General features: G+C 66.3%; 42 protein-coding genes and 11 pseudogenes (1 of these 53 running past the window's edge). 34 read left to right on the forward strand and 19 right to left on the reverse strand.

Translation table 11 applies throughout. The features are described 5' to 3' along the window. Window positions 1-490 precede the first annotated feature (490 nt). The 4 genes and pseudogenes from ACF062_RS37065 to ACF062_RS37080 form a co-directional block, all read right to left on the reverse strand. Window positions 491-892, reverse strand: a complete 402-nt coding sequence (locus ACF062_RS37065; protein WP_392144325.1) for a DUF6009 family protein — start codon at window positions 890-892, stop codon at window positions 491-493. Continuing rightward, the gene (locus ACF062_RS37070; RefSeq protein WP_392144327.1) at window positions 889-2409 is read right to left on the reverse strand and encodes a phage/plasmid primase, P4 family; all 1521 of its coding nucleotides are present in this window, start codon (window positions 2407-2409) and stop codon (window positions 889-891) included. Before ACF062_RS37070 ends, ACF062_RS37065 begins: the two co-directional genes overlap by 4 nt. Beyond that, a complete protein-coding gene (locus ACF062_RS37075; RefSeq protein ID WP_392144329.1) occupies window positions 2406-3518 on the reverse strand; it encodes a bifunctional DNA primase/polymerase in 1113 nt (370 codons plus the stop codon). The genes ACF062_RS37070 and ACF062_RS37075 overlap by 4 nt, the downstream gene beginning before the upstream one ends. 1035 nt (window positions 3519-4553) lie before the next feature. Further along, window positions 4554-5128, reverse strand: a pseudogene (locus tag ACF062_RS37080) (IS5 family transposase); the annotation flags it as partial. Between the two features lie 180 nt (window positions 5129-5308). Between ACF062_RS37080 and ACF062_RS37085 the strand changes: the two are divergent. The 3 genes and pseudogenes from ACF062_RS37085 to ACF062_RS37095 form a co-directional block, all read left to right on the forward strand. Beyond that, window positions 5309-6124 (forward strand): annotated as a pseudogene (locus tag ACF062_RS37085) (transglycosylase domain-containing protein); the annotation flags it as partial. A gap of 46 nt (window positions 6125-6170) precedes the next feature. Next, on the forward strand, window positions 6171-6938 hold the full coding sequence (locus ACF062_RS37090; protein WP_392144331.1) for a transposase: 768 nt from the start codon (window positions 6171-6173) through the stop codon (window positions 6936-6938). A 23-nt stretch (window positions 6939-6961) separates the two neighbouring features. Next, window positions 6962-8181 (forward strand): annotated as a pseudogene (locus tag ACF062_RS37095) (transglycosylase domain-containing protein); the annotation flags it as partial. Between the two features lie 957 nt (window positions 8182-9138). Here ACF062_RS37095 and ACF062_RS37100 read toward each other — a convergent pair. Continuing rightward, window positions 9139-9552: a hypothetical protein gene (locus tag ACF062_RS37100; RefSeq protein WP_392144333.1), complete on the reverse strand. Its 414-nt coding sequence runs from the start codon at window positions 9550-9552 to the stop codon at window positions 9139-9141. A 21-nt stretch (window positions 9553-9573) separates the two neighbouring features. Further along, window positions 9574-10014 (reverse strand): hypothetical protein, encoded by a 441-nt coding sequence (locus ACF062_RS37105; RefSeq protein WP_392144335.1) that lies wholly within the window; start codon window positions 10012-10014, stop codon window positions 9574-9576. Between the two features lie 360 nt (window positions 10015-10374). On the opposite strand from ACF062_RS37105, the pseudogene ACF062_RS37110 reads away from it, so the two are divergent. Beyond that, window positions 10375-10659: pseudogene (locus ACF062_RS37110) on the forward strand (winged helix-turn-helix domain-containing protein); the annotation flags it as partial. 53 nt (window positions 10660-10712) lie between these two features. Beyond that, window positions 10713-11223, forward strand: a pseudogene (locus tag ACF062_RS37115) (transposase). Between the two features lie 37 nt (window positions 11224-11260). Here the strand turns inward: ACF062_RS37115 and ACF062_RS37120 are convergent. Beyond that, a pseudogene (locus tag ACF062_RS37120) lies at window positions 11261-12100 on the reverse strand (IS5 family transposase). A gap of 1511 nt (window positions 12101-13611) precedes the next feature. On the opposite strand from ACF062_RS37120, the gene ACF062_RS37125 reads away from it, so the two are divergent. Then, on the forward strand, window positions 13612-17628 hold the full coding sequence (locus ACF062_RS37125) for a hypothetical protein (RefSeq protein ID WP_392144337.1): 4017 nt from the start codon (window positions 13612-13614) through the stop codon (window positions 17626-17628). Window positions 17629-17729: 101 nt separating this feature from the next. Continuing rightward, window positions 17730-17999, forward strand: coding sequence for a hypothetical protein (locus ACF062_RS37130; RefSeq protein WP_392144339.1), 270 nt, complete (start codon window positions 17730-17732; stop codon window positions 17997-17999). A 615-nt stretch (window positions 18000-18614) separates the two neighbouring features. On the opposite strand, the gene ACF062_RS37135 is transcribed toward ACF062_RS37130, so the two are convergent. Both ACF062_RS37135 and ACF062_RS37140 read right to left on the reverse strand, forming a co-directional pair. Further along, window positions 18615-19001, reverse strand: a complete 387-nt coding sequence (locus ACF062_RS37135; RefSeq protein WP_392144341.1) for a hypothetical protein — start codon at window positions 18999-19001, stop codon at window positions 18615-18617. A 46-nt stretch (window positions 19002-19047) separates the two neighbouring features. Next, window positions 19048-19464 (reverse strand): hypothetical protein, encoded by a 417-nt coding sequence (locus tag ACF062_RS37140; RefSeq protein ID WP_392144342.1) that lies wholly within the window; start codon window positions 19462-19464, stop codon window positions 19048-19050. Window positions 19465-20913: 1449 nt separating this feature from the next. Here ACF062_RS37140 and ACF062_RS37145 point away from each other — a divergent pair. Further along, window positions 20914-21342, forward strand: a complete 429-nt coding sequence (locus ACF062_RS37145) for a hypothetical protein (protein WP_392144344.1) — start codon at window positions 20914-20916, stop codon at window positions 21340-21342. Between the two features lie 73 nt (window positions 21343-21415). On the opposite strand, the gene ACF062_RS37150 is transcribed toward ACF062_RS37145, so the two are convergent. The 3 genes from ACF062_RS37150 to ACF062_RS37160 all read right to left on the reverse strand — a co-directional run bounded on the left by ACF062_RS37150 (window position 21416) and on the right by ACF062_RS37160 (window position 22468). Beyond that, complete coding sequence (locus tag ACF062_RS37150) at window positions 21416-21646, reverse strand: hypothetical protein (RefSeq protein ID WP_392144346.1); 231 nt, start codon at window positions 21644-21646, stop codon at window positions 21416-21418. Continuing rightward, on the reverse strand, window positions 21643-21948 hold the full coding sequence (locus ACF062_RS37155) for a DUF6247 family protein (RefSeq protein ID WP_392144625.1): 306 nt from the start codon (window positions 21946-21948) through the stop codon (window positions 21643-21645). The genes ACF062_RS37150 and ACF062_RS37155 overlap by 4 nt, the downstream gene beginning before the upstream one ends. Window positions 21949-22105: 157 nt before the next feature. Next, window positions 22106-22468 (reverse strand): hypothetical protein, encoded by a 363-nt coding sequence (locus ACF062_RS37160; protein WP_392144348.1) that lies wholly within the window; start codon window positions 22466-22468, stop codon window positions 22106-22108. A gap of 251 nt (window positions 22469-22719) precedes the next feature. Here ACF062_RS37160 and ACF062_RS37165 point away from each other — a divergent pair, with 251 nt between their 5' ends. The 5 genes and pseudogenes from ACF062_RS37165 to ACF062_RS37185 all read left to right on the forward strand — a co-directional run bounded on the left by ACF062_RS37165 (window position 22720) and on the right by ACF062_RS37185 (window position 28835). After that, the gene (locus ACF062_RS37165; protein ID WP_392144350.1) at window positions 22720-23475 is read left to right on the forward strand and encodes a TnsA-like heteromeric transposase endonuclease subunit; all 756 of its coding nucleotides are present in this window, start codon (window positions 22720-22722) and stop codon (window positions 23473-23475) included. After that, a pseudogene (locus ACF062_RS37170) lies at window positions 23472-25741 on the forward strand (transposase). The gene ACF062_RS37165 and the pseudogene ACF062_RS37170 overlap by 4 nt, the downstream one beginning before the upstream one ends. Next, window positions 25719-26984 carry an AAA family ATPase gene (locus ACF062_RS37175; protein ID WP_392144352.1) on the forward strand — a complete coding sequence of 422 codons (1266 nt, stop codon included), beginning with the start codon at window positions 25719-25721 and terminating at the stop codon, window positions 26982-26984. Before ACF062_RS37170 ends, ACF062_RS37175 begins: the two are co-directional and overlap by 23 nt. A gap of 11 nt (window positions 26985-26995) precedes the next feature. After that, window positions 26996-27421, forward strand: a pseudogene (locus tag ACF062_RS37180) (TniQ family protein); the annotation flags it as partial. Window positions 27422-27788: 367 nt separating this feature from the next. Then, on the forward strand, window positions 27789-28835 hold the full coding sequence (locus ACF062_RS37185) for a hypothetical protein (protein ID WP_392144354.1): 1047 nt from the start codon (window positions 27789-27791) through the stop codon (window positions 28833-28835). Between the two features lie 21 nt (window positions 28836-28856). Here ACF062_RS37185 and ACF062_RS37190 read toward each other — a convergent pair whose 3' ends face one another. From ACF062_RS37190 to tap, 3 genes and pseudogenes are all read right to left on the reverse strand, one after another. After that, window positions 28857-29312, reverse strand: a complete 456-nt coding sequence (locus ACF062_RS37190; protein ID WP_392144627.1) for an NUDIX domain-containing protein — start codon at window positions 29310-29312, stop codon at window positions 28857-28859. A 277-nt stretch (window positions 29313-29589) separates the two neighbouring features. Beyond that, window positions 29590-30147 (reverse strand): annotated as a pseudogene (gene tpg, locus ACF062_RS37195) (telomere-protecting terminal protein Tpg). Between the two features lie 3 nt (window positions 30148-30150). After that, on the reverse strand, window positions 30151-32283 hold the full coding sequence (tap, locus tag ACF062_RS37200) for a telomere-associated protein Tap (protein ID WP_392144356.1): 2133 nt from the start codon (window positions 32281-32283) through the stop codon (window positions 30151-30153). Between the two features lie 570 nt (window positions 32284-32853). Between tap and ACF062_RS37205 the strand changes: the two are divergent. From ACF062_RS37205 to ACF062_RS37225, 5 genes and pseudogenes are all read left to right on the forward strand, one after another. Then, window positions 32854-33288 (forward strand): annotated as a pseudogene (locus tag ACF062_RS37205) (ATP-binding protein); the annotation flags it as partial. A gap of 51 nt (window positions 33289-33339) precedes the next feature. Then, entirely contained in the window at window positions 33340-34290 is a 951-nt protein-coding gene (locus ACF062_RS37210; RefSeq protein WP_392144358.1) for a MerR family transcriptional regulator, read from the forward strand. 80 nt (window positions 34291-34370) lie between these two features. Then, window positions 34371-35516, forward strand: a complete 1146-nt coding sequence (locus tag ACF062_RS37215; RefSeq protein WP_392144360.1) for an MFS transporter — start codon at window positions 34371-34373, stop codon at window positions 35514-35516. A gap of 652 nt (window positions 35517-36168) precedes the next feature. After that, window positions 36169-36408 (forward strand): annotated as a pseudogene (locus ACF062_RS37220) (zeta toxin family protein); the annotation flags it as partial. A 160-nt stretch (window positions 36409-36568) separates the two neighbouring features. Next, window positions 36569-37504: a zeta toxin family protein gene (locus ACF062_RS37225; protein ID WP_392144362.1), complete on the forward strand. Its 936-nt coding sequence runs from the start codon at window positions 36569-36571 to the stop codon at window positions 37502-37504. Here the strand turns inward: ACF062_RS37225 and ACF062_RS37230 are convergent. Further along, a complete protein-coding gene (locus tag ACF062_RS37230; RefSeq protein ID WP_392144364.1) occupies window positions 37468-37743 on the reverse strand; it encodes a hypothetical protein in 276 nt (91 codons plus the stop codon). The genes ACF062_RS37225 and ACF062_RS37230 overlap by 37 nt on opposite strands. A gap of 305 nt (window positions 37744-38048) precedes the next feature. Here ACF062_RS37230 and ACF062_RS37235 point away from each other — a divergent pair. The 11 genes from ACF062_RS37235 to ACF062_RS37285 all read left to right on the forward strand — a co-directional run bounded on the left by ACF062_RS37235 (window position 38049) and on the right by ACF062_RS37285 (window position 51087). Further along, window positions 38049-38872 (forward strand): IS5 family transposase gene (locus tag ACF062_RS37235; protein ID WP_392144366.1). Its coding sequence is split into 2 segments (ribosomal slippage): window positions 38049-38055 and window positions 38055-38872, totalling 825 coding nucleotides; the frame shifts between segments, so codons are not numbered across the junction. 751 nt (window positions 38873-39623) lie between these two features. Beyond that, window positions 39624-40790 (forward strand): class V lanthionine synthetase subunit LxmK, encoded by a 1167-nt coding sequence (gene lxmK / locus ACF062_RS37240; protein ID WP_392144368.1) that lies wholly within the window; start codon window positions 39624-39626, stop codon window positions 40788-40790. Next, window positions 40787-41794 carry a T3SS effector HopA1 family protein gene (locus ACF062_RS37245; RefSeq protein ID WP_392144370.1) on the forward strand — a complete coding sequence of 336 codons (1008 nt, stop codon included), beginning with the start codon at window positions 40787-40789 and terminating at the stop codon, window positions 41792-41794. The genes lxmK and ACF062_RS37245 overlap by 4 nt, the downstream gene beginning before the upstream one ends. Before the next feature lie 74 nt (window positions 41795-41868). Next, window positions 41869-42060: an LxmA leader domain family RiPP gene (locus ACF062_RS37250; RefSeq protein WP_392144372.1), complete on the forward strand. Its 192-nt coding sequence runs from the start codon at window positions 41869-41871 to the stop codon at window positions 42058-42060. A gap of 296 nt (window positions 42061-42356) precedes the next feature. Then, window positions 42357-42551, forward strand: a complete 195-nt coding sequence (locus tag ACF062_RS37255; protein WP_392144374.1) for an LxmA leader domain family RiPP — start codon at window positions 42357-42359, stop codon at window positions 42549-42551. A gap of 363 nt (window positions 42552-42914) precedes the next feature. Continuing rightward, entirely contained in the window at window positions 42915-43943 is a 1029-nt protein-coding gene (locus ACF062_RS37260) for a methyltransferase (RefSeq protein ID WP_392144376.1), read from the forward strand. Window positions 43944-43988: 45 nt separating this feature from the next. After that, window positions 43989-45827, forward strand: coding sequence for an ABC transporter ATP-binding protein (locus tag ACF062_RS37265; protein ID WP_392144378.1), 1839 nt, complete (start codon window positions 43989-43991; stop codon window positions 45825-45827). Window positions 45828-45850: 23 nt separating this feature from the next. Further along, complete coding sequence (locus tag ACF062_RS37270) at window positions 45851-46837, forward strand: LLM class flavin-dependent oxidoreductase (protein WP_392144380.1); 987 nt, start codon at window positions 45851-45853, stop codon at window positions 46835-46837. Continuing rightward, entirely contained in the window at window positions 46834-47520 is a 687-nt protein-coding gene (locus ACF062_RS37275) for a flavoprotein (protein WP_392144381.1), read from the forward strand. The genes ACF062_RS37270 and ACF062_RS37275 overlap by 4 nt, the downstream gene beginning before the upstream one ends. Window positions 47521-48008: 488 nt before the next feature. After that, the gene (locus ACF062_RS37280) at window positions 48009-48440 is read left to right on the forward strand and encodes a hypothetical protein (protein WP_392144383.1); all 432 of its coding nucleotides are present in this window, start codon (window positions 48009-48011) and stop codon (window positions 48438-48440) included. Window positions 48441-48483: 43 nt separating this feature from the next. Further along, on the forward strand, window positions 48484-51087 hold the full coding sequence (locus ACF062_RS37285) for an insulinase family protein (protein ID WP_392144385.1): 2604 nt from the start codon (window positions 48484-48486) through the stop codon (window positions 51085-51087). Between the two features lie 148 nt (window positions 51088-51235). On the opposite strand, the gene ACF062_RS37290 is transcribed toward ACF062_RS37285, so the two are convergent. After that, complete coding sequence (locus ACF062_RS37290) at window positions 51236-52222, reverse strand: helix-turn-helix transcriptional regulator (RefSeq protein ID WP_392144387.1); 987 nt, start codon at window positions 52220-52222, stop codon at window positions 51236-51238. 355 nt (window positions 52223-52577) lie between these two features. Here ACF062_RS37290 and ACF062_RS37295 point away from each other — a divergent pair, with 355 nt between their 5' ends. Continuing rightward, window positions 52578-52826, forward strand: a complete 249-nt coding sequence (locus ACF062_RS37295; RefSeq protein ID WP_392144389.1) for a helix-turn-helix transcriptional regulator — start codon at window positions 52578-52580, stop codon at window positions 52824-52826. 172 nt (window positions 52827-52998) lie between these two features. Here the strand turns inward: ACF062_RS37295 and ACF062_RS37300 are convergent, their stop codons facing one another. Next, window positions 52999-53265 carry a hypothetical protein gene (locus ACF062_RS37300; protein ID WP_392144391.1) on the reverse strand — a complete coding sequence of 89 codons (267 nt, stop codon included), beginning with the start codon at window positions 53263-53265 and terminating at the stop codon, window positions 52999-53001. Window positions 53266-53385: 120 nt separating this feature from the next. Here ACF062_RS37300 and ACF062_RS37305 point away from each other — a divergent pair, with 120 nt between their 5' ends. Further along, window positions 53386-53880 carry a hypothetical protein gene (locus tag ACF062_RS37305; protein WP_392144392.1) on the forward strand — a complete coding sequence of 165 codons (495 nt, stop codon included), beginning with the start codon at window positions 53386-53388 and terminating at the stop codon, window positions 53878-53880. A 28-nt stretch (window positions 53881-53908) separates the two neighbouring features. Here ACF062_RS37305 and ACF062_RS37310 read toward each other — a convergent pair whose 3' ends face one another. Then, window positions 53909-55078 carry a radical SAM protein gene (locus tag ACF062_RS37310; RefSeq protein ID WP_392144394.1) on the reverse strand — a complete coding sequence of 390 codons (1170 nt, stop codon included), beginning with the start codon at window positions 55076-55078 and terminating at the stop codon, window positions 53909-53911. Window positions 55079-55350: 272 nt separating this feature from the next. Here ACF062_RS37310 and ACF062_RS37315 point away from each other — a divergent pair, with 272 nt between their 5' ends. The 3 genes in view from ACF062_RS37315 to ACF062_RS37325 are tightly spaced (each overlapping or abutting the next) and all read left to right on the forward strand, a layout consistent with a single transcriptional unit that may run on beyond the window. Beyond that, complete coding sequence (locus ACF062_RS37315) at window positions 55351-55971, forward strand: helix-turn-helix transcriptional regulator (RefSeq protein ID WP_062777313.1); 621 nt, start codon at window positions 55351-55353, stop codon at window positions 55969-55971. Continuing rightward, window positions 55968-57227: an MFS transporter gene (locus ACF062_RS37320; protein WP_392144397.1), complete on the forward strand. Its 1260-nt coding sequence runs from the start codon at window positions 55968-55970 to the stop codon at window positions 57225-57227. Before ACF062_RS37315 ends, ACF062_RS37320 begins: the two co-directional genes overlap by 4 nt. Continuing rightward, window positions 57224-57671, forward strand: partial view of a class I SAM-dependent methyltransferase gene (locus ACF062_RS37325; protein WP_392144399.1) — the 5' portion only. The gene runs 344 nt beyond the window's last position; only the first 448 of its 792 coding nucleotides appear in the window; it begins with the start codon at window positions 57224-57226; the stop codon falls past the right edge of the window. Before ACF062_RS37320 ends, ACF062_RS37325 begins: the two co-directional genes overlap by 4 nt.

The following is a 57671-nucleotide window of genomic DNA, read 5'->3' on the forward strand; positions in this document are numbered from 1 at the left end:
AACTTTTTCGTCGGCTACGGGGTACGGATCGCCGACATCGACCAGGACGCCGAGGGCTGGTCCGCGCTCTTCGGCTGACCCGTTAGCCCTCCCGCACAGCAAGGTGGTGGGAACGTCCCCGACCACGAGCGCTGTCCGATCTACCGCGAGCGAATAAGCCAGGCACTACGCCGCCATGGACGTGCTGCGGCCCTCCCACAGAGTGCAGAACCCTAGGCGGTCCCCGTAGAGCAGCCCCCTGCGGGCTCCGGAGTGCCCATTACCGCAAAGCACCACGGTTCGGTGCCATCGGACAGGACGGCGGCCGGGCGGCGTTGCAGCGCGGCCGCCGTCGCAGGCCGGACCGCAGGTGGCGCGGCTGCGGTGGTGCGAGGAACGCCCATCACGGCCCCACACCCGCTTGTAACGCATCGCACCGGTTCCAACGCCTCTGGCCCGGTCGCGATGGCGCCGCCGTCGAGGCGCTGCTGGCCTCGCACCAGGGAGCGGCTCACAGGGGCAACGTTATGCCGAGTTCTTGCATAGCTGTTGAGGGAGGACCACCTTCGGAACGCTCGGTCTTGTACCCCTTGGTGCCTGCTTCCAGGGTGCGCGGGTCGACGGCCTCGGCTGGGGCGCCGGTCTCGTACAGGCCTTCGGGTTCGGTGTCGCGGTCGTGGGGCAGCAGCCAGAAGACTCGGCGGCGGAAGGTGCCCGAGGAGCGGGAGGCCTTGGCCTGGGGGGCGAGGATGGCGTAGCCGACCATGCGGCCGGGGCGGTGATAGGCCGGTTTGCTGCGGCGAGTGGGCAGCCGGTCCAGGCTTTGGCGTACGTAGTCGAGATCGGTGATGTCCTCGAGCCAGACGAGTTCGCTCTCGTGCCGGATCTCGTCTTCGGTGATCAGGGAGCTCATGCCCTCTCCTCGTCGGCGAGCAGTCCGATGCCCGGGTAGTACTTACGCGAATTGGACAGGATCATCTCCTTGGGCGAGGCCAGGCCGACCAGCTCGCGGGCGCGCGCGGCGAACGCGCGGGAGGAGATGACCGGGGCGCCCTCATTTTGGCACCAGGCCTTGTACTCGGCATACAGCCGGGCCTGCTCGGCTCGGGAGTCGGGGCTAAGGAGGCAGCATTCGTCGAAGAACCGGCCGATGTGGTCTTCGGTCTCTGCATAGGCGGTGGTGGCGATGCGCACGCGGGCGGGGCCCGTGAGGTCTTTGTCGCCGGCGAGGTAGCGGCGGGCGCCTTCGATGAGCCAGGCCAGGATGCCGGGGCCTTCCTCGGTGACGAGGATGTCGGCGAGGTTGTCGATTTTGCGGTCGTCGGAGACGACGCGTTCGAAGGGGATCAGGCGCATGCGGCGCCAGAACGCGAAGCCTCCGGTGCCGACTTCGGGCCGGTGGTTGGCCAGCAGCCAGAGTTTGTGGGTGGGCGCGAAGGAGAAGAAGTCCTGGCGCATGCGGCGGGCCTTGATGCGGTCACCGCCGGTGAGGAGTTTGACGCGGGCCTCGTCGAACTTGTCGCCGGGCTTTACCTCGGAACACACGATGACACGGCGGCCGTGGAGTTCGGCGAGGTCGGTGGGGTGTCCTTCGAAGGGACGGGCCATGAGGAAACCGGGCGGGGCTGCGTCGGCGTAGTCGCCCAGCAGTTTCATCAGGACGTCCAGGAGGACGGATTTACCGTTCTTGCCGGAGCCGAAGAGGAAGGGCATGACCTGGCCGCCGACGTCGCCGGTGACGGAGTAACCGAGCAGCAGCTGCAGAAAGGCGATCATTTCCTGTCCTTCGGCGTCGTCGCCGAAGGTGTCGGTGAGGAAGCGCTGCCAACGGGGGGTGGGCACTTGCTGTGGGCCCACGGTGGTGGAGCGGGAGTGGAAGTCCTTGTTCGGGTCGGGGGTGCGCAGTAGGCCGGTGCGCAGGTCGACGATGCCCTCGGGGGTGCACAGGACGTAAGGGTCGGCGTCCAGGGAAGTGGCGTTGAGGACCATGCCGGGGGCGGCTTTGGCCTGGGTGAGCATGGCGTTGATGCCGGAGGTGCTCATGGCGCGTCGGATGTGCTGGTTGAGCGCTGAGGCGGTGAAGATGCCACGGGGGTCGGTGGTGGCGAAGGTTTCGGCGAGGTCGCCGGCGGCCCAGACGACGGTGTCGTCTTCGTCGAACTGCCAGCGGGTGCCTTGCCAGCGGTACCAGCCAAGGCCCGGGACGTGCCGGTAGTCGGTGCCGTACAGCTTCACGAACAGTTTGGCGTTGCCGCGGTCGGTGAGTGTGTCCGGCAGCAGTCCGTTGGGGGCCGCTTCGCCGGCTGTAGGGGGTGTGGTGTTGGCAGCTTGGGCCGGGAGGGTAGCCGGCGTCATTTGGGCGCGGATCTGGGCGGCGACGGCTTCGGGGTCGAAGTCGAAGAGAACGCCGGGTTCTTCGGGGGTGGTCATGAGCGCCTTCCCGGGTGGAGGGGGCGCTGCAGGCCGGCGCTTAGGCCGCTGCGGATGATCTGTTCGGCACGTCGTTCCTGTCCGGGGCGGGCTGCGGCCGCGGTATCGCGCAGGGCGCGCTCGGTGGCGTCGTGGGGGAGGTATCCGGCGGCGATGAGGCCGCCGAGGGTGTAGGCGGCGCGGTTGAGGCGGTCGGAGAAGCCTGCGCCTGCGGCGACGCGTCCGCAGTCGGCGATCTCCGCGAGGGCGGCTGTCAGGGTGCGCTGGATGTGCTCGCGGCCGCCGCCTGCGGCCAGTCCGGCCTGGCGGGCGCGGGGCGGGACCGGGCGCGGGGCGGGCACGGAGGGGGTGGTCCGGTGGCCGGTGCGCTCGAGTTCACCGGCCAGCCACAGCGGCAGGGGGGCGGGTTCGCGGGCCCCGTCGAGCGGGGTGTAGGCGCCTGCGGTGGTCGTGGTGCCGGGGGCGATGATGTAGCCGCCATGGGCGCGGACGTCGACCTGCCAGGCTAGGGCTCGGGCGCGGCCTGAGCCGGTTGAGCACTGCCATCCGAGATCAGGGGTGGTTTGGTACCAGATGTGAAGCCCGCCGGAGGGAGTTCGCACGCGCAGCGTCGTCCGGTCGGTGGCGGGGCACGGCTGGCCGCAGAGCGCGGCCAGCACAGCGAGGGTGTGAAAGCCGTTCGCCAGCCCGGTGAGGTCGACCTGTTCTCCGATGGGGATGCCGGGCAGAATCCGGTCCCGGGAGGGAACTTGGGCCTGGTGGGCGTCGATGTCGATGACGACCAGGCCCGCAGGGCCGCAGGCGACGCCGACGCCGTACTCGGGGCGGGGGTTCCACCACTGGGTGATCCGTTGCTGGTCGAGAGTGGCGGCGTGAAAACCGTGGCACCAGCGACCGGCGGAAGCACATGGGCAGTTGGTACGGACGTGGCCTGGCTGACGGCAGCGTGCGCAGTTCGCGGCCGGCGTTTTACGGCCGGGGGCCAGCGGGTGGACTGGCCAGCCACGCACGGCACACTGCCGCGCTGTCGTCAACGACTGGGCAGCGACCGAAGCGTCGAGAGGCAGCTGCTGTGAGTCGCTGCGAAGAATCCGCAGCTCAGCAGGCATGTAGTTCCCCTCACAGCGACCGAAGCGACTCAACGACGGACATAGATTAGCGAAGGTCCTCTGCTCTGCGGGGGAGCCCCCGCCAAAAAACGGCTGGCCGTGTCGATGATGAGACCAACACCCCGGTCTCTCAGTGACGGAACGGAAAAACCAGCGACGGAAGCGTTTCGGTCGCTGATCCCTTGAGGACCGAAGAAAGCCCAGCTCAGCAGGGGCACTGGGCATCCAACAGCGACTGAAGCGACTGAAGGCCTCTATATATGACGCAGGCGCGCGCACGGGAATGTCCTCACATACTCGACCCAGAGTCGCTTCAGTCGCTCCAGTTCCGACTTCAAGCCTCTGACCTGCATCTTTTTACACAGAGGACCTCAGCGACCGAACCTCTCCACAGTCGCTGGCCTTTCAGCCGCTCGCAGCGAACCCTCCTCCGCGGTGGGAGCGACGCAAGCGACCAAAGCGACTGAGTCTCGGTCTTGGTCTCTTTTGTCGCGTGCATCTTGTGAGCACATGCCGGAGCTAGAGTCGCTAGCGTCGCTGCTAGATGCATAACCTCGGTGCGAAGAGCGCTGCCCTTTAAGCATCGCAGCAGCCCCGCGCCGTCCGCCTTTTCACAGGGTTGGAGAGAGCTGTCCAGCGATCCGGTACAGGACACCGAGGAAGTCACCGTCGCCGCTGGGCTGCTGGGGTGGTGTCGCGCCGCTACAGGCTGCCCTTCCGGTAGGACGGCCCCCTTTGGAAGGCCGGCCTGCTCCGTTGCGACTGAGGCCGTGACGGTGAGAGCGATCAGGGTGCGTAACGGGCGTTTTCGGTTCAACCTATGCCTCCAAGATGCAGGGAGTCGCCGTAGCCAACACAGTGAAGTAGACGAGGATTGCAGCAGCCAAGGATTTGCTGCGTGTCGAGCAGCAGTTGGCTCAAACTCCTTCGTGAGGCCGGACGGTGCAGTTCGTCTGCCGGAACCGACTACGCCAGGAAGCGTCCGCCGTGCGGCTGTCCGCGTTCGGCGATCACGGGCCGGATACCGCGTTCTCACAACAGCCGCTGGTACTTGTCGTGGTCGTAGCCGCGGTCCGCGAAGAGCATGTCCGGTCGCCTGCGTGGCCGTCCGGCGGCACCGGCCACGGGCGGGACCTTGTCCAGCAGAGGAAGAAGTTGGGTGACGTCGTTGAGGTTTCCGCCGGTCAGCGACACCGCGAGCGGGACGCCCTGGCCATCGACAAGGACGTGGTGTTTGCTGCCCGGTCGTGCGCAGTCGACTGGGCTGGGACCGCTTTTGGGCCCCTGCGGGCCGCCCGCACGTGGGAGGAGTCGATCACCGCCCGCGGCCAGTCCAGCTGCTTCGCCGACCGCAGCTTCTTCAGCAGCACCAAGTGCAGCTGGTCCCACACGCCGGCCTCGTTCCAGGCGGCCAGGCGCCGCCAGCACGTCACGCCCGAACCAAAGCCCAGCTCCTGCGGCAGGTACTCCCACTGGATGCCGGTGTGCAGCACGAACAGGATCCCGCACAGGGCCTGCCGGTCCGGCACTCGCGGCTGGCCCGCCACCAGCTTCGGCCCCGGCTCGGGCAGTAACGGCTCGATGAGCGACCACAGTTCGTCCGACACGATTCACGGCCGTGACTGACGTTTCCCCACGCCTCGACCAACGAGCAGACAAGCCGACGGTCACTTGATCAACAACTTCTGTTAGGACCTCTAAGTCCACACGAAGAGAACAGAATCCCAACTGACCGCCGTAGCCAAGGTACTTCAGCCTAACGAGCCGAAATCAGTAGTCAGGGTGCACCCATGAGAAAGAAGAGTTCAGGCGGAGGCCCGTCTCCTGCTCAGCAGGCCGCAAAGTTCATCGGTGTCAGTGTGCTCTCCGGCGTCGCGCTGGCCGGGATCGCGTTGCCTGTGGTGGGCTTAGCCGGCCTGGCCGCCAAGGGGTCGGCTGAGGAGTTTGAGGAGATACCGGCAAACCTCCAGCGCCCGCCGCTGAGTCAGCGCACCACCATCCTGGACTCCCAAGGAGCTGAGATTGCGAAGGTCTACTCGCGTGACCGCATGCTGGTGGACATCAAGGATATCTCGCCGTACATGTAGAAGGCGATCGTCGCGATCGAGGACGCCCGCTTCTACGAGCACGGCGCGGTCGACCTCAAGGGCATCCTGCGCGCCCTCAATGAGAACGCGCGGTCGGACAGCGTCTCGCAGGGTGCGTCCACGCTGACCCAGCAGTACGTGAAGAATGTCTTCGTCGAGGAGGCGGGCAACGACACGACGAAGGCCGTCGAGGCTACCCAGCAGACGCTGGGCCGCAAGATACGCGAGCTGAAGTACGCGATCCAGGTCGAGAGGGAACTCGGCAAGAAGAAGATCCTTGAGAACTACCTGAACATCACGTTCTTCGGACAGCAGGCCTACGGCGTCGAGTCGGCGTCAAGGCGCTACTTCTCCAAGTCCGCCAAGGACCTGAAGCTGGAAGAGGCAGCGCTGCTCGCCGGCATCGTGCAGTCACCCAGCCGGTACGACCCTGTCAATGCCTCGCAGGCGGCCACCAAGCGGCGCAACACTGTGCTGCAGCGGATGGCCGATGAGCGCAACATCTCGCAGGAGGAGGCTAAAGGTTGTCCCGTAACCGTTGGGGCGGTTGGTGCGTTGGCTGGGCATGGGTGGGGTCATTTCAGCAGACGATCCGAAGTGGATCGAGCCGTTCTCGGGACTGACGGAAGTGCAGTTCGCCAGGCTGGTGGCGTTGGTACGGCGTCGTGGTGGTGACGTACAGCGTGGCCGGCCCTGGCGGCTGCCGCTGGAAGACCGGGTGTTGCTGGTGGCGACGTACTGGCGGACGAACCTCACGTTGCGGCAGGTGGCGCCGTTGTTCGGGGTCTCGAAGTCTGCGGCCGACCGCATTCTCGACCACCTCGCACCGCTCCTGGCCATCTCGCCTGCGCGCCGGCCGCGCAAGGCCACCGTCTACATCGTCGATGGCACCCTGGTGCCCACCCGTGATCGCAGCATCGCGGCCTCGAGCAAGAACTACCGCTACTCGACCAACCTGCAGGTCGTCATCGATGCCAACAGCCGCCTGGTCGTGGCGATCGGCGTGCCGCTGCCCGGCAGCCACAACGACTGCCGTGCGTTCACGGAGTCCGGCGTCGACCGGGCCTGCCGCGGCGTACCGACCATCGCCGACGGCGGCTACCAGGGCACCGGCCTGCTCATCCCGCACCGAAAACGACGAGGCCAGACGCACCTCAGTCCGCAACAGGAAGAAGACAACACCGTCCACCGCAGGGCGCGAGCAAGAGTCGAACACGCCCTGTCCCGGCTGAAGAACTGGAAGATCCTTCGGGACTGCCGGCTCAAGGGAAACGGCGTTCATCAAGCCATGCTCGGCATCGCCCGCCTTCACAACCTCGCCCTCACCAAATAACTCAGACCCCATACGGGACAACCTCTAGCAAGGCCAAGGCGAAACCCATCGCCCTCAACGTCAGCAAGCCCAGGAACGGCTGCATCACGGCTGTGAAGGGCGCCGCGTTCTTCTGCGACTACGTCAAGAACGTCTTCCTCGACGACCCGGTGTTTGGTGACACCCGCGAGGAGCGGGCGAAGATCTGGACCCGCGGCGGCCTGAAGATTCGGACGACGCTCGACCCGCAGGCCCAGGAGGCAGTGTGGGCCTCGCTGAAGAAGCACGTGTACAAGGACGATCTGGTGGCCGGTGCCGCCACGATCGTCGAGCCGGGCAGCGGCAAGGTCCTGGCGATGGGGCAATCAAAGCCGTACGGCTACGGCAAGGACGAGACTGAGATCAACTACTCGGTCGACGAGCGGTACGGTCGGGCGATCGGCTTCCCCACGGGGTCGACGTTCAAGCCGTTCGTGGCGGCTGCGGCCCTAGAGGAAGGGCTCACACCGAGAAAGTCGTATCCGGCGCCCTTCAAGATGCCGTACCCGAGCCCGATCCACGGGTGCAACTCGGCGTACAAGAACCCTGACGGGACCACCGTCGAGAACGAAGACGAGTCCGAGGTCGGCCCGTACAGGCTGAAGGACGCGATGGCCAAATCGGTCAACACCTACTTCGTGCAGATGATCGCGGACATCGGAATGTGTCCGGTCCTGGATATGACCAAGAAGCTCCATGTGACGCAAGGCAACGGCAAACCGATCACCGAACAGCCCTCCCCGCTGACCCTCGGCTCCGACTCCATCTCGCCGCTGACCATGGCGTCCGCCTACGCGACCTTCGCTAATCGGGGCACCTACTGCTCGCCCGTAGTCATCGCGGCGATCGAGGACTCGAAGGGAAAGAGCCTTCAGGTGCCCAAGTCAACCTGCTCGAAGGCGATGTCGAAGAAGACCGCAGACACCATAAACACCCTGCTGCGCGGCGTGGTCGATTCCGGGACGGGCCAGCAAGCCGGCCTCACCGACCGGGAAAACGCGGGCAAGATGGGTACCACCGACTCTCGTAGGAACGCCTGGTTCGTCGGCTATACGCCGAACATGTCTGGCGCCGCCTGGGTGGGCAGCGCCTCCCAGAAGATCAAGATGGAGACATTCCGATCGGTGGCCGGTTCCACCCGAAGGTCTACGGCGGCCGGGTCCCGGGCCCGATCTGGAAGGATGCCATGACTGGCGCCCTGGTCGGCAAGCCCGCGCCAGGCTTTACTGACTTCAAATCATCAGGGTGAACTTCCCTGAAGTCCCTGTTGGGCCGGAGCGGTGTGTATACGTGGTGTGTGACATATACAGATGCGGGCGGGCTGACCGCTGCGGGACGGCGGCGCCGGAAGACGATACGGATGTAGGCAGCTGAGCTGTTCGAGCAGAAAGTCGAGCCGTCGGAGATGACGCAACGCCTGCGGTGAGCCCGAAGTCGGCCTATCAATGGAATCAGCTGCGGCGGGACGACGGTGCGCAGGTGCTGGATTCCGTGACCCGAATTGATCGCAATATCGTCCATCCCCTCGCCACTTGGAAACTGGCCCCGTACCTGGAGCACGGTCGGGCCGCGCACGGCTGGGTAGAGGATCAGGTGTGGACCGCCGCCAGAGCGGCCACGCTGATCGGCAGAAACCGCATTGCCTACAGCGTCTTGGGGCCACGATATGGGCGGCCCTGACGGAGGCTATGTCTGCTTCGAGGATAAGGTGGGTTTCACCCGGGGCCCCCGAAGGAAGCACCTGGGGCTGACGCAGCCGCACCCCGGTCATGACAGTTACTCGGGTAGGAGGGATGGTGCGAGGTCGGCCGGTACCTCGGCGGCTTGATGTATGTAGCGGTAGCCGGTCGTGATGCCGATGTCGAATCCTGCAGTGAGCTGGGCATAGGTGTCACCGTGCTGTAGACGGCCGGGGCGAGCAGTGCCTGATGTGGGCGGACCGGCGCCGCCACCGCGACCCGATCTCCAGGCGTCCGGCTGTCAGTTGCCCGGCCAGGGACCGGGAAGTGCGACTGGATAGATTAAACGAGGACGAACAGATAAGCCCGCGAAGCCCCTGGCACAAGGATGATCTTGGTGGATATCCGTCTACCAGGAGCTTCGTCATTGCACATCGCTGTTCAACTCGTGATCAGCGTCGACGGGTTAGAAAAGGCGACTCAGGCTGCAGTCAGCGTTCCGACTATTCAGTTATCATCGATGTTGCGCATGTTGATTCGATGGGCCTGCTCCGCTCGCTTAGACAGACATCAATCCATTCGCTCTGGCCGTTTGCGAGGTTCGGAGGCTTGAATTCAATGCCGCCGCCTCCTTCACCTTGATTGAATGCTTCGAAGTAAGTATTACCGTTGGGATGGTCGACTCTCAGGAAGACGCCGTGTCCGTCTTCGCGTGTGTCGGCGACGGTGAAACTGTCTGCATCCTCGCTGATGTGAGGGTGGTAATAGTCATTCCAGTAAACTTTCCCACCGCCGCCTAATGGTTGGAACCACGCGTCGTGGGGGGTGTCCCCTGCTGCGAATGCGGAACCCTGCAAACCTAGAGCCAGGGATATTCCTGCGACCGCCGTGATGATGGTCTTGATGCGGTTATTCACGCCCATCTCTCCCTCCTGGAATTATTCGGTAATATCCCACGACTTGCACAGAGAAGGAACTGGCCTGCCATTGTTCGTAAGGCAGATTTTGAGTTTCCCTGTTGTGTCGTTTTTGAGATTAGGGATACCCAAGTGAACCCCGTTGCCGCCCACCCCGTTAGTGTTTGTTTCCGAATAGGTTTCACCATTCGGGTGACGAAACGAAGCGTAAACGCCGTGGCCGTCACTGAGGATGTCGTAGAGATAGAAATCATCCAGATCATCAAGCGTGTCCGGATCGAAATCCCACCAATCGACCTGAGCTTGCGCTTGCAGAGGGGGGTCTATGTAATAATACGAGGTCGGATTGGCATCTAGCGGACCGGAATCAGCTTGCGACGCAGTCGCACCTGCAACCGACGAGAAAAGAATTGCGGCGAGGGAAGTCGAAACGCCCATATATGACAGCGCAATATTGCGCATAGAAAGTCCCCGTCCTGGATTAGATAACGAATCCGACACCCCCCCCAGCGGCCTATGCGATGCTGACGGAGGAAACGGAGCGTATCTTCGGTTGGAACGCCAAGGAAGCGAAATAGCTAGTCGATTAGCGGATTCTCCCGGCGACCGGTCGAAGCACTCTGGACTGTAGGCGCAGCGAAGAAAACCGTGAAGCCGTTTGGCGATTCTGGCGCATTTGCGCCAGAAGGACACGCGGGGACTCGGCCCGCCCTGCGAACTGCGTAGCACAACTTATGCATCTGCATCACATTGCGGATCCGAGGCCCAGCTCGGACAGGAGATTCGTCGCCGTCGCCCCAGGAACGAGTCTGCGGCTGGACCGGGCAATCAACACTGCCGGCCCTGAGCGATGAGCTGTTCACAGTGCTGGAATGCGAGTTGGACAGAGGTCCGGTGGCGCACGACTGGCCGGACCAGACCTGGACCTTGTCGCGGATCACGACCTTGATCGGACGCCGCTTCCACAAGAGCTATACCGTCCAGGGCGTGGCCTCTCTGCGCAAGCAGCATGGCTGGTCCTGCCAAGTCCCTGCCGAGCGGGCCGTCGAGCCGGACGAGTCGGCGGTGGCGGGATGGGTGAAGGAGACCTGGCTACACGTGGAATGACAACGGCGGCGCTCAGCGCCTGGCTCGTGTTCGAGGACGAGACCGGGTTCGCGATGACGCCGCCCACCACCCGCCCCGGCCCCGATGTGGTCACACGGTCCGTGGCCGCTCCCGCCGGCGCTTGTCCATCGCGGCCCTGGCCTGCTACCGACCCGAAAGCCCATCTCGGCTGATCTACCGGTTGCGACCCGAAACCCGCGCGGACGGCCGCATGAGCCTCGCCTGGACCGACTACCGGGATCTGCTACAGACCGCCCACCAAACAGCTCAGCGGTCCGATCGTGCTGGCCTGGGACAACCTCAACACCCACTTGGCAGCAGGCATGCGCCGATATATCGCCGCCCGTGACTGGCTCACCGTCTACCAATTGCCCTCTTCTGCACCCGATCTCAATCCGGTCGAAGGCGTCTGGTCCTGCGGCGATCCACCATGGCCAACCGCGTCTTCGCCGACCCCGCGACCTCATCACCGCCGTCAAGTGGGGCCTGCGGCAGCTCCAATACCGCAGCGACGTCCTCGACGGCTGCTTCACCGGCACCGCACTCGTTCCCTCACTGCCATGACGGCATCACGCATTCAAGGTCAGTAGAGAGCATCTGTTCAGCGTTCACACTGATATGAGTGGAAATATTCGTTTAGATTGGCCCAGGTTGGTGCGGGTTCTCCAGTCAGTTCGCCGGACATTGTTAGCCATGGCCCAGTGGACCATCGTCCGGGATCTGCGGCAGGGCTTCGTAGTCCCGCGCCAAGTTGCGGTGCTGCATCAGCCAGCCGAAGGTCCGCTCGATCACCCGCCCTTTCGCCCGCGGCCGCTGCACCGCCTCGACACCAATGCCAGACCGGCGCCGTGGTTGAAGATGCTCTTCTGGTAACCGCCGTCGGCCCCGACTTTGGACACGCTGGGATGTGCCGCGGCCAGGTCGTCGAGGAGGAGCTTGCCGCAGGTGGTGTCGTGCACGTTCACGGCAGTGACCACAACGGCCGGCACCAGACCGAGCGTGTCCGTGATCAGGGTGCCGCTTGCGACCTTTGATCTTCTTGCCGGTGTCGATGCCCTGGCTAGTGTCGGCGACGTTTGCCGAGGTCTTCACGCTCTGCGCATCCACCACGGCCGCGGTCGGCTGTGCACGACGGCCATGGAATCGGCGGGTCTTGTCGCGTAACAGGTCCTGGCCCTGCTGGGTGGTGCCGTCGGCTTCCCACTTCGCGTAGTAGTCATAGACATCTTGTACGGCGGGAAGTCGTGCGGCAGGTACTCCCACGGGATGCCGGTGCGGTTGACGTAAAAAATCGCGTTCACGATCTCTCGCAGATCATGGACCGAGCCGCCGTTCCGGGTCCGGTCCGTCTCGCCCGCCAGGCATTGACGACCGGTTCGATCAAGGCCCAGCGGGCGTCGGACACGTCACGCGGTATGGACGACGAGCACTCACGCCTCATCCCGGAACACCAACAACACCAGTCACAAAATCATCCCAGAACACCAACTATCAGACCAGATGCTCTCTTAGTGTTCCTAACAAAGGCGTTGAACGTGGCCCACGTCTCAAGGACTCGTGTGCGGCTGGCTTCTAGGGCCCCGGATGGTACGCCGATCCAATTTCACTGGGTGAAATCGCCGAAGAAATTAACGACGCAACCTTCTCGAGAGCACGGCACCCCTTGTGGCCGTATGGCGCATTTACGCCACCCTGGATGCCCCGTTTCGAGAGCTTGGCGAAAGTTCTGCACCTGTTGCAGAGAATCCGTCTCACATATCATTGCGGAGCTTATCGGATCAGCAGTGTCCACTGGGGGTGGAGTAGTGAGCACGGTTCCGGTCATTGACGCTACTGGTATGCAGATTCTCGCCCTGCTTCGAAGGGGCCTGGATGACGCTGCGGTGGCGAGACAATTAGGCATGGGCCATCGAACTGTTCAACGTAAGGTCCAGGAGCTGATGTCGAGCCTTGAAGCCAGGGGGAGAGTAGCCCTGGGCGCACAGGCGCAGCGGCTCGGTCTCTTCTCGGACTCAACTGAGCATTATGTCCAGTTAAGTTCTGCCCTGCACGATCACGCTGAGGTTGCCCATCGGCAACCGCTGGATGACCTTCAAGCTGAGCACGTGCATTAGCTGCGTCACCACGAGGCAACGTTACCTAAGCCCCTGCCTGTGGAGCTACCCCAAGAATTTACGCAATTCGTAGACACTCCAGGAACCTGTAGGGCGCGACTGATTCGTGTGGTCAGGCCGCCCGATCTACCCAGCTGCGCTTCGGTCAGCTAGCCCTGGACTCCCCGGGGCTGCTGACCGAAGCCTAGCTCATCTGGATAGATGATCCTCTGCGCCTGTCGATATTCTCCGCCTTTCCTGCAGCGGGAAGCACCAGTGTGTGCTGTGGCCGGCGTGAGCGAGGGAAACGGTTATGAATTGGAGCCTCTTCCGATCACATTCGTAATGTTGCCGCAACCCGACTTTCCTGAATCGCCCTGCGCGTTTCTGTCGGCGTCGATGACGGTGGAAAGGGGGTCGACACCCGCTGTTCCCGAATTCATCAACACCTTCTCGGATTGATGACTCTCCCATATTGGCCGGGGCTGCACCTTTTCCCGCCCGGTGGGGCGGCCTGCCATGCCAGCCCAGGCATGACTCCTTCTACCTGTAAGGGGACACGTTGCTCTTACGTCGAAGATCCACAGCCACTGTTGCCGCTTTGGCGGCCGGGGCGGTATTGGCTGGTCTACTGCAAACCGCAGCCACGGCTGAAGAAAAGGAGCTATCCGCTCCTACGCCACGCGCAGAACACAGGGTCGACCCCAACGTCATTCCGCCCAGGAAACGCACGGAGGTCCTAGGGAAAGACTGGAACGAGTCTGGCGATGTGGCGTGGACCACTACCGGCGATGGCCGTGGGTTTCACCTGCTAACCGCGCGTAAGAGGGACGGTTACGCGTGGCAGACGACAGCCACCATGTCTGAGCCAGGCTTTGAAGCAGATGCCTGGATCGGCAACGCATGCGTCACCGGGTCAGGCAAACATGCCGTCGTGGTGTACGCGCCGCGCACGTTCACCAACAAGTCTCGTCTCATGGCCCGCGGCGGTTTTGCCGCAGTCGTGAACCTCGAAAGCGGTCAGGTGAACAAGCTTGATCTGACAGTCTCCCTGTCGTACTACAATCCGGGCTGCGGTTCAGGAGAGACGGCGGTGCTGACGCAGTCTCCCGGAGAGGACAAGACGGCCACGCGTCTGGTCACGATCGATGCCGCTTCCGGCAAGGTCAGTCGGGCAGTCGTCACTCAAGGTCAGGTCACTTCCGCCATTCCGACTACAGGTGGCATCGCCGCGGCAAGTGGCGCCCGAGTCGTGAGCATCGACGGGGAGGGAAACAAGGAAGTCCTGGCGAGAACTAACAGAGTGCCGTACCGGCTGACCCCGGATGCCGATGGTGGAATTGTCTTCCTGGACAGGAAATCCGCCCGCAAGGGCCACGAGGCTACAAACCGCATCAAGCGGGTCACCAGCAACAAGAAGGTTTCCGTCATCGGGACGGGTCCGGTCACTCAGACTGGGCTGACCCGTACGGGTGGCGACGTTTACCTCACCGGCCGGCCTCAAGTATCCGCTGCCATGCCCTCGCATGTGCACCTGTTAGCCAGTACGGAGAAGGACGTCACGATCTCAACTCGTGCCGGCCTTCTGGTAGAGAGGCCTCAGTGGGCAGATGCAAAGTCGTCACCGCGTTCCCTTCACCCAAATAAGGGATCAGACCCACGGTGGGTGAAGGTCGCAGCGGCTGTGGTCGGGACAGGAAGCCGGGTCCGATTCACGGTGCGGCCCCTAGCAGACAAGGCGGCGAAATGGCACCGGAGCCAGTCACCTTCCCCGGCCCTTTCCGGCGGCTCGCGCGGTAAAGGCACGCAGAAGCGCATAGCGCCATCGGCAGGGACTGCAAGCAGCCGTACGGAGATCGTGGAGTCCAACCGGGTGTGCTCGGTCCCGCGCAACGACCCACGCAATCAGGCGCTGCAGCCCAAGCCCCGCCAGGTTGAGTGGGCTGTGGACCAGGCGGTCAACGGCAAGCTGAACAAGCACATCTCGCGTCCCGCCAACTGGAAGAGCCTTGGGATGCCGGCCTACCAGCCTCAGTCCCTCTTCCCCAACCCCACCTTGACCGGGGGCGGACGTGTTCCCGCTCAGATACTCCTCGGCGTGGCGACTCAAGAGTCCAACATGTGGCAGGCAGCCCGCAGCTCCGTGCCCGGGGTCACAGGGAGCCCGCTTATCGGCAACTACTACGGCATCGACCTGTATGACGGGGAGAGCGCCAACGACTGGGATGTCAACTTCCGCGACGCTGACTGTGGATACGGCATCACACAGGTCACCGACCACATGCGTTTAGCCGGACGAGGTGACGACAAGGACCACGGCGGAGCTGCCTGGGAGTATCAGAAGCAGCGGGCGGTCGCCCTCGACTACACCGTCAATATCGCGGCGGGTCTGCAGATCCTGGTGGACAAGTGGAACAAGATCAAGCAAGCCGGCATTGAGGTGCACGACGGCGACCCCAAGCAGCTGGAGAACTGGTTCTTCGCCCTGTGGGCCTACAACTCAGGCTTCCACGCCAACACCAACGGTAACGAACCCTGGGGGTTGGGTTGGACCAATAACCCCGCAAATCCAGAATGGGACGCTGGCCGGTCTCCCTTCATGGAGGACCGCCTGGGCAACGAGGAAGCCTCCGACGCCGCACACCCGCAGGACTGGCCCTACCCCGAGAAGGTTCTCGGATTCGCCGCGCACCCGCCCTCGTTCCTGGAGTCTCCGGGCAAGCTCGTCCCCGCCTTCCGGGGAGCCTGGTGGAACGGCACAGAGGGCGATGCAACCGTCAAGGGCAGCGCCAAGTACTACCGGGCCAAATCCAAACCGCCCGAGGACCTCTTCTGCGGCCCCTACAACAACTGCGATCCCTCGAAGATAGGTGACGGGGCCGAGAACGAGACTGGCAGCGGCCCCTGCCTTTTGACGAACGGCGAGAACAAGTTCAAGTGCTGGTGGCACCAGTCGGTCCGGTGGAAGGAGGAATGCAAGACCTACTGCGGCAACGAGTTCATGCGGTTCGATGACACTTACCCTGAGGAATCTGACGGCACCGCCTACCCTCCGAACTGCACAACAGTCGGCCTCCCTTCCAACGCGATGATCATCGACGATCTCCCCGCCGGTACCCCGTCGGTGAGACCCAACTGCGTCAACGGCGGCTGGACCAATCAGGGCAGCTTCACCATGGACTTCGGCGAAGCCGAAGCCGGAGTCGAGCCAGGCGGCACCATCGGTGAAGTCTGGCCGGCCAAGGTCGACCTCCATCAACTGGGTGCAGGCTTTGGCGGGCACTTCTACTTTGGACACACTCGACAGAACGACACCAAGGGACAGCGGCTCGAGGCCACTGCGCTGTGGAAGCTAGGCAAAGCGGTTAACGGTCCAGCCAAAATCATGGTTCACCTCCCGGACCATGGAGCGCACACCAAGAAGGCCATGTACAAGATCAAGACCGCAAAGGGTATACGAAATCGGGTGCTTTCTCAGCCCGGAGACGGAAACCGTTGGGCGACACTTGGCTCCTTCATGTTTGACGCCGCCCCCCAGGTCACGCTGAGCACCACAACGCCGGACGGCACAGGAGACCAGGATATTGCCTTCGACGCTGTCGCGGTCGTGCCCATTAAGGGCACATACGTAGAGCGTACTGTGCAGGCGGTGGGCTTCTTCGACGAGGATCAGAACCTCGATGCCGATAAAGAGAGCATGTTGCCTCTCGACACACCCTTCAAGGACCGGCAGCATATATACGACTGGGCCATGAAGACATCCGGTGCAGTGACGGCCCTGCCGGGCTGTCTCGACCTACCAGCGCCCGGCTGCGTCATGCCCAAGACAGGCGCCGCTATGGTTAAGTGGAAAAAGTCCATTGAGGAAGCTGGAACGGATCCAGTCGATCATCCCGATGGCAAGAGCATGGCGGGGTGGCTGCACTATTCAAACCCGGTGGCTGATCGGCCGACCAGTGACAGCAAGCCTGCCCAGTTCGATCGCGACGACAGTTCCTACAAAATCCGCAACAAGGCGACTGTCTCTTTCGTCAAAGCAGATGATGGAAAGGTGGTGGAAGGCAGCGAGTTTGTCGAGTACGACGATCGCACAGCCGATACCCACCTGCCACAGTTCGTAACGGACACTTTCGCGGCCATCAAGGATGACTACAAGATTGCACCGCCGGACCTGAACTACACCGCTCGGGATCTTAACGAGCACGACGGCAGGGACACCACCACGGACACCAACAGCACGGGAGTGCTGCCGGGTCGGGCCTATGCAGCCATGGGGCTCAAGCCCAGTGTGGTTGAGAACGGCACCTGCGTAAGGGCCCTTAACACGTCCGGGGGGTCGATTGGGTACCGGCCCATGCTTGGCGTCCAGAAGGTGACTGATTCTGCGACCCGGTGGAAGAATGAAGTCGCAAACTCACCCGTGGTCGACGACAAGGTTGCCGACTTGGTCGGTGAGATCTACAACGCCTTCTTCAAGCCGGGCAAGCTTGGTTCGCTGATGAACAACGCCCCGCCGATCTGGCAGGAACTGAGCTTCAAGCTCTGCGCGGATGGGAAGGTTCGCGCTTACGACGGCGATCCGATCCTGCGGTCGAGCCACATGCCGAACCAGTACCTGTACCTGGACGACAAAGCAATCGATCAAGCCGGAAACTACACCTCAAGCGCAAGCCCCCTCTATCGAGGGGACTTTGTGCCGTTTAGCGCCATCTTCGACTTCACCGGCCATGGGCTCCCTTATGGCAGTTGCGACGCGGGATCTGGGCACAGCGGAAACCCGTGGAACATCGGCGTCGAAGACAGTACCGGAACCAATCCCAGCGGCCACTTCTGCTCCTGGCCCAGCACCGCGCCGGATCCTGAGTACAGTAGCTAGTCACCACAGCTACTAGTCCTCATGTGAGGGCGCTGGCGAGGGTGGGGCCACCCCTAAGCTGTGGCCCCACCCTCGCCAGCGAGGAAGGCGAAGGGAGCCCGATGGCGCTGATACTTATCCCGTTCCTCTACCTGGGTGCGCTTTTCCTGTGGATCACTATTCCGCTCATCAGTACCCGTGAAGGCCGGATCGGGGTACTGCTTCCGTATGGTCACGCCGGGATCAGCGCGGCGACGATAGCCTACGGGTATGCAAGCAATTCTGGCCTGTTCGCTGTAGCCTCATTCACCCTTGGGCCCGGCGGCATCGTTTCCTGCTTTCGCATCCTGCTACAGCGAGCATTCCGCACAAAAACCAGCCCCAAAAAGTAGTCGCTGAACCACTATTTTCAGAGTTCGTCTTCTTTTGATCACAAGCGTGGTGCCTGTCAATGAGGGGTCGAGTAGGTGCCCACGACGAACGCGACGTAGACGATTCCGGTTCGAGCGGCCACGTAGGTGAAGTCGGTGGCGGCCCACCGTTCGTTCGGTCGTCCGGACGCGGCAAAGTCGCGTTGCAGCAGGTCACCGGCCCGCTCGTTCCCCTCACGCGAACGGTGGTGAGGATCGTTCTGCCACGGCCGGACGCCCTGTAAGCAGCACGGGCAGGAGCAGCGACATCCCGTTGCTGGAGGCCAAGGCCCTTGCCTCACACCGGTGAACTACAGGATGGTGCCGTGCAGTGCACGGCGGTCGCGTAGCGACGGGGGCGAGGCCGTTGTCGAGGGTCTCGCCGATCGCGTCGCACAGGCCCATGTAAATGCTGCGCTGCACCCGCGACACCGCCCTCCTGCACTCTGAGGACCACCACCAGGGCCACGAGCAACACCCCGGTGACGACGACTGCTGCCCACCAGAATCCACCGAGCAGCAACCTGCTGCGCACTACGGCGAGCAGCACGACCAGGAGCAGCGGCGTCCCGTCGCCGCAGGCCCGCGCCTAACACCTCACGCACACCGCGCCCACCTGGGAAAACGGACTGTACGCCTCATAGGAGCAGGCGGGATCGGGTGTCCTACAGGACGGGTTCCGTGCAGGGCGCGGCGGTCGCCGGACATGTCGTAGCGGCGGGCGGCGAGGCCGTGTTCGAGGGGTTCGCCGATGTGGTCGCACAGCAGCGCTAGGACGTCGGCGGCCTCGGTGTCGGAGAGGTAGGGCGGGGCGACTTCGAGCATCAGCTCCCCGATCTGGTGGGTGCTGGCGGCGAGGTCGTCGACGATGCGGCGCAGCGCGGCGACGGTCGGGTCCGCCGGTGGATCGGTGAGTGGCGGAGGCGGTGCGGTGCGGATGTCCGCGGATGGCCTGGCGGACCACCGCGCGCACGGTCGGCTCATCGAGGGCCTGGAGGCCGCTGTGGGCGAGTGTGGTGAGGCGGCGGGTTCAGTTCCGCGACATCGCCGCTGCGGCGGCCGGGCCGGTGTCTCGCGTGCGAGACAGGTCGGGGCCGGCGGTGACCGCTTCGTGGATCGCGGCGAGCGCACGGGCGATGTCGAGGATCCGGTACGCCTGGGCGCGGCTGATGCCGACCTCCGCCTCGCAGTACAACTCCCAGCTGCTGTGCCCGAGGGGGAGCCAGACGCGGGCGGCGTGCGCGTCGCGGGCCCGGGCGGCGAGCACGGCCACGGAGCGCCGGACGTCGTCCATCGCCTCGCGCAGCCCGGCCGTCATCCCTCGGGCGCGGGCCGCGGTGAGCGGCGGCCGCGCGGGTTTGACGCCGTGCTCCTGGTCCTCGGTGTGCTCGCCCACGACTCCATCTTCCTCCGCGTCGATGGGCACCACCAGGGCGTACGGGAGCACGGCCCGCGAGCTCCACCACACAGCCTCACAACCTCACAGTTCACCTCGCCCACCTGGGGAAACGGGCTGTGAGCCTCATAGGAGAGCCGGGAGCAGTGCTCTACCCGACGGTGCCGTACAAGGCGCGGCGGGCCTCCGGTGATCGCGTAGTGGCGGGCGGCGAGATCGTTTGAGGGGTTCGCCGCTTTGGTCGGTAGGGCGGTGCGACTTCGGGCATAAGCTCGCCGATTCCGTGGGTGCTGGCGGCGAGGTCGTCGACGAGCGAGACGTCTCGGTGTCGGCCTCGACGGCGCCGAGAATCACGGCGAGGGAGCGGGCGACGTCCCTGAAGTGATCAAGCGCTACCGCGCTGACTCTGCGCTGCCCGTGCCTTCCTTCTGCACTGTACTGAACAGTAGACTGGCGGCCTTCCCTTGAGGTTCGCAGGCACGAACAGGACTGCCTCACACGTCGGGCAGTTGCGTACATTGAGGTCCCCCATCTGAGGTACTGACGAGTCAGGAGAGGCCGTTGGTGTGCAGGCAGTTGTGGGCAGTTGGCAGCTGACGGGCTCGTGGTCGAGTGGCCCCGCATCGTGGCCTGCGCTCGATGCCGGAACCTCCTCACAGGCTGGCGCCAGCCGACTGAGCCCGGACTGCTCCCTCCATGCCGCCTGCCAAAGCTCGTCCACCTTGTCGAGCTCAGCCTCCATGTCAGCGCCGCGGATCCGTCGTGTCAGGACGTCGGCCACTGCCATCACGGGGTCGCGCCGAGTGACTCTGGGCTGGCAGAAGACCGCATAGACAGTGGTGCGTGAACACCGTCTCTCCGAGGGCATCTCTGCGGCGAGGGTTCCTGGCGAGGGGGCGCCAGCCCGAACATGCAGCAAGAAGAGATGCACTCTAAAGACGCGGTTCGCGCCCGGGTGAAGGTCAGGCATCGTTAGTTCTCCAGCTCGCCCCACAGAACCCGCCTTCCAGAAACGTTCGCATCTGTTCGCGCTCGGCTCAAATGATCCCAACTTCGTCAGGGCCAGGCAGAGGTTGCATGAAATTCGCTGCGGTGTCAGGAGAGCCCTGAGTCCGCGGGAGTCTGTCCGCCATGAACGAGATGTCGGCGCACATTGCGCGCTTCCTGATCCATGACGTTGGTGGCAACGTCACTGCGGCTCTGCTGATCGCCGGAGTTGGTTGGCTGGCCCGCCGCCTGACTCAATCCGTGCGCAGTACGGACGGCGGAGGTCGGCGTGGCTCCGGCGGGCCAGAGTCGTTGGGTATCCGGCCGCACCGCAGGCCCCGCGGTGGGCTAACCGCCGTAGCGACGCGAACGAGGACCGATGCCGAAGAAGACCGCCCATGACCCGACGTATGGCTACGACCCGGAGACGCACACGGTCCGTGTCGATCAGCACGACCTGGCGCGGCTGCTGTTGATGTTCCGCTCGCTGATGCGTGAGCAGAAGCCGGGCTCGTGGGAGCACATGCTGACTACGACCTGTCCTTCGAGCGTCTCGCGGACGCGGTCGATGCCAGCTCGGAGATCCGGTACGGCAAGCGCTGGACGGGCCCTGGTCTGCGGATGCGCTGCACCACGACCGAGCCGGTCTACGACTGGCCGCAGGGCGCGCCGTACGACGGGGAGGCGACGTTCACCTGGATGGTGCCGGGCTACGGCTCGCACGCCACCAAGGGCGAATCGTTCCGGGGCGTCACGCACAAGGCGCTGTGCGGGTTCACTTGGGCGAAGGTCGACAGGCCGCGCCGGATGGAGGGGCCTGGAGTGACGGCGCGAAGTGCAGCTCGGTGCCGACCGCCCGCGCGGCGCCTGGTGACAACTGCCGTCCGGATACGCGTTGCCGCCGGTTGGATACGGCCGTGGCTACGATCGGAAACGCCCTGACCCCGGCAGTTGCGATGCCGGGGTCAGGGCGTTGTCACGGGTGGCTACCCGAGCCAGACGATGTTCAGGACCGTCAGGCTGCGCAGGGGCCGGTTGATCCAGAAGGTGACGGAGAGCTGGCCGACGGCCGCTTAGCGGACGTCCTCGCCCTCGTCGTCGTCGTGTCGAACTGCCGGAACCCCCACGGCTCGGCGGCGGTCGCGGCGAGGATGTCCCACACGGTGTCCACCGCGTGCTCGGGCAGCGTGTCGAGGACCTTGGCGGCCGGGGCGGAGACGCGGACCGCGTACGGCGCGGGGCTCACCCGCGACGGCGGCGGAGCTCCGCCAGGTCGATGGCGTCGCTGTCGTCGTAGCCGGAGGCGATGAACGCGTCGACGGCCGGGGCGTGCGCGATGCGGCCCTGCCAGTCCTGGACGACCTCGTAGAGCCCGGCGAGGGAGAACGTGCGCCGGGATTCCTCGAGGGCGGCCGACCACTCGCGCTCGAAGGCCGGCACCCAGCTGTCGGCGCGCTTGTCGGCGCGCAGCTGGGCGAGGAGTTCGGCCGGCGCCCCGGGCGCGGGGGCGTACGGCGTGACGGGTGCGTGGTCGGGCTGCGCGCTCATCTGGTCCTCCCGGCGGGTCGTCACTTCACCGTACGCGCGCCGGATCGCCGTGGATGCGGTCATGAGCAGATCCCTCCTACGGGGGGAGCGGGTGGCACGAGGGCCGGGCCCCGGCAGTTGCGATGCCGGGGCCCGGACCGTGGCGTGCCGAGTGGGGTCAGGCGGGGCTGAGGGCCAGGGCGTAGTGGCGGCCGGTGGCCAGGTGGACCGTGAGGGTGTCGTCGTCGGCGGTGGCGGCCCGGTAGGCGGGGTGGGCCAGGAGCGCGGGGACGATCACGTCGCGGAGCACGTCGGCGGCGGGAGCGTCGGCAGGGGCCGGGGCGCCGGTCGACTGGAAGACCTCGCCGTCGGGGCCGTGCTGGAAGTCGAGCACCCAGGTGCTCCCGGCCGCGGTGAAGACGATGTCGCCCTGAACGCCGGAGTCGGTGACGTCGCTGGCGTCCGGGTGCGCCTCTAGGACGTCGGCCAGGCGCGCGGCCTCTTCGTCCACGGCGGTGAGCCGAAGCTCAGGAGTTGTCACCAGCAGGACCGGCTGAGCTGGTCAACCGGGGCGGTCGAAGCAGCCCGGTTGTCACCAACGAGGCATCCGACTTGTCACAGACGCTCATTCAGCAGTCTTTCTGTCACCAGAAACGAAGATCGGGAGCCTGAGGATTTCCACGGCGCTTCCATGAGGTCATGGCCGCTACACGTGCTGGGTCGGGAAGGGTAGTCGACGCCGCTGACACCGGGTCCGTCTGGTCGCATCAGTGCAGTTGGGAGGACCTTTTCGTGCCGACGGACGTCGACGCGGGCAGGTCCGATCTGGAGCTGGGGGACGGCTGGACGAGACGGTGGACGGTCTCGTGGCGGACAGGCGGGGACGATGCGTCCTGCTCGGTGCACGATCTCGTACAGGAGCCGGTGCTCACGAGCGACCCGATGCGGCACTTCACCTGGCGCCGGGACCAACGGCACCGTCCTGGCCTGCAGTTCTTGACCAGCACCGGTCGGCATCACGGCGCGGAGAGCCTGGAAGAGAGCCGGGTGCTGCTGGCCCTGGACTTCGCCGGCGACGTGGTCTCGCAGCCGCTGAAGATCTCCTTCGCAACCTGCGGGAAGCGCCGTGCCCACACCCCTGACTACCTCGCGGTGACCCGCCGCGGCGTCTGGCTGATCGACGTACGCCCCGAGCCTTTGATCAAGGAGGCGGACCGGGAGTCGTTCGCCGCGGCCGCCGAGGTCGCCGTCGCCTGCGGCTGGCGCTACGCGGTGGCCGCCCGCTGGCGAGAGCACGCCTTCGCCGGCCTGGACGCGATGGCGTCGCGGCGCCGGCTGAGGTCCGATCCGCTGGGGCTGCGGCCGGTGCTGCTCGCCGAGGCCGGCGGCGGGCGGAGGTTCGGCGAGCTCGCGGCGGCGACGGGCTGCGAACCGGTCGCCCGGGCCCAGCTGCTGCACCTGCTGTGGTCCCGGCAACTGGGCATCGACCTGGCCGGCCCGCTCCAGGACCGCTCGCTCGTGCTGCCCGCCGAGGAGGCAAGCCGGTGACCGCGGCGGCGGTGCTGGACCTTTCCCCCGGCGCCGGGCTGGTGCTGGACGGGACGGAGTGGACGGTCGAGCGCCGCGAACCGCACCTGGGCCGGGTGCAGTTGGTGAAGGACGACGGCACCCGCGAGCGGGTGACCTTCCGGTTCCTGGCCAACCATCCGCAGTGCCGGTCCTCGTCGCGGACGTCGGCGGCGGGGGCCGACCGGGGCCGCCAGCGCAAGGCGTCCGAGGACCTGAAAGCGGGCCGGCTGGAGCTGACCGAGCTGCGGATGGCCACCTGCTGGAAGTGGCGACCGGGTTCCGCTCCGGCGACCCGTTCCACCCGGGACCGGGTGAGCCGAGAGCCGAGTACGACCCGAGGAGGACGACGCTCACCGAGCGCCGGCACGCGAAGGTGGCGGAGCTCGCGGCCCTGGACCCTGCTCACGCGAAGCTGCTGGGGCTGGGCTCGGTCGGTTACCGCACGCTGATCCGGTGGGAGAACGCCCGCCGCCGGTTCGGGCTGGTCGGCTGCGCGGACGACCGCTGGCTGCGCCGCAGCGGCGGAACCCGCGCGGTCTCCGAAGAAGTGCGGGAGGCGGTCCTGGCGGTCCGCGAGGAGACGAAGCGGATGGCGAAGGTGTCGATGCGGACCAAGGACCGCATGATCCGCCAGTACGTCCGCGAGGAGTTCGGGCCCGAGACGAAGGTGCCCAGCTACGACACCCTGCGCCGGCTCTGGCAGGAGTGGTTCGGCCCCGGCGGCGCCCGTCAGCGCTACGCGCGCTCGGCCGATCTGCCGGAGTCGGAGGGGCACGTCCTGGTGCACCGGCCGGGCCAGGTCGTCGCGCTGGACACCACGGTGCTGCCGGTGATGGTCCGCGAGCACGTCTTCGGCGATCCGGTGAAGATGCACCTCACCCTGGCCCTGGACGTCTGCACGCACTCGCTGGTCGCCTTCCGACTGACGCTGGTCTCCGACACCTCGGTGGACGTCGCGATGGTGCTGCGGGACGTGACGATGCCGCTGCCGATGCGGGCGGACTGGGGCGAGGACCTGGAATGGCCCTACCCCGGCGTGCCGGCCGCGGTGGTGGCCGAGTTCGCCGGGCACGCGGTGGCCGGCCTGCCGTTCTTCACCCCGGAGACGGTGACCACCGACCACGGATCGGTCTATCGCAACCACCACCTGGTCGAGGTCGAGCGGGTGCTCGGCTGCCAGGTCCTGCCCGCTCGGGTGCTGCGGCCGACCGACAAGGCCGCCGTCGAGCGGGCGTTCGGCGTGATCCGGCAGCTTTTGTTCGAGCACCTGGTCGGCTACACCGGCGTCGACGTCGCTGACCGCAGGGCCGACCCGGCTGCGGACGCGGTGCTGACCGCCGACCAGCTCAAGCACCTGATCGCGACCTGGATCGTCGGCGTCTGGCAGAAGCGCAAGCTGGGCGAGTACGCCCCGGCCTGGGATCCGGACGGCTCGCACAGCCCGAACTCGCTGTTCGCGGCGTCGTTCGCGCAGACCGGCTTCGCGATGGACATCCCCTCCCCGGAGCTGTTCTACGAGCTGTTGCCCGCCCACTATGTCCGCATCGACAAGCGCCGCGGGGTGAAGATCCGCGGACTTTGGTATGACGACGCCGATGTCCTGCGGGACTACCGCTGCGAGTTGTCGACGCGGGGTGGCAAGCACAAGGGCAAGTGGCTCATCCGCCGCGACCCGCGGGATCGGCGCCAGGTGTTCTTCCAGGACCCGATCAGCCATGCCTGGCACCCGCTGCCCTGGACGGGTATGCCCCGGGCCGGGCAGATGCCGGCGTTCGGGGACGCGCGGGCCAGCGCCCTGCTCGCGAAGGCCGCGGCGGCGGGGCTGAAGCCGAAGTCGGACGCCGAACTGCTGCCGGTGCTGCTGGAGCTGATCGGCTCGAACATCCCGGTCAGCAAGTGGCCGACCCAGCTGAAGAAGTCCCAGCGCACCGAGCACGCCCGCGAGACGCATCAGGCCAGGGCTGCGCAGGCCGACCGGCCGCCGAGCACGCCCGCACCGGCCCCACCACCCGCCCCCGCTCCCGATCCCGCTGGGGAGGTGACGGCGACGGTGCTGAGCTGGCCGGGCCGGGCCCGCCAGACGCAGGAAGCGGTCGCCGGGGAACGGCGCCGGCGGCGAGAGGCAGTCCGGCCCGCGCCCGTCCCGCCGCCCGAGCTGGGCCACAGCTTCCGGGCCCGCAGCGTGTTCGTCCTGCCCGAGGACGACCTGGAGGAGGACCGTGGTGGACCAGACGACGCCGGATGAGCACGCGGTCGTCCCGTTTCTGCGGGCCGGCCCGCCGCCGGACCGCACCCGCTGGGAGGGCTGGCAGCAGTGGCGGAAGATGCGCGGCACCTTCGTGCCCGCTCCGCGTCTGAGCCTGGCCGAGCATCAGAGCCTGAGCCCCCGGCGTCGGGCCTTGCACGATCTGCACCGCACCGCGACGCACGTCAACATGCGGCTGCAGGAGACGCCGATGAGCGCGCGGGTCGCGAACCTGATGCGCGGCCGGTTGCAGAACAACGCGGTGAAGTTCATGCCCGGCACCCGCGACGGCCTGATGATCAACGGCGGCGGGTTCCAGGGCAAGACCGAGACCGCCTGCGACGCGGCCGCGTCCTTCGAGGACGTCTGGCGCGAGGTCCACCACCAGCTGCTGCCCGGCCCCACCCCCGGCTCCCGGGACGTGTTCGTCCCCGTCGCCTACTGCCGCCTGCCGGTCCGCGCGACACCCAAGGGACTCTGCAAGGCGATCTTGAACGTCTACGGCAACCCGCACCCCGGAACCCTGGACGACCTGGTCAGAGCAGTGCGGGACGCGATCCGGGACCATCACACCACCGCCCTGCTGATCGACGACATCACCCGGCTCCGACTCCACCGCGAGGACGACCAGGACACCCTCGACCTGATCCGCGAACTGATGGACCTCAACGTCACCCTGATCCTGATCGGCGTGGACATCCCCGGCTCCGGACTCCTGCGCGGCGCCTACGTCGACCAGCGCACCGGACAGTGGGTCTTCCCCGACCACGGGCGAGGCGGGCGGCACAGCACCGCAGCTGCCACGCAGGCCGGCCGCCGGTTCGACATGGTCGGTCTCGACCCGTTCGCCTACTCCACCCCGGCCGGCATCACCGCCTTCCTCGACCACCTCGCCGGCATCGAGGACCAGCTGCGGCTCCTGCGGTCCTTCGAAGGCATGCTCACCAGCGGCGAAATGCCCGAGTACCTCTTCGGCCGCACCCGCGGCGTCGTCGGCCTGCTGCGGCGGCTGATCGAGGACGGCTGCACCGAGGCGATCCTCACCGGCGAAGAACGCCTCACCCTCGAACTGCTCGCGAAGACCACGATCCACCTCGGCAACCTGGACGACCTCGACCCCAGCGCCGGCGAGATCCCCGACATCCCGCACAACACCCCCCCCGCCCACAAAGTCCAAGCCCCGCCGCCGACGCGGACGCAACACGGTCCTCGACGACCGCGGGAACAGGCCGGCCGCAGGTGACTGACATGGCCATGAGTTCCGGGCGGCGCCCCTTCGGACTCAGCCTCGACCCTCTCAAGGGCGAGTCCCTGACCGGCTTCGTCCTGCGGCTGGCCCACCGCCTGCACATCTCGCCCCACGAGCTCGCCCGGCTGACCGGCCTGACCGAACAGGATCGGCTCGGCCGGGCCCGGGCGTCACTCTCCACGCGGCTGACCCCCGCCGAGATCAAGAACTTCGCCACCACCACCCGCCTGGACCCCCGCGAGGTCCGCGCGATGACGCTGGAACCTCTCGCCTCCCGCTACCCGCCGGCGGCCCGCAGCGTCGCCAACGTGCGGGTCGGCAAGGTCTACTCCATGCACACGGACGGATGGCTGTTCGCCACGACCGCCCGCTACTGCCCTCGCTGCCTCGCCGGAGACGGCTCCGACATCCAGAACGCCCACGGCGGGCCCTGGCAGATCCTCTGGCGCCTTCCGGTCGTCTTCGCCTGCCCGCTCCACGAGGTGTTCCTGGAACACCCTCTGCCCCCACTGCCACAAACCGGTCAACTTCAGCAGCAGAGCCCAGCTGTTTCCCCGTCCTGCCGCCTCCGGAGTCCACCCTGCCCACTGCCGGTCTTCGACGGATCAGGACATCCCGACCAGCCGGCCCGGCGCCCCCTGCGGCGCACCGCTCGCGCACGACCCACTGCACCATCACCGGCCCGGCCCCGCCCTTCTCGCGCTCCAGCACAAGATCCTTCGACTACTCCGGCCGGGCGGTCCGAAACAGCCGGCACAGCAGTACTTCACCGAGCTCATCCTGCTCGCGGGACTGGTCATGATCTGCTGGCCACGCATCCAGCCGGTCGGCACCACCCGCCAACTCGCCGAAGCCGTAGCCCAGCACCTCGCCATCCACGAAGGAACCGACTCTCGTCCCTACCGCTCCACCGGGGCGCCCGTCGACGCGCTCGCCTGCGCCGGCCTCCTCCAGGTCACCGATCGCCTCTTGGCCGCCGACGACCTGCGCGAAGCGCTCTCCCCGCTCGCCCCCGAGGAGAACCGGACCCGCAGCGGGATCCCACCCACACGGCACCTGATCTGGGACAAGAACTTCAAGAAGCACCGCAGCGCATGCTCCGAACGCTTCCAGCACGCCGCCGACACGATCGTTCCCACCTTCCGACGCACCGGCAAAGGCGGACTCCGCCTCCCCTCCACCGGCACCGGCCTGCGCCCCGAACACATCCCCGCGTTCTTGCCCCAAGCGCTCGCCGAACAACACCTCAACTTTCTCTCGGCCATCGCCCCCAAGATGCGCCGACGCAGTGCCTCGGTCTTCCTCGTCCGGCGCGCACGCGGCGGCAGCCTCGACGAAGCCGCCCAGTTCCTCGGGATCAACCCCCAGGGCAAGAGGAACGGCTACACACAGCTGCTGAACCGCCATCTCCGCACCAGCGGCACGGCCCGCGACTTCGAACAGGCCCTCGACGCCATCACCGCCGAACTTCTCGCCAGCCCTGTCATCGACTACCAGCGCAGACGCGAGGCCCTCGCCACCTGGACCCTGGAACCCGAGAACTGGCAGCACATCCTCGCTCAGCTCCCGGTCCTCACAAGCCACCGAAAACCCATCAGCGACGACCGCAGACGCCTGGCCGTCAGCGCCTACATCTGGACCCGCGCCACCGAAGGCGAGCCCGACTTCGCCCCCTGCCCACCACACATCGCACCCGACCCAGCACTACGCACCGTCTGGACCCGCGAGCGGCACAACGTCTTCCACTGGCTCCACAAAGCAGACCACCAGCCCTACTACGGCGCCCTCAAGCCCCTGCTCGAAGACCACGCCGAGCACCTGACCAAGGCGATCGACAGACGCTGAACCTGAGCGTGATGGGCAAGGTCAGGACCGCGCGGTCCGGAACGCCAAATACCGACTGAAGGCTTCGTGGCTGTCGGGGGTGAAGCGCCACTCCAGCAGGGCCGACCGCAGCTCCGGCTCGGTCAGCCAACCATGCCAGGCGACCTCATCGGGATCGAGGACCACGGCGTCCGGCACCACGGCTTCGTGCACACCGAGCCAGTGAGGGCTCAAGCCGCTGCGGTTGATGAACGTGAACAGCAGGCGCGGCAGCGCACGAATGCCCAGTTCTTCGGCCAGCTCCCTCGCGGCGGCCTGTTCATAGGACTCGCCGACATTTGCGGCACCACCGACCCCGACCTCATAGAGCCCGGGGAAGCGCGATACCTGCTCCGACCGTCGATGGACGAGGACCCGTCCATGCTCATCACGACACACCGTCACGGCGACTCGGTGCAGCCAACCCTCCTGGATGGCCTGCCGGCGGCTGACCACCATCCCCAGCACACGATCTTGACCGTCGACACGCTCCACCAGTTCATCCACGACGCACACCCTGGCAGAGCCCACTGACAACGCCGCTTCTCCGAGCCCGCCGAGGCCGACCCAGGAGAACCGGAACTGGGAGGCCGGACACGGATGACCACAGTTGTCGACCTGTCGCACTCAGGCTCAACCGCCCACAGCACCGTCGGTGACAACCAGCCTGCCTATGTGACAGCTATCGTGCTTCGGCTCAGGCGGTCAGGTGGCTCTTGTCGCGGTCGATGGGCGGTCAGTAGTCCAGATCGAGGTAATCGATGTCGTTGATTTCTACGTCCGACAGTCCCATAGCGCGACCGCCGCCGTCCTGGAAATAGACTTCTTTAAAACCTTCGGCGATGATTCCGCGCATCTGCTGGTCGCTGGCCCCCGCGTTGCGGGCGTCGAAGAGGCGCTGCGCGTACTGCGGGGGGAGGTGCACGGTGAGGCGGCGGAACCGTCCGTCGTCGGTCGTGCCGATGGGGGCGGTGTAGCCGAACCAGGCCCGGGTCTCCACCGTGATGCCGCCGGTGGTGGCGGCCTGCTTCTACCGGCGCTTGCGCACCAGCGGCTGCCACCGCTGCCGTACGGCGTCATCGATCTTCGCGGCGACGTCGGCGCGGGCGTGCTTGCGGGCGCCGCGCCGGTAGCGGTTGACGGAGTCGGCGGTGACCCCGAGCTCCGCCGCGACGGCCTTGGCACTGCCGAACTGCTTGAGCAGGAAGGCGATCTGGCCCTTGAGGGTCTTGGGCGGGTCCTTGGTGTACGCCTCGCGGTCGGGCCGCTCGATCGCGTCGTCGATCTCCCCCACGGTCTACTCCCCTTCGTCCAGGACGGCGTCGCCGCCCTTGATGTGGCGGGCCGGGTTCAGGCCCTTCTCCATGAGGTCGACCGCCCACAGCATCTGCTGGACGCCCTCCAGCTTCGCCAGGCCCGGGGTGGGCCCGAGGCGGAACCCGCCCGGCTGCGGCTTGCCCGAGGCGGCATAGGGGAGGAAGTCCAGCGGCGACGTCCCCGGGCTCGGGTAGACGACGCAGTCGGACAGCACGGCCAGCGGGTACAGGCCCGTCATGTCCGCCATGTTGCGGAGCTTGCGGTGCATGTTGACCCGGGCCTTGCTGATGACGGCGGCCCGGATGTCGGGGCGCCACGTCGGCCGGGACAGGGCCGGCCACGTCTCGCCCTCCTTGTAATGCTTGCCCTGGGGGCGCTCGCGGAGCTTGCCGACGCCGCCCTTGACCGTGGCCTTGATCGCCGCGAGGACGGCGGCCAGCGCCGGGTCCTTCTCCTTGTGGTGCTCCATCGCCGCCAGGAACTCGGCGTCGGACAGGTCCCGGGTGACGCCCATGTCGGCGAGGGTGTCGACGTAGGCGTTCTTGAGGCGGTCGTGCCACGGGTCCAGGTACGCACCGGTCTCGCGGCGCAGGTACGCCTCGATCGGGTGCACGTCGTAGCCGAGCTCCTGGGCGTAGGCGAGGGTGTGCGTCTGGTACCAGGCCGGGCCGGTCGGGCGGGAGCCGTCCGGCGTGAACGGGCTGGGCAGGCGCGGGTCCAGCTCGATGTGGGAGACGTCTGCCAGCCAGCTCCCGGGGATCTTCGGGTTGAACGCCGGGGCGTGGAAGTGGTCGGGCGCGCTGAGGCCGACGACCAGGCGGGCCGCGGCGGCGAGGAACGCTGTGTTGAGGTCGAGGCCGACCGCCCACGGCAGGGTGCACTCCTCATCGGAGAGTGTGTCCACGTCCCGCACCCACTGATACGCCTCCTCGTTCAGGAAGCCGCCGGTCCAGCCGCTGTTGACGACGACGGGGTGTTCCGGGGTGGCCTCCGGCGGCGCCGGGTCCATGGGCTCGGTGCCGAGGCTGCCCGGGTTGTAGCCGGACACCCAGTTCCCGGTGGCCGGGTCCTGCACGGCCTTCGTCGGCGGGCGCAGCGCGGTCATCAGCTCGAGGCCGGAGACGGCGGTGGAGCCGCGCGGGGTGATGACCCGGGTCGCGTACACGCCCAGGACGCGGGCGATGTCGGCTGGCTCCATCTCGGCAACGCCGGGCCAGGACCGCTCGTCGAGGGCGTCCCAGGACAACATCGCCAGCTGCACGCACTGGCGGTCGCGGCCCTGCGCCTTGCGGTAGATCCGCGCCCACGGCCCGAACCCGAGCTGGGTGAGCTGCCACTTGGCCTTCGCGACCTGCTTGACGACCGGGTGGTCCTGCGGGAGGCGCAGGGAGCGGCGCTGCTCGTGGCCCTCCAGGCGCTCGGGCAACCCCAGCTTCACGGCGGCGGCCGCGGTGAGCACGATCAGCGGATCACTGTCCTTGCCGTACCGGTTGAGCTTCGGCGCGCCGAGACGGGACTCACGCAGCGTCCACTCCACCAGCTCCACCACGGTGGTCGCCGGGCAGTCCAGCACGACGCCGCCCACCGCGTACGCGGAACCGTCACCGTCCAGGACAGCGAGCGGGCCGTGCGGGAAGCGCGGGTCGACGGCAGGTGCGGATGCCTTCCTTGCCGCCGGGCGCCGGGACGACGTCGCCGGGCGCCCGGCCGACCGGGCGGGACGCTCCGGCGCGGCCGGGGCAGCCGGGGCCTGAACCGGCGCGGCGGTCTCCGCCTGCTCCGAGACGGCCGGGCCGGTGAACGTGTCTGGCACGGGGGCGGGCTGCGGCGCGGCCACGGGGGCCGGGGCGGCGGGAGTGCCGTGGGCGGGGTACCTCGCCGCCCACCCCTTCAGCAGCCGCTGGTACGCCTCCAGGCGCGGCGACTTCGGCTCACTCCGGCCGTTCTCGTAGTTCTTGACCGTCTGCACGGACGACTTCAGAGCTTGCGCAAGGCGGGCCTGGGTGATGCCGGCGGCCTCACGAAGGCGGGCGCGCTCCGCCGGGGGCGGGAGTTGAGGCTCCTCCTCCAGCAGCGCGTCGATGTTCGCGAACAGCTCTTCCTCGGATGCCATGTGGAGCTCCTCTCGCGCCTCACCCTAACACTGTTTACTCCGTTATTTAACCCATTTTTTAACCCTTCCGGATTCTTCGGAGGATCCATCCGGCGGCGGCTCAGGGTAAGGGTGGCCGCGCGGCCACCGGTGGTCGACCAGTGGAACCTGCACGACGGCCACCGGAGGATCGGTTCACCCCGGTCCACGACGCCTGGTGGGCCCAGGCCCGCAAGGTTCACGGTGAGCGGGACGGCACCCGGGCGTTGATCGAGGTCCTGTTGCTGAACCGCCACCTCGCCCACGAGCACGTGGTCGCGGGCCTGGCCACCGCGCTGCGGGCTGTCGCCCTGACTGCCGACGCGGTCGCCCTGGAGGCCCGCAAGGCCGCCCAGGCGGAGGACGAGCCGCCCATCGGCGCGTCCGTCCCGGCGGGTTCCGGGCAGGCGTCGGCAACCGTCACGTCGCTGCATGAGTGGCGCCTCGCTCACCTTCCGCCGGACACCAGGCCGCTGCCGTCGGTGCCCCCTATGACCAACTGCTCCGATGCTGCCGCACCAGCGGCAGCGTCCACCGTGAGGGAGAAGCACAGTGACCCTGCCCCGCCAGCGAGGCTTGACCGAGCAGGCCGCCGACGCCGCGATCGACACCGCCTGCCGTCTACTGCGGCTGCCGTCGATCCGCAACGAGTTCAACGAGATCGCCGATCGGGCGGTCAAGGACCAGATGACCTACCGCGGCTTCCTCGCCGAACTGCTGATGACCGAGTGCGACGACCGGGCCCGACGCCGTTCGGAACGACGGATCAAGGCAGCCGGCTTCCCACCGGAGAAGTCCCTGGCCTTCGACTTCGAAGCCAACCCGAACATCGACGCGGCCACCGTCCACACCCTCGCCAGCTGTGAATGGATCAAGAAGAGCCAGCCCCTCTACCTGATCGGCGACTCCGGCACCGGCAAGTCCCACATGCTCATCGCCCTGGGCACCGAGGCCGCGATGAAGGGCTACCGCGTCCGCTACACGCTCGATGGCAGTGAGGCTTGAGTCTCCCGTAGGGGGAGACGTGAGGGTAGGGGCATGAACGGCGAGACGCTCTATTCGATCGGTGACCTGGCTCGGCGGACGGGTCTGACGGTGAAGGCCATCCGGTTCTACGCAGACGCGGGGATCGTGCCACCGACCGACCGCACCCCTGCGGGATACCGCCGGTACGGTGTCGATGCCATCGTGCGCATCGAACTCGTGCGCACTCTGCGTGAGTTGGGAATCAACCTGGCCACGATCCGCAAGGTCATGGACCGGGAGGTCTCGCTGACGGACGTCGCGGCCACGCACGCCGAGGCACTGGACGTGCAGATCCGCGTCCTCCGGCAGCGCCGCGCCGTGCTCATGGCGGTGGCCCGGCGCGGCTCGACTCCTCAGGAGCTGGACCTCATGCACAAGTTGGCGCGTCTGTCGGAAGCCGAACGGCAGTGTCTGGTCGACGACTTTCTCGGTGCCGTGTTCGACGGCCTGCAAGATCACCCCGCGTTCGCGGCGGTCACCCGCTCGTTGACCCCCGAGTTGCCCGAGGAGCCCGAACCCGAGCAGATCGAGGCGTGGGTGGAGCTGGCAGAGCTGTTCCAGGACCGCGATTTCCGCGCCACGTTGCACGGCATGGCCCAGGATCTGGCAGCCGATCGGGCCCCGGACGACGCCACGGGCCTGCCCCGGATCCTCGCCGAAGCTGTCCGGGCCCAGGTGGCACCGGCAGTGGAGGACGGCGTCGAACCGGACTCGGCCGAAGCGGAGCCGATCGTCACCGCACTCGCGGCCCACTATGCACGCATCCTTGGCAGCTCGTCCCCACACGATCCTCATGCCCTCTACTTGCGCCTTGCTGCCCGGCTGGAGCAGATGAACGACCCGCGTCGGGACCAGTACCTGTCTTTGCTGGCCGTCATCAACGGCTGGCCAGCCCCTGGGAGCCTGGCGCCCGCGCTCACCTGGGCCGCCGCCGCACTCCGTACCCGAATACCGCAGCGGTGAGCCGAGCACACAGCACGCCCGACGCCACCAGATCAGGCCGCCCGGCCCCGTATCGGTTCTTTACCGACTACCGGACCTTGATGCGCGTGCCCGGCTTCTGGCGGCTGGCCACCATCGGCATAACGTCGAAACTGGCCGCGAGCATGACCAGCCTGAGTCTGCTGCTCCTGGTCAGCAGCACCTACTCGTACGGGACCGCCGGGCTGGCGGTGAGTTGCTCCACCCTCGGCCAGGGGCTGACCGCGCCGTTACGCGGACGGCTCATCGACCGATATCCGGTCCGCCCGGTCCTGCTCAGCTGCCTTGCCACCCATCTCACCGCCATCACCGCCGTGATCCTGACAGTGCGGAGCGGCGGTAACGCCACGCTGATCTGCTCACTGGCTGCAACCATCGGCGCGACTACTCCACCCGTCGCCGTCATGATGCGGTCCGTCTGGCACAGCGTCACCACCCGTACAACCCTGAACACGGCCATGGCGCTCGATGCTTCCATGATGGGTGCCGCGCTGATCGTCGGTCCAGTGCTCGCCAGCTGGCTCAGCCTGTCGCTCTCGCCTCTCCTGCCGTATGCGGCCATCGTGGCGATGACGGTCACCACCGTCACACTCGTGGTGGTCAATTCCTCTGCTCCCCCCGCACCTTCGACCGCAGCTGGGCACTGGCTGGGGCCCTTGGCGTCGTCGCCGCTGCGACGGCTGTTGGCCGCAGATGCGCTCTTCGTCATGGCGGTGACAGCCGTGGACGTAGTGCTTCCGGTCTACGCGCGCCAGGAGCACGCGGCCGAACTGACCGGCTTGTATCTGGGCAGCCTTGCAGTCGGCAGCGTTGTGGGGAGCCTTGCTCTGGGCACGGCCACGAAGCGGCTGCCTCGCGGGCTCGCACTTCCCGTCCTGCTCGGCCTCTTCGCCCTCGGATGTGCCGCTCTGGCTGTAGCCGCACGGCTCTCCCCGATGGCGGTCCTTGTGGTGTGCCCGGTCGCCGGCCTCGTCATCGGGTCTCTCTTTGCCGTCCTGCGCACCACGGGAGGCGATCTGGCCCCGGCTGGGCAGGTCACCGAGACCATGTCCTGGCTCAGTACCACGGACATGGTCGGCGGTGCAGCAGGGGCAGCCGTGTTCGCCCACCTCGCCGATGCGAAAGGAAGCCCGACGGCGCTCGTGCTCGTCCCCGTGCTGATCGTGACGGCTGCCCTCGCTGGGGCCACTTGTGCCAGATACCGCTGAAGATTCGGCGCCGTGAAGCCCTGAAGGCCACAGCTCTGGGGCCCCCTTCGGGGGGTGTCCGGCCGTTCCTCATAAAACGATGGTTAGTTGACGGCACACTGCCGTACGTGACGACGAGCCTGACCGACGTGTTCGACGCCGACGACGACCTCCTGGCCGCCTTCCCCGCGCGGCCGAGCGAGATCCGCATCGGCTACGCCCGGGTCTCTTACCGCGCCAGATGCATTCCAGAGCCCGACTCGGCTTGCCCTCGTAGCGACGACGTTGGAGATTCCATGGCTGGGGACGGACTTCGGTCCTCTTCCGCTTAGCGGGCTCCTCCCAGCACTCGGCCGAGGACCGGCTGGAGCGGTCGCACTCTCCACGAGGCCGCACGAGCGAGTCAGGGCCAGGACGCGGGTAGCGTCCGCCGCAGCAGCTGGCGAGGATCGCCTTCTCCCAGCAGACAGCGACCGCATCCTTGAAGAACATCCGGGCTGAGGCTCTTTCGTGGTCGTCGGCGGTGACTTCCACCAACAAACCCTCGGGGCCTTGTCTGCGCCCAGGTGCCGGAGGTGGCCGGTGGCACAGGGCCCGCACACGCTGTACGTGTACGGGCCTCTGATCGAGCGCCGTCGAAGAGTACGTCCGCGACCACAGCCTGGATGCGGTCGTGGAGTCCGCCCTCGCCGATGCTGATGACTTCCGTACGTCGTCGGCGGCCCACCGCCGCTCCCGGCACCGGATCGAGGTGGTCGCACTCGCGACCGCTAAGGCCTTGAGCCAGCTCGGCATCCTCGACCGCTTCCTCACCCAGGCCACCACCGGTGCGGGCGGCCGGTACGTGTCATGGGCCAACCACGACGCGTGCGCAGACGCGATGCTCGCAACGCTCGCGGTCATCGAGGCCGAACAGCTCGCCGACCGCATCACCGTGGTGACCCGCGAGAGCACGGTGCTGTACGGCAACGAGCTCGTCGACGGTCTGTGGCGGCGCTGGCCTGCCGCTGACAAGGCCGTCGCCCGCGGGCGCTCGCGCCCGTGGACGGCCGGGGAGACAGCCGCGTTCCATTGTGAGGGGCGTCGACTACCACCGGCTCTCCACCGCCGAGCACCGGTGGGTCTTCGAGGAGCTGATCGCCCCGTCCTACCTGAGCGGCATCATCCCTCGGCCCGATCCGCACGCCGTCTACGTGCTGGGGCAGCCCGGGGCGGGCAAGCTCCTGGCCGCGAGGATGGTGCGGCGCGCGATGCGGCCGGGGACGACGCACCTGATCGGCGACGACTTCAAGGCCCAGCACGCGGATTACCTGCGGCTGCTGCGCGAGGACCCCCGCGGTGCCGGAGCGGTGATCCGGGCGGACTACGGGGCCTGGTTCACCCAGGCCGAGCAGTATGTGCGGGAGCGGCGTGGTGACGTTTTGATTGAGGGCGCGCCCGGTAGCGTCGAGAAGCTGTTCGACAGCGCACTGCCGTATGCGGCCAGCGGCTACCCGTTCGAGCTCGTGGTCCTGGCCGTCCGTGAGGCCGACAGCCGTCAGGCTACCGCGCTGCGCTACGCCCGGTCCCTGCAGATCAGTCTCACCCCCAGGTTCGCCACGAGGTCGGGGCATCAGACCTATTTCCACGCGCTCACCGGGGTCGTCGCCGCCGCCGAGCGCCATCCGGCGATCGCCGCGATCACGGTGGTCCGGCGGGACGGCCGGGCCCTGCTGCGTCACGAGGCCGGCGGCGCCGGGAGCGCGTCGTGGGCCCTGGCGGCAGAACGGGCACGCCCGTACACCGAGCAGGAGGCCGCCGCGTTCTTCCGCCTCCACCACGGTCTGTGGCGAGCGCTCCGCCGGCACCGCGACGAACTGGAGGAGATGCTCGCACTCGCCCGCCCGCTGATGCCGCCCGGGATGCAGTCGGCCCGAATCAACCGGCCGCACCCCTCTCTGTGGTCTTTGCCCGTCACGCTCCAAGGAGCGGCCTACGAGGTGTCGAATTCCTTCAGCCGGGCCGCGTAGACCTCCTTGATCCGGGCCGCTTCCTCCGGGTCGGCGGTCGCAAGCTGCTGCTGGTCGGCGAGCGCGGCCTGACGGCCGGCCCGCAGTTCTTCAACCGGCTCCTCATCGGGCACCGGATAACGCTGCTCGGCGAGGAGCTGGTCGTTGTACCAGCTCACCACCGCCCGCACGGCATCCGCGGCCTGCGCCTCCACGCCGCCTTCCAGACCGGAGAAGTCAGAGCTGGGAGTGTCGGACACGGCCCACCACCTTCGTGTTGATCTTGATTCGAAACAGTCATTGTCGCCCTGGCCGCGACCACCGGCCCAGCGATGCGACACACCATCAGAGAAGGCGCCGAACTCCTTCGCACCCCGCCTGCACGCAAGGGATGCTTCTCCAAGCACTGGGGCGCGGGCATAGGTTGGGCCCAAGTGATCATCGTTTCGGGGGTGGTACGTGGCAGGCCGGGATCTGCGGGCACTGTTCAACACGAACGACCGGGGTCTGATAACACAATGAGGTGGTTCGCTCCTGTTGGCCGTGTCCGCGTCAGGAGCTGGGCGTGGCCCGGGCATGGGGACTTCGCCGTGGGTCGTGTCGGATGACCTGTGGGAGCGGATTGAGCCGCTGCTGCCGCGCAAGGAACGACGGTTTCGGCACCCTGGACGGAGGCCGCTGCCGGACCGGCAGGTGCTGTGCGGCATCCTCTTCGTTCTGCACACCGGCATCCAGTGGGAGTACCTGCCCAAGGAGTTGAGCTTCGGCTCGGGCATGACGTGCTGGCGGAGGTTGCGGGACTGGAACGAAGCCGGCGTCTGGCAGCAGCTGCACGAAGTGCTGCTGGCCGAGCTCAACGCGGCGGCCCGCCTCGACTGGTCACGTGCCGTGGTCGACTCCAGCCACGTGCGGGCCATAAAAAGGGGGAGCTACACGGGACCGAGTCCGGTCGACCGTGGCCGAACCGGATCGAAACACCACCTGATCACCGATGGACACGGCACACCGCTCGCCGTGATCCTCACCGGCGGCAACCGCAACGACGTCACCCAGCTCATGCCACTGATCGACGCCATCCAACCCGTCAGAGCCCGGGCGGGGCATCCGCGACGCAAGCCGGACTCACTCTTCGCCGACCGCGGGTACGACCACGACATCTACCGCGACCAGGTCCGCCAGCACCGCATCGTCCCGGCCATCGCCCGCCGCGGCACCCTCCACGGCACCGGACTGGGAACCTACCGCTGGGTCGTCGAACGCATCTTCGCCTGGCTCCACGGCTTCAAACGCCTCCGCATCCGCTGGGAACGCCGGGCCGACATCCACGAAGCCCTCCTCAAACTCGCCTGCTGCCTCATCACCCACCGACAGATCAACTCATTGTGTTAGCCGCTGTAAAGCCCTCGGGCACACACGCTCCCAGCTCCGGGCGCGCGCCGCACCAGCCAGCGGCACACGCCGTCCGCGCACCGAGCCACCCCGCTGGGCGCCACGGACACCACTGCCGCCGGCGCACCGCCGATGCCTCGTCCGCACCGGTCGCGGTAGACACCCAGCCCAACACCAGCAGCGAGCCCCCGGCTGCACGCCGGGAACCCGCTGCTCACGTCGGCCAAGGGAGCCGGTCTGATGCACGTGATGAGCCTGACCGTCGAGTCTTGACGATCGACTGCGCAGGTAGGCATCGACCAGAGCCGGAACCTGATAACACCACGAACGTGCTTCCGGGGCGCACGACGCCATGCCCGATGCGGCGACGGAGACGCTGGATTGTTCAACCACTCTTCAGGCCCACCCGCCTTTCGACGGCATCAAGATGAATGCCGCCTGCAACAACATGTCATCCGTTTCTGTGGAGTAAGCGTGCAGAGGCTGGCAAGATCTTGAGCAGAGAAACTCAGGGGCCGCGAACAGAGCAATGGACAGAATCTCCTTTGAGCAAGAAACGCGAAAGGTGCAATTAACTTTCGCGCGACTTCATCGATCATTCTTTCGGTGTCGTGAGAATTCGTCCACCGGAACTCAGGAGACCGCCGCTCCAAGCACCCTCCGCCCAGGCAACGGGAAGTAACGGTCATTCAGCTCCCTGACCAATTAGGACACTTGAAATCTGTGAGGGCTTGTGGGGAAAAGCACTGCGGTGGCGTTCAAGCCGCGAGATCTGAAAGAAGTCCCGTCGGTAGACGCGCTCCTCATCGAATTGGGGACCGGGCCTTTTGTTCAGGACTCCCTGACGGCACCGGTCGGACGAAACGACTCCTGGGCGGGCGCCACCACTAGTGGGCGAAAGGTCTTCGTCAAGCATCTCATCGGCCCTGAGGCGGATGTCAGGGTGCGGATGCACCGGCTGCTGTCCTTCGAGTGTTTCGCCGAAGGACTGCCGACCGCAGCGCTGCGCGGCCCGGCGTTCCTCGGCGCCGACGAGGCGTCAGCCCTGGTGGCGTACGACTACGTCGACAACGCGCGCAGCGGGGCGGAGCTGATGGTTGATGAGGCATTCGGCCCCGAACTGGCCGAGAACATCGGCAGGGCCATCGGCATGCTGCACGAGGCCCCGGTCACTGGCCTCGCGGAGTTCGATCAATCGCCGCCACCGCATCCTTCGCTGGGCTTGCTGCAAGGGCTCCCCATGTCGGTGTTCGAGTCGATGAGCTTCGCCGAACTGCAGGCATGGCGGTTGATGCAGACCGACGCGGCGCTGGGCAAAGCCATCGAGGAACTGCGGGAGCGGGAACAGGGGGCACCTCGGGTGCCGTCCCACTGCGATCTGCGTGTCGACCAGTTCCTGGTGGCAGATGACAACTTCCTGGTGACGGACTGGGAGGAGTTCCGGCTGGCTGACCCGGCCCGAGACGTCGGCGCATTCGCCGGAGAATGGCTGCACCGCTCGATCCTCGACATCGCCACTACCCGCGGCGACTCGACATTCACGGATATCGAACTGACGCACGAGACGGTACTCAGTCGCGGGGTGGAGAAGATGCAGCGCCTCTTGCCCCTCGTGCGCCGTTTCTGGCACGGCTACCGGCAGGTCCGACCCCGCATGGACGTCACGCTCGCCACCCGCGCCACTGCTTACGCGGGCTGGCACTTGCTGGACCGGCTGCTGGCCGGCGCATCCAGGGCGACGCGGCTCTCCGGTATCGAGCGGGCAGCCGCAGGTATCGGACGAGCGGCGCTGATCAGTCCGGAACAGTTCGTGACCACGCTCGGCTTCGAGGAACTTCCGGAGGCTGCGGGTGAAAGCCCTGGCCAGCGCAACGAAGCCGTGGGCACGAGCCTGGGCGAACGCGAGGCAGCCGCATGAGTGAGGTCACGACGCACACCGGGCTCCGGGCTTTGTCACCGCGGCTGCGGGACGCACTCGCCCGGGTGACCATCGCCCCCGACCGTTCCTGGGCGAAGGTCGACGACCGCGAGGTCAAGGCGGACAGTCCACGAGAGCTGCGTCGGCTACTGGCCGGAGCTCTGTACGACGTCCTGCACGCAGGACAGGATGTGAAAGAGGGACAGCTGTCCTTCCGTCTGCGCGACGAGGCGTTCGAAGACCTCCTCGGCACCGCGATCCTTCACGAGTGGAGCACCAGCCGCGCGCGGGTGCAGCCACTACCAGCCGAGAGTCACGGTACGGCGGAACAAATCTTGGTCGAGCGGGACGGGGTACGGGTGTGGGTACCCGAGGAATGCGTTCGGGAGAGCCGTCCGCTCACTGTGGGCCAGGCGGTAACACTGGACGTCCCCGCGCGTCGGCCCGCCCTCTCACCCGGCTTCTTCGTCGTCGACGGCTCGTTGCCAGTCGACCTGCGTGGTGAGCTCCTGCGCGTCTACGTCCACGTCACGCGCTGGGAGGATGCTGCTCCTGTGTGGGCCAGAGCCCTCGGCTATCTCGAGACGCACAAGATCGCCTACCGCTCGAAGATCCTCTCGTCCAAGGCGCTATATCCTCGGCGGGATGCCCTAGTGGTCTACCTGGGCCAAGAGTCGCGGCAGCGGGTATCCGAGCTGGCAGATGCGCTGAGCGGGGTTCCGGGCCTTGGGCGGGAGACCTCCGTCTTCGCCGAACGGCTGGCTCCCGGTATCGCCCTCGCCTGGGAACCCAAGGACGACCGCCCCGGCATGGCCAGCCTGAGCTTCGGACAGCACCGCGCCACCGCTCTGGCCCATGCCCTGCTCGACAGCGCGGCGAATGGAACGCCCAGGGAGCAGGCAGTCGCTGCACGGTTCGCCGAGGCGGGAATCGACCCTGCGAATCCAGCGAAGAACAGCATTCTCTTTGATTCCCCGGTGCCCCTCAATGGCGCGCCCAAATAAGAACCCGTGCCTGCCTGAAGCACCCAACGGGTTCGAAGGATAACGTCCCCAGATATCGCCCCAAGGAGAATCTCATGGACAAGTCTCTTACGATCATGGAGCTCGTTTCGAACTACGACGTCTACGCGGACGTCGACGAGCTGAACATCACGGCGGCTGCGGACGCTCCTGCAACCAGCCCTATCTGCGTAAGCGCCGCCAGTTCCGCCGCTTGCGCGGCCTCGGTAACCGCGGTCAGCACCGCCACCGTCAAGGGTGGCTGCTGACCCGGGGCCCCAACAGACCTGTCGGCGATCGCCGGCAGTATCCGAAAGAAGTGGGATTCACGGAGGCGACCACCGCTATCAAGGATGGTTACGCCCCGTCGGAGGCTACGGCGGCGCTAGCGAGCCGAATGAGGGACACCATCAAGGTGGCCGCTACCTCGGCCAGTCCAATCGGTGGCCAACCGCCGCCATGCAGATCGACGGTCGCTGCTGGACCCAGGAATCCCTGTTTCTTTCACACCGATCGCGTTTGAGCGTAGGCGCAAACGCCGACCAAAAAAGGAAGAGGAAATACGATGGACAAGTCCATGGCGATCATGGAGCTCGTTTCGAACTATGACGTCTACGCGGACGTCGACGAGCTGAACATCACGGCGGCTGCGGACGCTCCTGCGACCAGCCCCGTATGCGCGGTCAGCGCCGCGAGCTCCCTCGCCTGCGCCGCCTCGGTAAGGACGGTCAGCCAGGCGACCTTTAGGGCGGGCTGCTGATTCCTCCCTGCATCTGCCGGCGCCTGCTGGGAGTTCCCCGCAAGGAGAGAGCCGGCAGGGGGAGGATCGGTCAGCAAGATCACCGCGAACACGGAGCTGACGGACGGTTGTGAACCGTCCAGTGACGCTCGCGAGCTGAATGTGACGGCCACCGCCAAGGCGGCCGCCAACTGGCCCGCCCGCGTCGCCGACGCCAGTCTCGGCTCCGGCACCAGACAGTTTCCCGCCAGGACCAAGGGCGGATTCTGCTGATCGCGGAACGCCGTTCGGCCGACCGTGGAACTTGTGCCTATCCATCCGCGGCCGGCCGGCCGGCAGTCTCCCTCTCTACCTTGTTCTCCTCGCCCCGACCCTGCACATGAGATGGAAACCCGCCCAATGGCGCCTGATTCGGACAGCCGAGATCTGCTGGAGATGGCGGACCTCCTTACACCCGCTGTGATCCGCGCGGCGGCCACACTCCGCATTGCGGACCACATAGGCGCCGGTATCAATGAGCCGGAGAAGCTTGCAGAAGTCACCGCTAGCCGCCCGGACCTGCTGGAACTGCTGCTGCGTCATCTGGCGATCAACGGTGTACTGACACGGGACAGCAGCGGTAGGTATGCCGTGACCAAGCTCGGCGAACGCTTGTGCGAGCACCATCCGGAGAGTCTGCGCAGCCACTTGACCATGGATGGCCTCTACGGCAGGTGCGACCTGGCCCTCGTGAATATCCTGCACACCATTCGCACCGGCGAGCCCGCCCACGTGGGTGTCTTCGGGCACAGTTACTGGGAGAGCATCAACGAGGACCCCGCCTTCCTCGATGCACTGGAGAAGAGCGAGAGCGAGCCCCACCCGGGCTGGGGGGCCGAGCTGATCTTCGAAAGTTATGACTGGAGCCGGGTCGAGCGGGTCGTCGACGTGGGCGGCCACACTGGCGCCATCCTCATGGAACTGCTGCGGCAAAACCCCCACTTGCACGGCACGCTGGTGGACCTACAGAACGCGGCCGGGGTCGCCGGGCGCAGGTTCGCCAGGGCTGGCTTCTCGGACCGGGCCAGGGCAGTGGTGGGAAGCTTCTTCGAACCGCTTCCCAAAGGCGGAGACGTCTACCTGCTGTCGGCAGTCCTCTCCGATTGGTCCGACGAGCAGGCCATAACGATTCTGCGCCGCTGCGCCGAGGCAGGGGGGCCTTCGGGAAAGGTCCTGCTTGCGGAGGCAAACCTCCAAGTACCGCAAGAGGTCCCTGAGTCGGCGTCCGTAGAGTTGTGGATGCGGGCCACGATTCCCGCCCCCGTGCGTACCGTCGAGCAGCTGAAGGCTCTGGGCGCCGCCGCAGGCTTGCGGGTGTCGTGGGAGGGTCCGGCGACCCCCGTGCGCTCGGTTCTGGAGTTCTCGGCGTGCTGACGGTGGGCCCAGGACAGTGAGTCGGGCATGAGAGACAGAAGGCAGATGAAAAGCGAAATGCCCGCACACGGGACTGACGCGCCCTCACACACCAATGCACCACCACAGACCCGCATTCTGCGGGAACTGACCCGCGGAAAGGGCCCCCAGGTCATTCTCGTCGGCCTGCTCGCGCTGGTCTCCACAGCGGCGACGCTGGCACTGCCGATGGTGGTGGGCCGGCTGCTGACTGTCATTCAGCAGGGCGACAACCCTCTCTGGTGGGTACTGGCAATGGTCGGCGCAGGGTTCGGCTCAGCCGCGGCCGGGGCGCTGGCCGCATACCTACTGAGCCGGATGGGACAGCAGTTGATACGTCGGCTGCGCATCCGGACCATGCGGCACTCTCTGGAACTGCGGCTGCGCGATGCCGCTGGCCAGGGCCCCGGCAATTTGGTGGCTCGGGTGACCGCCGACGCGGCCATGGTCAAGAACCTCATCGACATAGGTCCCATTCAGTTGCCCATGGCCGGCGTCACAGTGCTGGGCACGCTCGTGATCATGGGCCTACTGGACTGGGTCCTGTTGTTGGTCGCGGTGGGCGCATTCCTTATCGCCGTCGGGCTCGTCACCCTGGTCATCAAAGGGCTGCGCCGTCAGTACGCGGCGGTGCAGGAGGAGGTCGGTGGACTCGCCGAACACTTCGTGGCCGCACTCGGCTCGCTGGCCATCATCAAAGCATGCCGCGCAGAGAAGATCGTGGGTGACCGACTGGCCGACCGCGCCACAGAGGTAGCGCGGCTGGAGGTTGGGGCGGCGCGGATGGAGTCTCTGATGGTCCCGATCATTACCCTGGGCCAGCAGATCGCACTGGTGAGTGTAGTCATCGGGGGCGGTAGTCGGATGCTCGACGGTCATTTGTCGCTGGCCGACTTCGTCGCGTTTCTGCTGTATCTGCTCCAGCTCACCGCCCCCCTGATCATGGCAGCGTCGGGTGTGAGCGGGCTGCAGACGGGGTTGGTTGCCCGTGAGCGGTTCGACGAGCTGTTCGCGCTCCCGACGGAGATGGCTGCCCGCGCCACCCCGCCGGGCTCCGGGCGGACAGCTCTTGCTGCTGAACCCGCGGCCGTACGCTTTGAGGATGTCAGCTACGGCTACGACGGTCGCCCGGCGCTCCGTGATGTCGCACTGATTGTTCCCAGGCACGGTCTCACTGCGATGGTGGGGCTCTCAGGATCGGGCAAGACCACTGCGCTGGGCCTAATCGAGGGTTTCATGGAGCCGGATTCGGGCCAGATCGAGGTGCTGGGTCGCTCCCTGTACGACTGGCCACTCGACGAGCTGCGGGCCCGTATCGCCTATGTGGACCAGTCCTGCACCCTGTTGCAGGACACCGTCCGGGAGAACCTGCTGTTGGGTCATGAGAACGCGCCGGCCGACTCGGTGCTGATGGCCGCACTCGACAGTGTCGGCCTGGCGGAGGAGATCCGGCGGTTGCCTCAGGGCCTGGACACGGTTCTGGCCGGTGCGACCGACCTCTCCGGCGGCCAGCGTCAGCGGCTGGCTCTGGCCCGGGCGGTCCTGTCCGACGCCCCGCTGGTGGTTCTCGACGAGCCGACTTCGCACTTGGATTCCGTCAATGAGCAGAAGCTGCGGGATGTGGTGGACGTCCTGGCTGTGGACCGTGCCGTCCTGGTTGTCGCCCACCGTATTTCCACCGTCCAGCACGCAGACCACGTGATCGTGCTCGACTCGGGTCGGGTGGTGGACCAGGGCACCCATCACGATCTTCTGGACCGCTGCCGTGACTATGCCGATCTGGTGAGCGGCCAGGCCCTCAGTACCTCGTCCCGCATGCACGCCCCGTCCAGCGAGTCGGCCCGGATCGTCGGCAGCGGAGCATGACACACCGACCCAGGAGCCACGCCATGACTGAACCCAGAGACCGGCCGACGATCAAGTACTCCATCCTGATGCCGTTCGGACTGCCACGGCCTGAGCCCACCCTCCCGTACGCCGCGCTCACTCAGTGGAGCGGAGCACACCGGCTGTGGCAGGGCCAGTCCATGGTCAATCAACCGCATCATGCCTTCACCTACGCGGCGGCATCCGGCTTCCGGGTCCCCGCCGGACTCGCCGTGACGCTCATGCCGTTCATCCATCCCTACGAGGCCGCGCTCCAGGCCCAGACGGTAGCCCTCACCACCGGTCATCCGGTGGCGGCTTGTTTTGGACCGGGCGGGGCAGTAGCGCAGCGCAGCATGCGCGGTGCCCCCTATCGCAGCCCGCTGACCGCGTCGCGTGAATACCTCACGATCGTCCGCGGCCTGCTCGACGGTGAGTCGGTTGAGCAGAACGGCGAGTACTTCACCTGCCATGCCCAAATGCCCCCCGGGCCCCGGCCCCCCATTGAGGTGGGTCTGGGGGTGCTGCGTCCGGGGATGGCCCGGCTCGCGGGTGAGGTTGCCGACACAGCCGTGACCTGGCTCACTCCCGCCACCTATCTACGGGACATCATAGTCCCAGCACTGCGAGAGGGCGCTGAGGCCGCGGGGCGTCCCGTTCCGCGGCTGGTGTCCATCGTGCCCGTCGCTCTAGCCGCCCCGGACCGTGACCCGGCAGCGCTGGCGCTGGCCAGCAGCTCCGGCCATCTCCAACTTCCGCATTACACCGACATGTTGCGCCGATCCGGAATCGACACCGACTCTTCCGACCTCGCCTCGGGCGCCGCCGCGCTCATCGAGGGGCGGGCTTTCCTGTACGGGGACTCGAAGGTTCTCGCCGAGGAGTTCGCGGCGTACCAGGAGGCGGGAGTCAACGAGATTGTGCTGAACGTGGCTGGGGTGAACGGTATGCATGGCAGTCAGGCTGCGTTGCGTGAGCTTGAGGCGATACTCGCGGAGGTGGCGCCGTGACAGGTGGCATCCCGAGGACGGGAGAGGCTCCCAACCCGATGGAGGTTCCCGCTCTGAACATCGAGCGGTTGCTGGTGGTTACCGCCGGTTCTGCCGCTGCGGCCATGATGCCGTACTGGGCCGAATGGCTGCGGCTGTCCTACCCGGAGCTGGACATCAAGATGGTCCTTACCCACAGCGCTCAGCGTTTCGTTACGCAGCAAGCGTTGGCCGGGCGATTGCATCGCAATGGCGAGGTAATGCTCGATGAATGGCCCGAGCATGAGGCAACGGCCCGGCACGTCGAACTGGCCGAGTGGGCGCAGGCGGTCGTGGTCTATCCCGCGACTTTCCACTTCCTTGCCCGGCTGGCTCTGGGCTTGGCCGATTCACCCTCGCTGCTCGCCTGCCACTGCACCGCGGTTCCCGTGGTGGTGGCACCGGCGCTTCCACCGGGTGGGCTGGAGAGTACTGTCTTCCAGAGCCACTGGGCAACGCTGGCTGCCCGCCCCAACGTCGTGCTTGTTCCGCCCGGTCCGGGCGTCAGTCTGACCACCGGTCGGAGTGAGGCTTGGGTGCCCCCGTTGCTACCAGAGGTCATCAGCCTGCTGGAACGCCGCCGCGCCGAGTTGGAGACCAGCCCAGCGGCCCGACGGCCGCTCACCACGCCGGCGTCGTTCGTCACTGACTTGGCCCGCCCGTGAGTGGCCTGGATGAGGTGGGTGCCCGCAGCACTCCCGTTGTGGAACGAACAGCAGACCGGGATATTACTGAGTACGGCACTGATCTGCTGCGCACCTCTATCCGTGCCGTTCCCGACGGTCATGAATGGACCAGGACCACCGGCCCGCTCGCACCCGCAGCCTTCCAGCCGATCACCGGCCTCGGACCTCGTCTGGCCGCAGTCGGTCGAAACGGGGGCGCCCTCTGCACGACAGGCCATGCGGAGGGCCCGGCCAGGGTCTACACGGTCGCGAACGACGAATCGGTGGCGGGTCACATACTGTCAGGCGGCCCGCTGCCGCATCTGCGGGAACCTATCCGCAGGCTTGGAGTTGCACTACGGCTGTTGCACGCGGGCGGTCCGCCTCCTGTAACCGAGCGGCTGGGACCGCCTCGGAGCCTGGTCCGGCTCGACACTTGGCTGGCGGGTCGTTCGCCGGTTGTCCGCGCCGCGTACGTGGGCGCCCAGATGCAGCGCAGCCTCGGCGCCGAACGCTGGGCTCGAGTCAACAAGTGGTACCGCACGATCACCGAGGACACCGACGTGACCCTGGTGCACGGCGCGCCCGGGCTTGGCTCACTGGTCTCCGGTGCCAGCCCCGAGAGCACCGCGATATTGACTGGTGAAGATCTTGCGGTGGCTCCCTGGTACTACGACCTGGGCTGGGTGCTGGGGGAACTGGTCGAGCTGAGATGGCACCTGGGCGGCGACCAGCAAGCCTGGCAAGTGCTCGTCGACGCTCTGTTCGAGGGGTACGGCCGAGACTTGGGGGTGTGGTGGAACCAGGCGGCGGCACTGCGAACTCTGCTGCATGTCCATGACATCGCTGCCTACGTGGGCTGGCACTCATCCGGATTCAACCAGTACGCATCATTCCTGGCGTTTCTCATCGACCTCTGAGGGGCGCACCCAACTCCTGGACACCAAAAGGGAGGTGTACGTCATGAGCACCGGCGAACTGCAGCGGCAGCACCGGTTCACCCTGCCGAATGGGCTGCGGGTGGTGTTGGACAGCAGGTTTCCGCAACCGCGGGTGGCTGTGGCCGTGCATTACGGCACCGGCTTCCGGTCCGAACGGCCAGGCCGCGCCGGGTTCGCTCATCTCTTCGAGCACTTGATGTTCCGTGGCAGCGCGAGCCTTCCCGGCGGTCGCTTCTACGACCATGTGCACCGTTTCGGCGCCATAGCCAACGGGACCACGCACCAGGACTACACCGACTACTACCAAGTGGTCCCGGCCCAGGCCCTGGAACGTGCCCTGTTCGCCGAGGCAGACCGCATGCGGGCCCCCCGCTTCACAGAGGCATCGCTGTCGGAACAGCTACGCGGCGTTGAAGAAGAAATCCATCAGGCAGTGCACTGCAGGCCATACGGAGGCTTCCCCTGGCCCCTGATGCCCCAGGTACTGTTCAGCACCTTCACCAACGCGCATGACGGCTACGGCGAGGTCGACCGGCTGCGCACCACGACATTGACCGACTGTGCGGAGTTTTTCGCGGCGCATTACGCGCCCGGCAATGCCGTACTGACCGTGGTCGGCGCGGCCAGCCCTGAAGAGACCCGCTCTCTGGTAGAACGCCACTTCGGCGACATACCCGCCCGCCTGACCGCCCCGACTCCCGCTCTCGCAGAACCCCGCCCCGATGGGATGCGGTGGGTGGAGTGCACTGAAGCGGGGGTCAAGGCGACCGCGCTGGCGATCGGCCACCGGCTGCCCGACCCAGCCGCAGACCTTCCCGGTTACCTGGGCCATGCCGTGCTGGCCAGGCTCACCAGCGAGCAGGGCCCACTTGCACGCGGGTTGCCGGCCGTCAGCACCAGTTGCGGCTTCTTCGGCCCACTAGATGCACGGGACCCCGACGCACTCGTGGTCACTGCCCTGCTGCCACCCGGTGCCGAGCCGAAGGAATGCGTGGCAGCGGTCTCCCGGCGATGGGCCGACTGGTCCCACGACCCTCCAGCAGAGGCGGTGCGGCGGACGGTGCGGCTGATGCTGGGCGAGCACTACCGACGCCACGGCGACCTGGAGACCCGCTGCCGCGCTTTGGGCCGATTGGAAATCCTCTTTGGCGACGCTGGCCTTCTCGACCGGATCCCGGACCACCTGGCGGCTGTAGGCCCCTCCGAAGTAGCCGCTGCAGCCAGTGAACTCACGCGCTTTCCAGCGTCGGTTCTGGTGATTCGACCAGGTTCCAGCCGCACTCGCCCGGAGCCGCCTCTCGCAGCGGACAGTGAGGTGACTGTCAAATCCTGGGAGTCACCGGCCGATGAGGCAAAGGCATCGCCGGCTCCCCGTTCCCTTCCACCGTATGGGGCCCCTTGCGACCCGGACGCGGGAGATGTCTACGAGACAACTCTGGGCAACGGCCTGCGCGTGGTCGCGGTCTCCGACCGGCGGGCCCCGGGCGTGGAGGCACGGCTGCGCATGCCCCTGGGGCCGTTCGGTTGGAGAGCCCCTGCAGCAGCTGATGCACTGCTGCGCCGCCGCTTGGAACAAACGCGGGCGGGCGCATACTCAGCCGACCACGGTGGCAGTCTTGCGGCATCCGTAGACGGACAGTGGCTAAACGTCACCGGCTACCTGCCATCAGAGGAGCTGCCCACCTGGTGCGCGCTTCTGGGCAAACTGGTGTCACCGCAGGGGACATCCGCCGAGCCCGGGACCGAGCTTCAGTCCCCACGTCTATCGGCGCAGCGCCTCATGGATGACGCGGTGCGCCGCCGCTGGTCCGCGGAACATTCGGGGTCAACCACCTGCCGTTCTGCGGCTAATGTCCGGGTGCCGCTCTGGGATCCCCGAGGTGGCGTGCTTGTCCTGCTCGGCGACATTAACCCCGAACTTGCGGCAGCAACTGCAGAGACGGCGTTGTCGGCATGGCGGTCCATCCTCCCGTGCCCCGGAGGGGCCAGCCGCGCGCGGCCCAACAACGGCCGGACGCTGTTCCTGCCCTCCACTACGGAAGTCAACTTGCATCTGACCGTCTGCGCGTCTGAGCCGGAAATGGCCACCCCAGAAGAGCGCCCTGGAACGGACGAGGCGGCCCGCTATCTAGCAACTGCCGCCTTCGGCGGCTACTTCGGCTCCCGACTGACGGCGCGCCTGCGCGGAGTGCTCGGTGAAGGCTGCGAGGCGTACTCCGGCCGGGACGTCGTGCTGGACGTCCCTCGTGTGCTCGTGCGGGCTCGCATCACGCCACAGCTCGCGGACGAGACGATTGCCGGAATCCGCACGGAGCTGCGGCGGGCTGGCGATGAGCCTTTCACCGAAGCCGAAGTCGAAGCCGCCCGCGAGTTTTGTGCGGCTCAGTCGCTCAGCGCCTTCGATTCCCCAGCGAACCGGGCGGACCTGCTCTGCCAGATCACCGCCGCCGGACGGGACCCCCACCTGCTGTCCTGTCTTCCGCAGCTCCTTCGCGAGGTAAATGCTCAGGAAGTCGCCCGCGCCGGCCGCGAGCTCTTCGCTACCTCGTCCATGGACACAGTGTTGCTCGGCGCCATCAGCCCGGACCTGGCCACAACTGCCGCCGCCGTCTCACCACGGTCGTGACGCCTGCCGGGTGGTGCCCCGGGAGGCGTCTGCTCATCGTGCCCGTCATAGGTAAAGCCAGCCCTCTTCCGTGAGAGCAGGGCAGGTGTGGTGCAGATCTGCAAGTGGCGCACCGAGGAGGAAGGTGGGCCTTCCATAGAAAATCACCTCATATCCAACCTCGTTCTCGGGCCAGGATTGCTGCTTGCGCTCGGTTGGCAGCCTCCAGGATGTGCAGGATGTTGGCCACATATCGACGGTAGGTGCGGACCGAGATGCCGAGGTCGCGGGCTCCGATCTCATCCTTCGTACCACGGCACATGGTCTCCAACACCCGCTGCTCGATCGCCGGTAGCCGAGCTCTGGCCTTCTCCCCGCAGAACTCCGACAGCCGTGGCGCATCAGCCCAGACCTTCTCGAACAGGTCCACGATGTTGGCGACGAGTCCCGCTTCCTGCACCACCAGTGCCCCACGCGAACCGTCTGCAGGATCTACCGACGTCAACGCGGTACGCCGGTCGTAGACGAGGGTGCGCACGGCCATGTCGTCCACCACGCAGACCTCCGCCCCCTTCGAGACCAGTTCACACAGGTATCCGGAGGTGACGGGGTCCTCCAGTGCCTTAGCCAGCACAACCTTCTTGATCCTTACGCCCCGTCTGAGGCATTGGAGATCGGTCGGTCTGGCGTGCTGTATGTCCTCGTGGGTCAGTGCGATGTAGGGCTCGGCACAAAGGATCTCCTCACGCGCGAAGAGGGCGAGTGTCTCAACTTTGGTGCGCATCGCGTCGAGACTCACGATCTTCTCTACTACCGGCGCCTCGTCCGGCGCGAGTTCCTGTTCCGCCCGGAGCGAGGCGACGAGGTGCCGAGCCTGAGTAACCGCTCGCATCTCTGTGTGCAGTTGTTGCAGTCGTAGATCGACCAGCCTGTCCACTACGAGTTCGGGCGCTTCTGGGAAACATCCGCCGTCCGCTCCCACCACCACAACGGCGAGGTCGATGAGCCGGCCCAGAGCTCTCTCCACCTCCTGAGGTGGACCATCCACAAGCGTGGGTACGTCGTCCGCCCGGGTACCCGGGATTCTCAGCAGGCACCGGTAGAGCTCTTCCTCCACCTCTGATAGTCCAAGTACGGATACTGCACAAGCACGCATTCAATCCCCCGGCTCACTTCCAGGCAGCACCGGGGCCTTGGTCAGAGGCCCGGCCGCTCACCCTGATGGAATCTTGATCATAAGGACTGTCCAGGGTCGTGCAAGATCGAGATCTGGTCGGCTTGCTCAGCTGGCCTGATGGCCCACAAGGGCCGCTCATCGCGTCTTACTCGGCGGAGAGCTGCGGCCATGGTGACCTCCTCGCCACGGGCGGCAGATGCTGATGGCGAGGCTGTGGGGGCCATAGCGCGGACTGAGGCGGCGGTGCGAGTGTCGGAGCCCACCTCGCGGAGGCATGTCCCGGTTGGCGGAACGGTTCGTTGTATATCTACTCACGATGTAGTAATTATTAGATGTGAGCGATAATGTATATAACAGGCTGGCGATGGTGCGCGCGGAACGGAAAGTGTCGCGCCAGAGCCTGGCTGCAGCGGTGGGTGTGCACTACCAGACCATTGGTTACATCGAGCGCGAGGAGTTCAACCCGGGCCTCGATATAGCGCTGAAGATCTCGAAGCACTTCGAGTTGCCGGTGGAGGCATTGTTCTCCCTCGAGCCGTTCGAGCCACTCACGGAAAGGGTCTACGGGAGGAACCAGCCCTGATGACGGCCCTGATAGGCCGCCAGATCATGATGCCTGACAGGGCTGTTACGAGTCCCGATGACAGACACGACTCCGACCGGGGACCAACTACCTGACAGCCGGGCGGCACTGATCGAGACCTGGCTACTGGGGCGCCGCTCTGCCCGTACCGAGACCGGCACCCTGAGCTCTGTCAGTCCGTGGCCCGATCGCCGTCCAGGTGGCCCATGGCGTAGCCGCGCTCATCCGGATGACGGGCCAGACGGGCCATTACCCACGCGGTCCGGGCGTCCATCCCGTCACCGAAGTCGGCGGCAAGGCGGCGTGCCTGCCACGTCGTACGCGGGGCGAGGACCCACCGCACGAGCGAGATGCGGACGCGGCCGGTGCCGGCTGTCGTCCGGCACATCCCGTCGGGAGAGTCCTCGGGGGCGGCACCGGGGATGTTCAGGTCGGTCACGATCGCGAGTTTGGCGACGGCCTCGGCGCCATGGCGGGCTCCTAGGCCGGAGATGACAGGAACGGATGGTGCGCTCCACGGCTTGGGTTGACGAGAGGCGTGGTGGCGAAAGTCCGGACCGTGGTCGCCGACCTGGTCACGGTGATGCGGCGGGACGGCAGCGTGCTGTCCCGCAGCGAGCGCGCGCCCGACGGGATGTGGGCGCGGCTGGCGGGTGCGCTCCAGGCGCTGGTCGCCGAGCACCGCCGCCCCTACAGCGATCGGGAGGCCGCCCGGTTCTGGGCGATCCAGCGGCGGCTGCGCGCGCAGCTGCCGCACTACCGCCGCGACCTGGAGCAGATCGCCCAGCTGGCGCGTTTGTTGATGCCCGAGCACCTACTGCCCTCCCGGCTGCGCGGGCCCGCCGCGGTGGCTGCCCTGCCCGCGCGGCCCTACACGCCCTATTCTCGAAGATCGCGATCTCATTCATGGCTACATCATTTCTCGGTCGGTTCCCTACGTGGCCTGGGCACCGGCCTCATCGTCCCGCACCGCAGAAGGGCCAACCGGCCTCTCCTGCGCGGGCAGTTTGTGGTCGTCGGCGGGTCAGATCTTTTCGCGAGCATGAGCGTCTGACGGTACCGCTCGTGCACGATGAGCAAGATCATTGGCGAATTCCGGGGCTGTAAGTGCGGTTGAGGATGTGGCTGTCGATCTTTTGGAAGAAGCGTTTTGCCTTTTCCGAGGACCCATGGGATTCTGCTGCGTAGTCGCAGGCAACCCACTTGTTCTTGATCTTCTCGTCCGGCAGATAGCCATCTGACACCGTGCCGACTGCCCATTCGGCCCTGCCCGCTGTTTCCCAACAGCTGTAGAGGGTTCCGTCTGCGTTGATGACGGCGCCCGTCGTTCCGGCGAATCCGCTGCAGAAGGGACAACTGGACAGGGGCGTGCCGATGACTGGGACGGAAAGACCGCTGTCGATGGCTAGGTCGATCAGCTCAATGAAGCGATCGGCCAGTGCGTCACCATAGGACAGATCGTTGTCGTATCCAACGCCGACATCGTCGATGAGAGCGAGGTCCAAGTCGGCTGGTTGCCGCAAGGGAAGACTGGATAGGTCCTCTATTAGCCTGTCGAGTCCTTTGAGGTTGCGGTGGGAGACATTTACTCTGAACTGCCACTTCATGCCGCTGGCCTGGGACGCTTGGGTGATGTTTCGAAGAATTCGGTCATAGGTGCCGCTACCCTTGTGGTCGACGCGCGCCCGGTCGTGGTCGGCACGGTGTCCGTCGAAGCTGACCTGGATTCGTCGGAGGCCGGCGTGTGACAGCTCGGAAGCGATCTGAGGGGTCAGCAGTACCACGTTGCTGATCATTTGCGCATTCGAGAGCCCCAGCGGCTTCAGCCGGCGCAGGAGCTCCGTGCATGCGCTGGGGTTGAGGAGGGGCTCTCCCCCGAAGAGGACGAGCGAGAGCCGGTCAGCTCCGATGGCGGACATGCGTTCTTGCACAAAGTCCGCGATGCGCTCCACCCCCTCTTGCACAAGAAGCCTGCGAGGGATGCGGGCTGGGGCGAACGGGTTCGAGGCTGTCTGGCTCGCCTCTGTGTTCTGGAAGCAGTAGGAGCAACCGAGGTTGCACGACGTCGCGGTGAGGACAGTGACCGCAAAGGGGGGCTCCGCGGTGGTGAAGAAGCCGCGCTTGGTCAGCTCCTCCTCGGCCTGTTGGGTCAGGCGACCTTCACGTGCCGCTTCCGGCGGCAGGAGTGCGACTTTTCTGGGAGAGACGTACCACCAGCCGTTTTCCGAGGGGATGAGGCGGGGTTGCCGCATGCGGGTTGCTCCGTTCTCGTAGCGGCCTGGACGCGAGGTGGCGCATGGGCTGGTACGCCATGCGCCACCTCACGGCAGCAGCGGCCTGGTCAGGAGTTCGCCCCACAGATGGTCTCTTCGGTCTCAGCGTCGAAGATCAGGATCTCGCTCATCGTGCACCTCCCCTCACAGCTAGTGCCTGCAACTGACCATAGGTAGACGAGCCCAGTTGTACAAGAGGTGTCGCACAACTTCTCATGTACAAGCATCCTTGAGCCCCGTACGCTGGGGGTATGGACGAGACGACCAGCCAGGCGACCAGCATCGAAGCACTGCGAGTTATCGCCCACCCGGCCCGTATAAACCTCTATGAGCTGCTTCGGCGGCACGGCCGCAGCACGGTTTCCGAGTTGGCGTCCCGCTCCGGCCTGGCCGTCGGCTCGGTGAGCTATCACCTCGGGCAGATGTTCAAAGCCAACCTTGTCAAGGAGGTCCCCTCCGACAAGGACAGGCGGCAGCATTGGTGGGAAGCCGTACCCGGCGGATTGCGCTGGTCGCCGGCGGATTTCTTGCAGTCGCACAGCGGACGGGAGATCTCCTCCTTGGCGCAACAGGCAATGACCGAGCGCCGGATTCGGCGTCTCGTTCGCTGGCAAGAGTCTTGGACGGAGTGGGACCGGGACTGGATTGAAGCCGCGATGGGGTCGGACTCTGTCCTCCAGCTCACGCCGCAAGACCTCGCGCAGATGGGCGAAGAACTGCATACAGTGATTCGGCGTTGGGCGGAGCGGGCGAAGGAGCAGGACGCCGCCACGCAGTCCCAACAGGAGCACGTGTTCGTGCTCATCAATGCTTTCCCGGTGGCGGAGGGAGAGGTTGAACCGGTCTCAGGCGGACAGGGGAAGCGTTCGTGACAGGGGATGTAGAGGCGCGCCCATTACGCGCCTTGTCTCCCTGGACAATCCCAGGCTTTCGGCGCTTCCTGGGAGGACTATCGCTTGATCTGATCGGGGATCAAGTGTGGTTTCTGGCCCTTGCGTGGGCCGCTTCTGATGTAGGGGGTCCTCAAGCCGCCGGATTGGTCGTCGCTGCCGGATCCGTGCCGCGGATGCTCTTCATGCTCTGGATGGGCTCTCTAGTTGACCGAGTGAGTGCGCTCAGGGTCGCTCAGGTCGCTCAGGTGGCCCGATCCTTAGTCATGGCAGCTACCTGTGCGACAGCTGCAACGGGGAAGCTCCCCCTCATCGTGCTGACAGTGTCAGCAGTGGCGTTCGGTATTGCTGACGCTGCGCGGCTGCCTGCCGCCGGCGCAATCCCCGGTCTGCTCTTGCCCACGGAGGTCCGTGTGCGGGGGCAGGGCTTGGTTCAGGCCTGTGCCCGGCTGGCCCTTGTGGTGTCCGGGCCCATGGCGGGCGTAGCTCTTGCCGTCGGAGGCCTGGCCGTAGCAGCCGGCGCAAACCTGGCCCTGTTCCTGACAGCCTTTCTTTCCTTTCGAGGCCTGCGTACTCATCTCGCGGCCGCAACGGCGGACCCGCAACAGAAATCCTCCGTGAGGGCAGGGCTCAAATACGTCAGAGGCCAGCCAGCTCTCGTCTTGGCGCTGATCACGGCCACGTTCCTCAACCTCGCCCTCCTCGGACCACTCAACATCGGAGTCGTACTGCGAAGTGAGACCGCAGGCTGGGGGTCCGGCTCACTCGGCATCGTCTTCGGCGTCTTCGGTGCGGCGTCAGTTCTGGGTGGGGTGATGAGTGCACGCATTGCCACTCCCGCCCGCCCCATCCTTTCAGCAGCTGGCTGGATGGCGGTCTCGTCCGTGGGCTTCATCGCGCTCGGATTTACCGATGACCCGGTGGTCACCGGGAGTGCGCTAGCGCTTTCCGGCTTTTCCCTCGGCCCAGCCGCAGCACGCCTCACTGGATTCCTCCAGGCCATTACTCCCCGGGACATGCTGGGACGAGTGATGGCCTTGGCTAGTTTTTCCACCTTCGGTCTCACGCCTGTCGCACTTTCCGCTTTCGGTTTTCTGGCGGCGAAATTCGGGCTCGACGTGGCGTTCATAGTCAGCGGCATCGGCTGTTTGGCGACAGGCCTGATAGCCGCATGTTTTCCCCTGGCGCGCCGCCCCATGCTGCATTTTGAGTCTCACGCGAAAGGTGTAAGACTGTGACTGACTTGGATTCCACCTATGTCGGCGAACTCGCCCTCCTGTACGACGCCTGGAAAGCCGGGGACAATTACGAAGTCTGGGCAGATCTCCTGCTCGATGTCATCCATACGCACAGGCCTGCGGCACGAAATTTACTAGACGTCGGATGCGGGACCGGCAACAGTAGCTTCGTATTCCTCGACAGAGGGTTCAAAGTCACAGGATGTGACATATCACCGCAGATGCTGGAGGTGGCACGGAGCAAGAACAAGGGAAGCAGGGCAATATCTTTTCACGAAGAAGACATGTGTGATCTCCCTTCCGATCTTGGAACCTACGACGTAATCCACTGGATGGACGATGTCGCCAATCACTTACCAGGCCCCGAAGCGCTGCGTGCCGCGGTCCGCAGCAGTGCCGGCCTGCTCAGCCCTGACGGAATATTACTTTTCGACGTAAACACCC

This window comes from Streptomyces sp. NPDC015345 (genome assembly GCF_043078805.1).
Taxonomy (GTDB): domain Bacteria; phylum Actinomycetota; class Actinomycetes; order Streptomycetales; family Streptomycetaceae; genus Streptomyces.

Coding starts and splice junctions, on each gene's coding strand:
- ACF062_RS37065 (WP_392144325.1), bottom strand. CDS start 892: ATGAGCTCCCTGATCACCGAAGACGAGATCCGGCACGAGAGCGAACTC.
- ACF062_RS37070 (WP_392144327.1), bottom strand. CDS start 2,409: ATGACCACCCCCGAAGAACCCGGCGTTCTCTTCGACTTCGACCCCGAA.
- ACF062_RS37075 (WP_392144329.1), bottom strand. CDS start 3,518: ATGCCTGCTGAGCTGCGGATTCTTCGCAGCGACTCACAGCAGCTGCCT.
- ACF062_RS37090 (WP_392144331.1), top strand. CDS start 6,171: ATGGGTGGGGTCATTTCAGCAGACGATCCGAAGTGGATCGAGCCGTTC.
- ACF062_RS37105 (WP_392144335.1), bottom strand. CDS start 10,014: ATGCGCAATATTGCGCTGTCATATATGGGCGTTTCGACTTCCCTCGCC.
- ACF062_RS37125 (WP_392144337.1), top strand. CDS start 13,612: ATGTCTGAGCCAGGCTTTGAAGCAGATGCCTGGATCGGCAACGCATGC.
- ACF062_RS37130 (WP_392144339.1), top strand. CDS start 17,730: ATGGCGCTGATACTTATCCCGTTCCTCTACCTGGGTGCGCTTTTCCTG.
- ACF062_RS37135 (WP_392144341.1), bottom strand. CDS start 19,001: ATGAGCCGACCGTGCGCGCGGTGGTCCGCCAGGCCATCCGCGGACATC.
- ACF062_RS37155 (WP_392144625.1), bottom strand. CDS start 21,948: ATGAGCGCGCAGCCCGACCACGCACCCGTCACGCCGTACGCCCCCGCG.
- ACF062_RS37185 (WP_392144354.1), top strand. CDS start 27,789: ATGATCTGCTGGCCACGCATCCAGCCGGTCGGCACCACCCGCCAACTC.
- ACF062_RS37190 (WP_392144627.1), bottom strand. CDS start 29,312: ATGGTGGTCAGCCGCCGGCAGGCCATCCAGGAGGGTTGGCTGCACCGA.
- tap (WP_392144356.1), bottom strand. CDS start 32,283: ATGGCATCCGAGGAAGAGCTGTTCGCGAACATCGACGCGCTGCTGGAG.
- ACF062_RS37210 (WP_392144358.1), top strand. CDS start 33,340: ATGAACGGCGAGACGCTCTATTCGATCGGTGACCTGGCTCGGCGGACG.
- ACF062_RS37215 (WP_392144360.1), top strand. CDS start 34,371: ATGCGCGTGCCCGGCTTCTGGCGGCTGGCCACCATCGGCATAACGTCG.
- ACF062_RS37245 (WP_392144370.1), top strand. CDS start 40,787: ATGAGTGAGGTCACGACGCACACCGGGCTCCGGGCTTTGTCACCGCGG.
- ACF062_RS37250 (WP_392144372.1), top strand. CDS start 41,869: ATGGACAAGTCTCTTACGATCATGGAGCTCGTTTCGAACTACGACGTC.
- ACF062_RS37255 (WP_392144374.1), top strand. CDS start 42,357: ATGGACAAGTCCATGGCGATCATGGAGCTCGTTTCGAACTATGACGTC.
- ACF062_RS37260 (WP_392144376.1), top strand. CDS start 42,915: ATGGAAACCCGCCCAATGGCGCCTGATTCGGACAGCCGAGATCTGCTG.
- ACF062_RS37265 (WP_392144378.1), top strand. CDS start 43,989: ATGAAAAGCGAAATGCCCGCACACGGGACTGACGCGCCCTCACACACC.
- ACF062_RS37270 (WP_392144380.1), top strand. CDS start 45,851: ATGACTGAACCCAGAGACCGGCCGACGATCAAGTACTCCATCCTGATG.
- ACF062_RS37280 (WP_392144383.1), top strand. CDS start 48,009: ATGCAGCGCAGCCTCGGCGCCGAACGCTGGGCTCGAGTCAACAAGTGG.
- ACF062_RS37285 (WP_392144385.1), top strand. CDS start 48,484: ATGAGCACCGGCGAACTGCAGCGGCAGCACCGGTTCACCCTGCCGAAT.
- ACF062_RS37290 (WP_392144387.1), bottom strand. CDS start 52,222: ATGCGTGCTTGTGCAGTATCCGTACTTGGACTATCAGAGGTGGAGGAA.
- ACF062_RS37310 (WP_392144394.1), bottom strand. CDS start 55,078: ATGCGGCAACCCCGCCTCATCCCCTCGGAAAACGGCTGGTGGTACGTC.
- ACF062_RS37315 (WP_062777313.1), top strand. CDS start 55,351: ATGGACGAGACGACCAGCCAGGCGACCAGCATCGAAGCACTGCGAGTT.